This is a genomic window from Aureimonas jatrophae (assembly GCF_900104035.1).
GTDB classification, from domain to species: Bacteria; Pseudomonadota; Alphaproteobacteria; order Rhizobiales; family Rhizobiaceae; genus Aureimonas; species Aureimonas jatrophae.
The window spans coordinates 1-54776 of the sequence record NZ_FNIT01000005.1; the positions used below are offsets into that span (position 1 = coordinate 1).

The following is a 54776-nucleotide window of genomic DNA, read 5'->3' on the forward strand; positions in this document are numbered from 1 at the left end:
TTCGACTTGCATGTGTTAAGCCTGCCGCCAGCGTTCGTTCTGAGCCAGGATCAAACTCTCAGGTTTGATATAAGAGCTTGCCTGACCGTCACACTGTCTCAAAGCAAAAGACGAAGCTCTGATGAACCCAAAACCCAGACAGGATCTCTCCCAACCAGGTCCAAAGCCATCAGCTTCTTCTCTCACGAAACGTGTCCGATCCGGCTCGTTCCTCGGACGTCCAAGCCAGCAAAGGATAAGCCAGCCCTTCTCGTCCTCAGCGCAACACCGCCGTCCACGTCTCTCTTTCTTCTCACATTATGCAGTTGTCAAAGAACACGCCAGACCCAAAAAGCCCGTCGTCCGGATCACCAGCTTGCGCCAACAACCCTCAAGCATCCCTCAGGAACACTCAGATCTCGTCCGACACCAAACGCAGAAGGCGCAAAACCGAGCCGCCAGACCAACCCCGGAAGAAAACTCCCGAAACCAACCCGCAGCTCAACTTTCCGGCGAACCAAACCAGCACCTCAGTGCCTCGTCCCGTCCGCCCCGGCGCCACCGCCGTCGTCGATGAGCGGTTTATAGGGGGAACCACCCAGACGGGTCAAGCGGGTCGGGGGAAGAAAATGCAAAAAATCGTCGTATGCCTCCGCAAGGGGCTGTTGCGGCTGCATAAACGCCATCTGCTGACGGCATCGAGCAACGGTCTCGCGCGACCGCATGAGTCCTCCGCAACGCGGTTCGCGATGCGTGATACGCGTTCTCTTCCGTTCGTTTGGAGTGGACCGCGATCGCATCCGTCCTCGGATCGACCGGAGCGGGCGTCGACCTCCGGGCGCGTTAAGCATCCGTAACGAGCCGACAGGACCAATAGAGCGCAAGCTCGGCAGCAAAGAGTTCATTGGGTCCTCGAACGCGGGAGCTGACCCCTAACGCAGGTCTCGGGACCGGCATCTGTGGGCGAGCCCGGTGCAAAGGTTGACATATCATGAACCCGTCCGCTCTATCGGCCTCCCCATCTATGCCTGTTGCCCGGTGGTAACAGCCTTTCTAGCTTATGGCCGGTCGAGGCCGTTCGCCGTTCTCCCGCCCCACTCCGGCAGGAAGACGGAGCAAACGGACAGGATGTGAATGAACCACGAGCGGTACGCCAAGCCGGACTTCGGGGATGCCCCGGCCCTGGTCGCCGATCGGCGCCGTCGTCCCGATCGTAGGCAGGTGTCGTTGCGTTGGCTGGCGGGCACGCTCCTGACCGGCATCACGTCGACGACGATGATGGGCATCGCCCTATCGGCCGCCTACGACAGCGACCGTGTCTTTGTTTCCCCGGCGCTTGTGGATCCGGTCGCCGTTGCGTCCGACGATCTGACCGAGAAGGGCGAGCGGGTCTTTGCCACACCGATCCCGATCGACCGCAACCGGTCGACAATCGAGGTCTCGACCATGGTTCGCGAGGGCGGACGCGACGTCATCCGCTCGCTTCCCTTCGCTTATGCGTCGATGCTTCTCGGCGCCCGTCACCCGACGACGCAGAGTTACCCGACCTTCGATGCGATGGACGTCTTCGCGGAAGAAGGCGAGACAGCCGAGCCCGTTCGCGAAACGCCGCAGATCTACGGCGCCAAGGTGGAAGCCGACGTGGACGTTGCGATGGAGCCGTTCGCGTTCGAGGCGGCGAAGCTCGACGACGCCTCGGATATCGACGCGCGCGAGGCGGAGTTGCTCGTCCGAGCCGCCGCGCCGCGCCTCGACACGCGACCGGTCCAGGTCGCGGCAATCGAGCCGGTCGACCCTTCCCGCTTCGGTGGCCAGAGCATGGCCGACTTTCGCGAGTACGTCCCCGGTTCCGCGGTTCGCGTGACGCAGGAGAACGTCTCCCTGTCGCCGGCCGAGGCCGCTGCCGAGCGAACCCCGCGCTACTTCGAGGAGATCGTCCCGTTCCGGGAGACCCGTTCCATCGTGAAGGCGCTCGGCGAGACCGATCACGTCGGCGTGGGACCAGCGTCCGAAAGTTTGGCGAGCGCGCTTGGCCGCGACACGCTGGATGCCGGTGAGGTGCTGCGACTGGGACTGGCGCCCGATGCGGCCGGTTCACGCATCATTCGTTTGTCGGCCTATCGGGGCACCCGCCATCTGGCGACCGTCGCCGTGACCGATACGGATCGCTTCGCGGTCGGCCCCGAGCCCGCTCTCAGCCATTCCGTCGCCGAGGCGTTTGACGAGAACGCGACGGAAGCGCCGCTGCGTCAGAACATGCCGACCGTCTACGACGGCATCTATCAGGCGGCCCTCGCCTACGGTCTCGACGATCGGCTTTGCCAAAAGCTCATCCGGATCCTGGCGCCCGACGTCGATTATCAGGCCCGGCTGGATCCGAGCGATCGTCTGACGCTGCTGTATTCCATGAAGGAAGGCGCCAACGCGCCGAGCGCCGACTCCCAGATCCTGTTCGTCGAAGCGAAGTTCGGGGATACGACCAAGCGCTACTATCGCTTCCATACGCCCGATGACGACCAGGTCGATTACTACGACGAGGACGGTCGGAGCGCGCGGCAGTTTCTGCTGCGCAATCCCGTTCCCAAGGGCCGCTTTTCGTCACCCTTCGGCTCCCGCCGCCATCCCATTCTCGGCTACTCGCGAATGCACTGGGGCGTGGATTGGGCGGCCCCGCGCGGAACGCCGATCCTGGCCTCCGGCGCCGGCGTGGTGGAGCGGGCCGGCTGGTCGACCGGCAACGGCCAGCAAACCGTCATCAAGCACCCGAACGGTTACGAGACGAGCTATTCGCACCAAAGTCAGATCGTGAGGGGCGTGGTTCCAGGCGCCCGCGTTCGCCAAGGTCAGATCATCGGCTATGTCGGGTCCACCGGCCTGTCTACCGGCAACCATCTTCATTACGAGGTGAGCGTCAACGGCACGCGCGTCGATCCGATGCGCATTCGTCTGCCGAACGGTCGCCAGCTCGGCGGCAACGTGCTGGAAGCCTTCAAGACCGAGCGCCAGCGCATCGACAAGTTGCTGCAGGACGGCATCGACGAGATGCGCGTCGCCGGCCGGTGACGCGCATCTCCGTTTCCATGGACGAGCAGACGCGCAGCCTTACGAAGGCTGGATTGCAGACTGCTGGCGCCACAGGTCGATACCGCCTTCGGTGGCGTAACGATCGACCTCCTTCAGTTCGTCGTCGCTGAAGCCAGTGTTGCCGAGAGCATCAAGCGAGCTGTCCAGCTGTTCCACGGTGCGCGCGCCGATCAGGGCGGACGTCACCCGCTCGTTCCGCAGCACCCAGGCAATCGCCATCTGTGCCAGCGACTGGCCGCGACGCTGCGCCATGGCGTTCAGCGCCTGGATGCGCTGGATGTTGTCGGGCGTCACGAGCCGCGAGGAGAAGGATCCGTTGCGGGCCGCGCGGGAGTCGCCCGGCACGCCCTTCAGGTACTTGTCGGAGAGGAGTCCCTGCGCCAGCGGCGAGAAGGCGATGCAGCCGACGCCGAGTTCCGTCAGCGTGTCGAGCAGACCATCCTCGGTCCAGCGATTGAGCATGGAATAGGACGGCTGGTGGATCAGGAGCGGCGTGCCAAGCTCGGTCAGGATGGAGTGGGCGCGCCGCGTGAGCTCCGGCGAGTAGGACGAGACGCCGACATAGAGCGCCTTGCCCGAGCGTACGATGTGATCGAGGGCGCCCATCGTCTCCTCGAGCGGCGTGCGCGGGTCGGGGCGGTGGTGGTAGAAGATGTCGACGTAGTCGAGCCCCATCCGCTTGAGGCTCTGGTCGAGGCTGGCGACGAGGTACTTGCGCGAGCCGAAGTTGCCGTAGGGGCCGGGCCACATGTCGTAGCCGGCCTTCGACGAGATCAGGAGCTCGTCGCGATAGGGCCGGAAGTCGCGGTCCATCCACTGCCCGAAGTTCTCCTCGGCCGAGCCGTAGGGAGGACCGTAGTTGTTGGCGAGGTCGAAATGCGTGACGCCTCGGTCGAAGGCACGGCGCAGGATGGCGCGGCCCGTCTCGAAGACGTCGGTCCCACCGAAGTTCTGCCACAGCCCAAGCGAGATCGGCGGCAGGTCGATGCCCGATCGCCCGCAGCGGCGGTAGGCGATGTCGGCGTAGCGTTGGTCGGCGGCGGTATAGGGCAAGCGATCTCTCCCGGGGCATGAGCGCGGCACGGGCCGCACGGCTCCTATAGGAGGATCGCCTCGCTGACGAAAGCGACGCGACCGGTCGCGACCACGGTCAGCGGCAGTAGGTCGCCTCGTTGGTACGTGCCGCGATGTCGAGGTGGAGATGCGTGCCGTGATCGCTGTCGGTGCCGGGACCAAGAACGGTGCGAAACGGTCCGCAGGCCGCGCGGCGGATGTCGGCCAGGAAGCGGTCCTCCGCGCTTCCGGGCGCCTGCGCCTCGACGCGGATCACATGGTCGTCCGACAGTGTGATGGCCCCGATGTCGATCGCGCTGCCGCGCGAATGCTCGGAGATGCGCGACTCGCTCGCTCGCGCACGGCATTGATAGGTCGAGATATCGGCGAGGCTGGCGACCGTCCGTCCGCCCAACTCCTTGGCAGCCGCAGGCGCCACGCCGTCCGCGACCCAGATGTCGAGCGCGAGCGCCGTCCGGCACAGGAACTGCGTCTTTCCCGAAATCGTCACGCCGTTGCTGAGCTTGGTCAATTCGACCGGCTGGAGGACGCCGCAGTCGCCGTCCGAGATCGTCGGGCGAACCTCGAAGCGGGCACCGCGTGCGCGCAGTTCGTCTTCGCAGGCCTTGGCATCTTCGACAGCGGCGGCCGCCTCCACGCTTTCGCTCGGTGTCACCTCGATCGGCGGTGTCTCGGGTGCTCCGGGCTCGGGGGTCGTTCGCGCCTTCTCGGGCGAAACATAGGCCGGCGCCGGGGCCGCAGCGGGGGCCGCATCGACGTCAGGAGCCGACGGCGAAGGGCCAGGCACGGCGGCCGGGGCCGGCGCCTCGCCGGTTGCGTCACCGGGAACCGGCTCCGGCCGAGCTTCCGGGACGGGTCCGGCTTCGGGAAGCCCTGGCGTGACGCCCGCGTCGCCCTGTCCGCCCCCCTCCCCCGCCGTGACGGAAGCGTCGGCGGGCGGAGCGCTCGGAACGGGAACGTCCTGCGCGAAGGCGCTCAGGCTCGCGCAGCACAGAAGAGCGGCAACCGTCGCGCACAGCCCCCGCATCGCGGCTACTCCACGAACTCGACGGTTACGCCCGGCGTCACCAGCTTAGCGAGCTCGGTGGCGTCCCAGTTCGTCAAGCGCACGCAGCCGTGGCTGTTGGTCTTGCCGATCTTGGAGGGCTCGGGCGTGCCGTGGATACCGTAGGTCGGCTTCGACAAGGCGATCCAGATCGTGCCGACCGGTCCGTTGGGTCCGGGCGGGATGGTCAGGACCTTGTCGTTCTCACCCTGCTTGAAGTTGAGCTTCGGGTTGTAGGTGTAGTTCGGGTCGAAGGCGATGCGGGCGACCTCCACGGTGCCCGACGGCGAGGGCGTCGAGGTCGACCCGATCGAGGAGGGATACGCCACCACGAGATGGCCGGTCGCGTCGTAGGCGCGGACCTGCTCGCGACCCTTGTCGGCAACGATGCGGGTGATCTGCGCGCCGGTCACGTTGGTGCCGGTGTTCATGACCTTGAGGATCGTACCGGGTCGGTCGAAGTCGGCGCCCGGATTGATCTCCTTCAGGTATTCCTCGTCCATGTGGAACCGCTCGGCCAGCATCTCGGTCACACGCGTGTAGCTCATGGCCGGCAGCAAGGCCTTGTGCCCGTAGTCGTCGGGGATCGAGGCGACGTAGGGACCGTTCAGGTCCTCGTTGGTGATCTCGTAGCTCGTGACCGCCGGCCCACCGGTGATGTCGAGTTCCTCGAGAAGAGCCTGCGGATTGGTGGTGTCGATCGTGCGGCCGGTCATCTCCGTATAAGCGGCGACGGCCTTGTCGACATTGGTACCAAGGCGGCCGTCGATCACGCCCGGCGAGACGCCGGAGCGATCGAGAATGACCTGAAGGGCGGCGATCTCGGCCTTCGCGTTCTTGCCGCGCGGGCCCGCGATCTTCGGGGCCGGGTTGTTCTCGGGGATCGTGGTTCCCTCGCGCGTGGCGGGAACCGATGGCTGGTAGCTGCCATCGCCGCTGGGGAACGGTTCGGTCTCGATCGATCCCGTGGTGGTTCCATCCGGGAAGCCGCCAGGTGCGGGGAGGCTCTGGCGTGCGATCGGCTGATCGAACGGATCGGTGCCAAACTGATAGTCGTCGCCCGGGAGACCGTATTCGCCCCCTGGTGGGGTGTCGGCGCGCCGTCCTTCCAGAACGAGCGGATCGCCGTCGTTGCGCGCCGCACCGCGTCGCTCGCGAGGACGCTCCACCGCGATCACGCGGCCGTAAACATCGACCGTGACGATGTTGCCGTTGTCGTCGACGAAGCTTTCGGTTCCGGGCCCGTAATCCTGGTAGTACGGATCGTAGCCCTGTGCGCCGGCGGATGCGACGGGCGCGACCGCGAGGGGCAGCGCGAGGATCAGGCGCTTCCACATCGTTCCATCAGCCATCGTCCCGCCCCTCCGGTTTCGCGCGTGCCCCGTCAACGCCGAAGGGTGCGACAGGGTCACGATTCTGCGTTCCATATGGTTACGCCTTGGTGAATGAACCGGGCATGAAGATGTCCGCAGACTCTCTCTCGGACACCCGCGAGCTCAAATCATCTCCAGCGGCTGCTTGCGCGTCGGAGCTGGAAAGGCGCGGTCCAGAACCGCCCGGTCTTCGGAACCCAATACCAAACCCTGGGCCGCCGCGTTCTCGTCGACATGCCGGCGCGTCGAGGCCTTGGGTATCGACAAGACGTTCGGTCGGACGAGCGTGAAGGCGAGCGCGACCTGAGCCGGCGTGACGCCCCTGCGCGCAGCGACCTCGCCGAGTGCCGCGTGGGACAGAAGATCGCCACCCTGTCCCAGCGGCGAATAGGCCATAGGAACGACGCCATGCTGGTCGAGCCACGGCAGCAAATCGAATTCGGGCCCTCGGCTCTCGAGATTGTAGAGGATCTGGTTGGCCGCGCAGGCGTCCCCGCCCGGCACGCGCCAGAGTTCCTCCATGTCGGCGACATCGAAGTTCGACACGCCCCAGCGTCGGATACGGCCGGCTTCCACGAGATCGGTCAGGCCCGCCACGGTCTCCGCCAATGGATGGCGACCGCGCCAATGAAGCAGGTAGAGGTCGAGATGATCTGTCGCGAGACGGCGCAGACTCGCTTCGCAGGCCTCCCGCGTACCCGTCCGGGAGGCATGGGACGGGGCGACCTTCGAAACCAGAAAGACCTCGTCGCGTCGCCCGCTGATCGCACGCCCCACGACCTCCTCGGATCCGCCATCGCCGTAGATCTCGGCCGTGTCGATGACGCGCAGCCCGTGATCCAAGCCGGCGCGCAGCGCTTCGACCTCTTTGTCCCGTTCCGAGGACCGCTCGCCCATCATCCAGGTGCCCTGGCCCAGGCTCGGCACCTGCGTCCCGTCCCCAAAGCGCACCGTTCCACGATCGGTCATGACGTTTCCGCGCCCCAGTCGTTGTTCGTATCGCCGATAGCTAAGTGACCGTGCCCGGTGAGAAAGGGGAACGGCTCGCGGGCCGCGTCGTTTTGCTCGGGAACCCGAAGCAGAACAGGAGTGGATCCTCATGTCTTCCACCATGGGAACCGGACCGGTCGGAGAGGTCGAAGTCGGCGCCGACGCGATCGAGGCAAGCCGGGTCAACGGCACGGCTGTCTACAACACCGAGGGCGATCATCTCGGCCACATCTACGATGTCGTGATCGGCAAGCGCGACGGACGCGTGAAGTACGCCATCATGAGCTTCGGCGGCTTCCTCGGCATCGGCGAGGAATACCACCCCCTTCCCTGGGAGGTGCTGAAGTACGACGAGCGGCAGGGCGGCTACGTCGTCGGCATCACGATAGACCAGCTGCAAAGCGCCCCGCGCTACGGAGCCGATGCGCGGCCCGACTGGGCGACTAGCGACTACGGCCGGCGCGTCAACGACTACTACGGCGTGGCCTACTGACCACGCTGCCGGAGAGGAAGAAGGGGCGGCACCTGAGGTGCCGCCCCTTCGCGTTTGTGGAACGGTGATCCGCGAGGGTCAGGCGGCGACCCGGTCGCCCTCCGCACCGCTCTTCGAGCCGACCACAAAGAAGCGCAAATGGTCGGTTCCGCCCGACACCTTCACGTGGCTCTCGTCCCGCACGTCGCCGAGCAGGATCTTCTCGGCGAGCGGGTCCTGCACCTCGCGCTGGATGACGCGCTTGAGCGGACGGGCCCCGTAGGCCGGGTCGTAACCCTTGTCGGCCAGCCACTCGCGCGCCGAGGGCTCGAGCTCCACCGTGATCTTGCGATCCGTCAGGAGCTTTTCGAGACGCTCCATCTGGATATCGACGATCGCGCCCATCTCCGAGCGGTGCAGCCGCTGGAAGAGGATGATCTCGTCCACCCGGTTCAGGAACTCCGGCCGGAAGGCCGAGCGCACGACGTCCATGACGTTGCCGCGCACGGTCTCGACGTCGGCCCCGTCGGGAAGCGCCGTCAGGTACTCGGCGCCGAGGTTCGAGGTCATCACGATCAACGTGTTGCGGAAGTCGACCGTGCGCCCCTGCCCGTCCGTCAGCCGCCCGTCGTCGAGCACCTGCAGGAGGACGTTGAAGACGTCCGGGTGCGCCTTTTCGATCTCGTCGAACAGGATCACCTGGTAGGGCCGGCGCCGCACCGCTTCCGTCAACGCGCCGCCCTCCTCGTAGCCGACATAGCCGGGAGGTGCGCCGATCAGCCGGGCGACGGAGTGCTTCTCCATGTATTCCGACATGTCGATGCGCACCATCGCCGTCTCCTCGTCGAAGAGGAAGGTCGCCAGCGCCTTGGTCAGCTCCGTCTTGCCGACGCCCGTCGGGCCGAGGAAGATGAAGGAGCCGATCGGACGGTTGGGGTCCTGCAGCCCGGCGCGCGCGCGGCGCACCGCACGGCTCACGGCCTGAACCGCCTCGCCCTGCCCGACGACCCGCGCCCCGATCACGTCCTCCATGCGCAGGAGCTTTTCGCGCTCGCCCTGCATCATCCGATCCACCGGGATGCCCGTCCAGCGCGAGACGACCTGCGCCACATGGTCGGCCGTCACGGTCTCCTCGACCATCGAGCCGCGGTTCTCCGTGCTCTCGGCCTCGGCCAGCTCACGCTCCAGACGCGGGATCTCGCCATAGGCGAGTTCGCCGGCCCGCTGGAACTCGCCTTTGCGCTGGGCGATGGCGAGCTCGTTGCGCGCCTCGTCGAGGCTCTTCTTGAGATCGGCTGCCTGCCCGAGCTTGCGCTTCTCGGCCTGCCAGGAGGTGGTGAGGCGATCGCTCTCCTCCTCGAGGTTGGCAAGCTCCGCCTCCAGGCGCTCGAGACGCGAGCGCGCGCCGTCGTCGTGCTCCTTCTTCAGAGCCTCGCGCTCGATCTTGAGCTGCACGACGCGCCGGTCGATCTCGTCCAGCGCCTCCGGCTTGGAGTCGACGGCCATGCGAAGGCGCGCAGCGCCCTCGTCCACGAGGTCGATCGCCTTGTCGGGCAGGAAGCGGTCGGTGATGTAGCGGTTCGACAGCTGCGCGGCGGCCACGAGGGCGGAGTCGGAGATGCGCACCTTGTGGTGCTGCTCGTACTTCTCCTTCAGCCCGCGCAGGATCGAGATCGTGTCCTCGACGGTGGGCTCCGACACGAAGACCGGCTGGAAGCGCCGAGCCAGCGCGGGGTCCTTCTCGACATGCTTGCGGTACTCGTCGAGCGTGGTCGCGCCGACGCAGTGCAGCTCACCGCGCGCGAGCGCCGGCTTCAGGAGGTTGGAGGCATCCATCGCCCCGTCCGCCTTGCCCGCGCCCACCAGCGTGTGCATCTCGTCGATGAAGAGGATGATGCCACCCTCGGCCGCCGTCACCTCAGCCAGAACCGCCTTGAGGCGCTCCTCGAACTCGCCACGGTACTTCGCACCCGCGATGAGGGCGCCCATGTCGAGCGCCATCAGCTGCTTGTCCTTCAGGGACTCGGGAACGTCGCCGTTGACGAGACGCAAGCTCAGACCTTCCGCGATCGCGGTCTTGCCGACGCCGGGCTCACCGATCAGCACGGGGTTGTTCTTGGTGCGCCGCGACAGGACCTGGATCGTGCGGCGGATCTCGTCGTCGCGCCCGATCACCGGGTCGAGACGACCCTCGCGCGCGTCCTTGGTGAGGTCGCGGGCATACTTCTTCAGCGCGTCGTAACCCTGCTCCGCCGAGGCCGAGTCGGCCGTGCGGCCCTTGCGCAGGGACTCGATCGCCGTGTTCAGCGACTGGGGCGTCACGCCGGCCCGCGCCAGGATGTCGGCGGTCTTGGCGCTCTTCTCCAGCGCCAGCGCCAGCAGCATGCGCTCCACCGTGACGAAGCTGTCGCCGGCCTTCTTGGCGATGTCCTCGGCGGTCGCGAAGACCTTGGCGGTCGGGGCCGCCAGGTAGATCTGCCCGTTGCCGCCCGAGACGCGCGGCAGCGCATCGAGCGCCGCCTCGACGCCGAGGCGCACGTCCGCCGAGCGGCCACCCGCGCGGTCGATCAGGCCCGAAGCCAGACCCTCGTTGTCGTCGACGAGGACCTTCAAAAGGTGTTCGGGCAAAAACTGCTGGTGGTCGCGCGAGAGCGCGAGCGTCTGCGCCGCCTGGATGAAGCCGCGAACCCGCTCCGTATAGCGTTCCATATCCATGTATTCGGTCTCCTTTCGGCACCCCACCCGCATCGGCGGCATAGGATCCAAAGATTGGGAGTCGGCTGCCGGTCGGCCAGCCGCTGCGTTCCATATGGGAAGCGCTTTGAGGGTGTTGAAGAGGTCGCGCCCGCCATCGTCGCGTCGACGCGTCGCCCGTTTGAGAAGCGTCAACCATGGGATCCGAAAGGCGCTGGAGACGCCTCAAGGCGCATGTCCGCGCGCCATCCCCTGCCCGGAATATTAAGGCAGACAGGGCTTTGTGGGGTCCCGGGCGCTCGAAGCGCCAGACCATCCGAATGCGGGATCTTCCACATGCGTCTGACCATCGGCCGTAAGCTGACGCTTCTTACGACCTTCGCCCTTCTGGTTCTGGCCGGCGTCGCAATCTTCGGGTTGACGACGATCAGCAGCCAGATGTGGCGGGACCGCCAAGCCCTCGTGCAATCTCAGGTCGACAGCTCGGTTGCGATCGCCAAGGCCTTGCAAGCCCGCGTCGAAGCCGGCGCGCTCTCCGCCGAGGACGCAAAGGCGCAGGCTCGCGAGGCCATCCGAGCCATGCGCTACAACGGGTCGGATTACGTGTTCGTCTATAACTCCGCCGGCGTTCGCCAAGTCTACTACAAGGCGGCGGAGGAAGGTCAGAACGTCTGGGAGAAGACCGATCCCAACGGCGTGAAACTGACGCAGGAGATGATCACACGCGCCAAGGACGGTGGCGGTTTCACGCAGTATGCGACCACCCGCATCGGCGAGGACGCGCTCGTGTCGAAGCTGTCCTACTCGACCTATCTGCCCGAGTGGGACTGGATCGTCGCGAGCGGCGTCTACACCGACGACATCGTGGCGGAGGTGCGGGAACAGGTGATCGCCATGCTCGCGTTTGTCGCGACGGCGGCGCTTCTCGTGACGCTGGGCGCCTGGTGGACCACGCGCGGCATCGTCCGTCCGCTGCGCGAGGTCGTCACGACGGCGAAGGCGGTGGGCACGGGCGACCTGACCGCGGTTGCTTCGGTTTCCAAGCGCGGTGACGAGATCGGCGAGCTGCAGGCCGCCATGTCCGAGATGGCGCAGAACCTGCGCCACGTCGTGTCCGAAGTGCGCGCCTCGTCGCGTCTCGTCACCTCCGGCGCACTGGAGTCGTCGAGCGCCGCGGTTCAGCTCTCGTCCGGCTCGACCGAACAGGCCGCGGCTTCGGAAGAAGCTTCCGCCGCCGTCGAGCAGATGACCGCCAACGTGCGCCAGAACGCCGACAATGCCTCGCAGACGGAACGCGTGGCCGCCAAGGCATCCGAAGCCGCCACCCTGTCCGCGGAGGCCGTCGCCGGGTCGGTGCGGGCGATGAACCAGATCGCCGAGCGCATCAACGTCGTGCAGGAGATCGCCCGCCAGACCGATCTTCTCGCGCTGAACGCCGCGATCGAGGCGGCCCGCGCCGGATCGCACGGCAAGGGATTTGCCGTGGTCGCCTCCGAGGTGCGCAAGCTTGCCGAGCGCTCCGCACAGGCGGCGCAGGAGATCGGCGACCTGTCCGGCGAGACGCTCAAGATCTCCGCAGACGCCGGTCGCTTGTTCGAGACCCTTCTGCCCGACATCCGCCGTACGGCCGAACTCGTGTCGGAGATCTCGGCGGCTTGCCGCGAGCAGGCGGTGGGAATCGAGCAGATCAACCAGGCCATCGTCCAGCTCGATCAGGTCACGCAAACCAACGCGGGCGCCGCCAACGCCATGTCCGCAACGGCCGAAAACCTGTCCGGCGAAGCGGAGCGTCTGGAGGCCCAGGCCGGCTTCTTCCGCTTGTCGGAACTCGGCACGACGGGCGAGACGGATGTGGAAAGCGATGCACCGGCGGCGCGACCGCTCGAACGGCCCGCAGCGGCCGGGACGCTCAAGCCGACGCTGCGACGCGCCGCCTGATCCGACGCCGGTCAATCGCCCTTGCAAGCCCCGGTGGATGCTATCGATCGGGGCTTTCGCTTGTTCGCCGGACGCGGAACCACCGGATTTGCGACAGGCCAGAAGGTTCGGACGTTGGGTTCCGATCCGATCGTCTCTCAGATCACGCCTTTCCAGGACAACGTGACGGCACGTAGCTCGCACCATGGGTTGGTGGGGGGCGAGCCAGTCTTCAAATGGCGACGTCACGTGTCACGCCGTCGACTCGGACCCGTGAGTTCACGACGGGGCGCGTTCGGTCTGCCGTCCGCAACCACCGACCGGGGTATCAACGATAAAGGCCCGGCGGGGTGTCCGCCGGGCCTTCGCCTATCGAAACGTCAGATGGGATGTCGCTCGGCTAGCCGTTCGAGGCCAGGAGGAAGGCCGGAAGGTGCCCGTCCCCTTCGCCTTCGCCCTCGCCGCCTTCGGTCTCGCCCTTCTTCTTGCGAGGGCGACCGGGACGACGCTTCGCCGGAGCCGCTTCAGCCTCAGGCGCTGCAGGTGCGTTGTCCGCGGGAGCGCTGTCGGCAGCCGCCGCGGGCGCTTCGGAGCCGACGTCGCCAGGTGCGGGCGCGGCGGCCCGCTCGCGGCGCGGGCGGGCGCGGCGACGCGGCTCGGCGCTTTCCGTCGTCTCCGCGGTATCCGTCGTCGACTCGACGGGCGTAGCGGTCCCGACAGATTCGGTCGAAGCCACGGGAGCAGACGGCGCCTCCGCTACGGTCGGCTCGGGAGCGGCGGAAGGAGGTGCTTCGCTGTCGGACTGAGCGGCGGACGCTTCCTCGCGCTGACCCTCGGCGGGACCGCGCCCGAAGCGCTCCTCGAAGCGGCGCTCGCCGCTGCGGTCCTGGAAACGCTGCCGGTCGCGGCGGTGCTCGCGACGCTGCTCGAAGCGGTTCGCCTCGCCGCCTTCCGCCACCTCGGGCTGCGGTCCGGTGCCGGCCGCCTGGACGCGCTCGCCGCGCTCCTCGCCCCGGTTCGGCTCGCCACCCTGAGGCCGGTCCGCATAGGCCGGACGCTCGCCGCCGTTCTGCCGATCGCCGTAGGGTTGGCGATCGTTGCGATCGTTGCGGTCGCGGAAGGGGCGATCGTTGCGATCGCGCCGATCGTTCCGGTCGCCTCGATCGTTGCGATCGAAACGGTTCTGGTCGCGGTTCTGGCCGTCGCGCTGGCCCTGTCCGTCGCGGTTGTAGTCGCGCGGACCGTTCTCGCGATGCTGGCCGTGCTCGCGGTTCTGACCGCCGTCGCGCCCGTTGTTGTCGCGATAGGGCTGCCGCTCCTGGTAGTTCGGACGCTCGTTGTAGGGCTGGCGATCGTTCTGAGCGGGCGGGGCGAACTCGCCGGCCGTCTCCTCGCCGTCCATCTCGTCTTCGTCGCCGAAGTCGCGTTCGACCTGGGGCGGCAGGTATTGGCCCTGCGCGGCGGCGACGATGCGGCCGTAGTGCTCGGCATGCTGGAGATAGTTCTCCGCCATGATCCGGTCGCCCGAAGCGGCAGCATCGCGCGCCAGCGTCGTGTACTTGTCGGCGATGTGCTGGGCCGTGCCGCGAATCTTGACGTCCGGACCGTTCGACTCAAACGAGCGCGAAAGCGGGTTGGGACCCTTGCGTCCGCCGCGGCCGCGCATGCGCTTGTTCTGCTGCTGTCCTGGCCTCATGCTCTTCCTGTCTTCTGGATCATCCGGCCTTTCGCCGGTTGGGGCCTTCATGGCGGCAGCGGTCAGGCTGCGCTTCGTTACTCCGCCGCGAGCTTGGCCGGAGGGATCCGTTCGATCCGGCGTCCGAACTCGTCGTAGAAGGTGGTGGTCCGTCGTGGCGTTTCCGGTCGCCGTCGCATCGGAGAAGGCGGAAGGTTCGGCTGCCTCGTCTCGCGTGTCCGGCTAGACCATCGGCAGACTTCGGGCTCGGGAGTCCGCTCCCTCGACTTTCCGCCCGATGGCAGTGGTGTAGTGAGTTCGCCGCCCCACCACAAGGGGCAGTCGCCTCAACCGATGGTTTGCGTGCGGTTTTCCCCGTGTTTGTGGCTTTCATGTGCCGTTCTGGAGAGGCGCAGCGCGCGGACGATGCCGCCAAGGTCGGCCTCGGCCGCAACCAGACCGAAGCCATGGGACTGGCCGATCGCCGCCACGTCCTCCGCCTGTCCTATGCCGATCTCGACCAGTATGTCTCCCGACGGCGTCAGGACACGCGCCGCTTCGCCGATGATCGCGCGATAGGCGGCGAGACCGTCCAGACCACCGTCGAGCGCCAGAAGTGGATCGTGTTCGCGGACCTCACGCGAGAGCGACGGCAGGTCGCCGGTCGGAATGTACGGTGGATTCGACACGACGAAGTCGAGGCTCATCGGGGCAAAGCAGGTCAGAAAGTCGGCGCGCAGCGCCAGGAAGCGATCGGCGACACGGGCCGCACGCGCGTTATGCCGGGCGGTCGCGAGCGCGCCTTCCGACAGATCCGTGGCCACGCAGAAAGCACCCGGATGAAGGGCCAGCAGCGATACCGCAAGAACCCCCGTGCCGGTACCGACATCGGCGAACCGGGGCGCGACCGGTCTCTCGGACAGCGCACGAGACGCCAGATGCACGAGCGTCTCGGTATCGGGTCTGGGTTCCAGCGTCTCCCGCGAGAGCTCGAACTCATGATCGAAGAAGGCACGGCGGCCGATGATGCGATGGGCGGGCTCGCCCGCCGCGCGCCGCGCCAACGCAGCCTCCAAGCGCGCGGCGGCGGCTGGCTCGATCACGTCGCGCTCGCGCAGGAAGAGACCGGTCGCGTCGAGCTCGCACGCCCAGCCGAGCAGAAGGCGCGCATCGAGATCGGCTTCCGGCAGGCCCGCTTCGCGTAGGCGGGCGCGCGCGCCGCGCAACGCCTCTGCGAGCGTCACCGCCACGCCGATCAGGCGGCCGCTCCCATCGAAGCGAGGCGCGTCGCCTGATCGTCGGCGACCAGCGCCTCGACGAGCTCGTCCATGTCGCCCTCGATCACGCGGTCGAGCTTGTAGAGCGTCAGATTGATGCGGTGGTCGGTGACGCGCCCCTGCGGGAAGTTGTAGGTGCGGATGCGCTCGGACCGATCGCCCGAGCCGATCTGCGCGCGTCGGTCGGCGGAACGCTCGGCGTCGGCCTGGGCGCGCTCCATGTCGAACAAGCGGGCGCGCAGCACCTGCATGGCGCGAGCCCGATTCTGGTGCTGCGACTTTTCGGAGGACGTCACCACGATGCCGGTGGGCAGGTGCGTGATGCGCACGGCGGAATCGGTCGTGTTGACGTGCTGGCCGCCGGCGCCCGACGAGCGCATCGTGTCGATGCGGATGTCCTCGGGGCGGATGGCGATGTCGATCTCCTCGGCCTCGGGCAGCACCGCGACGGTGGCGGCCGAGGTATGGATGCGCCCCTGCGCCTCGGTGGCGGGCACGCGCTGGACGCGGTGGACGCCCGACTCGAACTTCAGGCGCGAGAAGACACCGGCTCCCTTCACCGACGCCACGACCTCGCGATAGCCGCCGACCTCTCCTTCCGACGCCTCCAGCACCTCGACGCGCCAGCCCCGCCCCTCGGCGTAGCGTTGGTACATGCGGAACAGGTCGCCCGCGAACAGGCCAGCCTCCGAACCGCCGGTTCCCGCGCGGATCTCGAGAATCGCGCCCTTGGCGTCGGCGGCATCCTTGGGCAGAAGCAGGACGAGAACCTCGCGCGACAGCGCCTCGTGACGCGCCTCGAGCTCGGACAGCTCGCTCGCCGCCATGTCCCGCATCTCGCGGTCGCTCGAGGGATCGGCCAGGATCTCGCGCAGACCCGCGATCTCGGCTTCGGCCGCATGATAGCGCCGGATCGCGCCCGCGACGTCCTCCAAGGACGCGTACTCGGCTGCGAGCCTCGCATAGGTTTCGTGATCGGGGCCGGACGCCATCTCCGCATGGATCTGGTCGGTGCGCCGGAGGATCTCGTTCATCGTTTCGGCGGGAAGGATGGCCATGCGAGGCGAAGCTTTCTCGGGAATGCGCAGCGGTCTGGACGGCAAGCCGCTAGAGCGTGATCGCGTGACGCTCGGCGAACTCCTCCAGAACCTGCCGGAAGGTCTGTCGCGGATGGCGATCGGCGAGATGCGCCATCACGGTGCGATGAAGCTCGCCGGCATCGAGATCCAGAAGCATCGCCTTCACGGGCCCGATCGCCGACGAGGTCATGGATATGGACCGGAAGCCGAGCCCGATCAACGCCATGGCGGAGATCGGTCGCCCCGCCATCTCGCCGCAGAGCGTGACGGACACCGAGTTGCGCGCCCCCGCGTCGAGAATGTCCTTGAGCGCGCGCATGAACGGGGTCGAGAGATCGTCGAAGCGACCCGAAATCTGCGCGTTGCCCCGATCGACGGCTGAAAAGAACTGGAACAGATCGTTGGAGCCGACCGACACGAAGTCGACCAGCTGCATCAGCTCGTCGAGCTGGAAGAGCAGCGAGGGCACCTCGATCATCGCACCGAGCTTCAGTCGGCGCGGCATGACGTGCGCGAAGCGCGTCAGGTGCTTGAACTCGCGACTGATGAGGTCGCGCGCCTTGCGCAGCTCGTCGAGGTCGGTGACCATCGGGAACATGACGCGCAACTCGCGGCCGGCCGCCGCCTTCAGGAGCGCGCGAAGCTGCGTTCGCATGAGGCCCGGCCGGTCGAGCGCCAGACGCAGCGCGCGGTAGCCGAGCGCCGGGTTCTCTTCCGGGCTCTGGTGGAGGTAGGGCAGCACCTTGTCGCCGCCGATGTCGAGGGTTCGGAACGTCACCGGACGCCCGTCCGCCGCGTCGAGCACGGCGGCGTAGAGCCTCTCCTGCTCGCTGGTCTTCGGCATCGTCGAGGCGATCATGAACTGCAGCTCGGTGCGGAACAGGCCGATGCCGGCGGCCCCCGCCTCGCCGAGCTGCGGCAGATCCACGAGAAGGCCCGCGTTCATCAGGAGGTCGACGTCCTGCCCGTCGCGCGTGCGGGCGGGAACGTCGCGCAGCGCGCGATAGCGCTCCTGACGCCGGGCGCGGAACTGGACGCGCTCGGCGAAGACGCGCTCGACGTCGGATGGCGGTCGCAGGTGAACGCTGCCCTCCTCGCCGTCGACAATGATGGCGTCGCCCTTCTCCGCCATGGACACGGCGCCCTTGGCCTGACCGACCACGGGAATGCCGAGCGCCCGCGCGACGATCACGACGTGGCTCGTCTGCGCGCCCTCCTCCAGAACGAGACCGCGGATCTGGTCGCGCCGGTAGTCGAGCAAATCCGCGGCGCCCATGGAACGCGCCACGATGATGGCGTCGCCGGCACTGTCGGCGCCGATCGGGTCGCCGCCGCGCCCCATCAGCTCCCGCAAAAGACGGTTGGCGAGATCGTCGAAATCGTGCAGCCGCTCGCGCAGAAACGGGTCGGTCATGTGCATCATGCGCGCGCGCATGTCGTTCTGCACCTTCTCGACCGCAGCCTCCGCAGTCAGACCGTTCTGGACGGCTTCCTCGAGCCGGCGCACCCAGCCACGGTCGTAGGCGAACATGCGATAGGCTTCGAGCACGGCGCGGTGTTCGCCCTCGGCCGCGATGTCGCGCCGCTGCAGCATGTCCTCGATCGAGATCCGCAGGCTCGACACCGCCTTTTCGAGCCGGGCGGTCTCGGCCTCGGCGTCCTCGTTGAAGAGGTTGGTGACGACGACGCGCGGCTCGTGCAGCACGACATAGCCGAGCCCGATGCCGTCCGCGAGCGCCAGCCCGTCGAAATGGACGGGACGGGACAGGTCGAGAACGACGCCGGGCCGCGAGAGACCGGCCAGGCTTCCGGCGGCGATCATCTCGGCCACGACCATGGCGACCGTTTCCAGCGCCTCGATCTCCTCGTCGCGGTAGACGCGCCGCTCCTTGTTCTGGACGACGAGCACGCCGAGCGTGCGGCCGGCCCGTAGGATCGGCACGCCGAGGAAGCTCTGGAAGATCTCCTCGCCCGTTTCCGGCAGGTAGGTGAAGGCGGGATGCTTCTGCGCGTCCTGAAGGTTCAGCGCGCGGGCGGTCGCCGCGATCGTGCCGACGAGACCCTCGCCGAGACGCAACTGGGCGAGGTGAACCGAGCCGGGGTTCAAGCCCTGCGTCGCGTAGAGTTCCAAGACGCCGTCGGCCCGCAGCACGTAGAGCGAGCAGACCTCGGCGATCATGTTGGCGGCGATCTGGCGAACGATCTCGTCGAGCCGGGCCTGGGGCTCCAGCGGCTCGGCCATCAGCTCCCTGATCCGGCGCATGAGAATGCGCGGTCCCGATGAGTCGCTTCGCATCAGAGACGTCCCGCCGCGAAAAGAAGCGCCCCGAAAGAACGTCGGGGCGGGCATGGAAGCGGCCGGCGCCCCCGCGCCCGCCCTTCCATCCTCAAGCTTTGTCGAGACCGTAGACGGAATGCAAGCTCCGCACGGCGAGTTCGGTGTACTCGGCATCGATCAGGATCGAGATCTTGATCTCCGACGTGGTGATGGCCCGGATGTTGATGCCGCGCGCGGCGAGCGCCTTGAAGGCGGTGGCCGCCACGCCCGTGTGCGAGCGCATGCCGACGCCGATCACCGAGACCTTGGCGAGCCCCTGCTCGGCCTGCACCACGTCGAAGCCCATCTCGTCCTTGGCGGCCTCGAGCACGCCCGTCGCCTTGCGCAGGTCGCCGACGGGCACCGTGAAGGTCATGTCGGTGCGCGTGCCGTCCTCGGAGATGTTCTGGACGATCATGTCGACGTTGACGCCGGCATCCGCCAGCGGTCCGAAGATGGCGCCCGCAACGCCCGGGCGATCGGCGACGCGGCGCAGCGAGATCTGCGCCTCGTCCTTGGCATAGGCGATGCCGGTGACGACCTGCTGTTCCACGATTTCATCCTCGTCGCAAATGAGTGTGCCCGGCGGGTTCAGGAAGTCGCCCATGCCCGGCGCGTCGGGGTCCTCGAAGGACGAGCGCACGAAGGTGCGCACCTTGTGGACCATGGCGAGCTCGACCGAGCGGACCTGAAGGACCTTGGCGCCGAGCGAGGCCATCTCGAGCATCTCCTCGAAGGCGATGCGGTTCATGCGCCGGGCCTTGGGCTCGATGCGCGGGTCGGTGGTGTAGACGCCGTCGACGTCCGTGTAGATGTCGCAGCGGTCTGCCTTAAGGGCCGCGGCGACCGCGACGGCCGAGGTATCGGAGCCGCCGCGCCCGAGCGTGGCGATCCGGTTGTCGGGCGCGATGCCCTGAAAGCCGGCGATCACGGCCACCTGCCCGTCGCCGAAGCGTCGCACAAGCTCGGAGCCCTCGATCTCCTGGATGCGTGCCGCGCCGTGCTGACCGTCGGTGCGGATCGGGATCTGCCAGCCGGCCCAGGACCGGGCGTTGATGCCCATGCCCTGGAGCACGATCGCCAGGAGCCCGGCCGTGACCTGCTCACCGCTCGCGACCACGGCATCGTACTCGCGCGCGTCGTGCATCGGCGAGGCTTCGGTACACCAGGCGACAAGCTCGTTGGTCTTGCCGCTCATGGCCGACACCACGACGGCGACCTGATGGCCGGCATCGACCTCGCGCTTGACGTGCCGCGCGACGTTCCGGATGCGGTTGATGTCGGCGACGGACGTGCCGCCGAATTTCAGAACGAGACGCGCCATTCGGATCCAGCCTGCCGGGGCCGCGGGAGACGGCCGCCCATGATTCGTCGATGCCGCGCGGCTCCGGTGCGCTCGCGGCAAAGCCTGGAATGATCCGGAGGATGCCCGCAGCGGGCGCGCCGAGTTAACGGAACGGGGCGAACAGCGCAAGGCAAAGGGTCGCGCGGCTTGACTTGGAGGCCTCGGTGCAAACATCCCGCCTTCACCGCCCGAGCCGGGCCCGAGCTTTCAGGGAAGACGACGATGACCCCAGCGGCAGAGCGCACGACGGTGGATGCCGGCGAGGTGGACCGCTTTTCCCGGCTGGCCGCCGAATGGTGGAACCCGACCGGCAAGTTCAAGCCGCTCCACAAGTTCAATCCGGTCCGCCTCGGCTACATCCGCGAGCAGGTGTCGCTGAACTTCGGTTGCGACATGCGCTCGCTCGAACCCTTCAGGGGCCTGCGCATCGTCGACATCGGGTGCGGCGGCGGGTTGATCGCCGAGCCCCTGGCCCGGCTCGGTGCCGATGTGGTGGGCGTCGATGCGGCCACGACCAACATCGAGGTCGCCAAGCTCCATGCCGCGCAGAGCGGCGTCTCGGTCGACTACCGGGCCGAGACCGCCGAGGCGCTGGAGCGCGCCGGCGAGCGCTTCGATGTGGTGCTAGCGCTGGAGGTCGTGGAACACGTCTCCGACGTCGATCTGTTCCTGCGCTCGGCCGCGCGCATGGTGAAGCCCGGCGGCCTGCTTCTCGTCGCCACGATCAATCGCACGCGCAAGGCCCAGCTCTTCGCGATATTCGGTGCCGAGGTGGTGCTGCGCTGGCTGCCGCGCGGAACGCATGAATACGAGAAGCTCGTGCGGCCCGAGGAGATCGCGGGGCCGGTGACCCACGAGGGTCTCGAGGAGCTCGAGCGGCAGGGCGTCGTTTATCATCCGCTGGCCGACGAGTGGCGTTTGTCGCGCGACACGGACATCAACTACATGATGCTGTTCCGCCGCATCGTCTGATCGCATCGCCCCCTTTCGGTGCGCGTCCCTGCCTGATAGGGAATGCTTCAGAACGCAGTCATGTTTTGCTGGCCTGCGCCTCGTGCGCCCGGGGCCGGCAACTTGAGGATCAGGCATGCCGGCATCCCACGCGATTCGTTTCCAGCCCGAGGCCTCGCGGGTCTTGGCGTTCCCGCGGTCCTGCCCGACCGCAGGACGGCTGGCGGCCTCCCAGCAGCTGACCGAGCGCCAGCGCCTCGACCTCGACCGCCTGCGCTGGCTCGCGATGCGTGCGCAACTGCGGCCCAAGCCCGACTTCGAAGCCGCCTGCTACGTCCTCGCCGGCGATCCGGCGGCGTCTCTGGAGCGCACGACCACGGCGTTCTTTCGTGGCTTGTGCGACAACGCCTCGTCGGAGATGACGATCTACCGCCCCGGCGCGCGCACGGCGAGCGACGACGAGTTGTGGCTTCTGCGGCTCGTCGACAGCTGGCGTGCGGGCGAGGACCGTCTGGCGGCCGCCCTCGTATCCTGGCGCGTGCGGCCGCAGGCGCGCCGCTGGATGCGGTTCCTGTCGGCCCGCATTGCGGCGGCGCTGGAGGAAACAGTTTAGAAGCGTTCTAAACTCTTGAACTTCGCCTCGGTCAGAGCTAGTTTGGAATCAATCTAAACGAGGGTGTGCCGTGCGCGTACCCGCCATTCGGAAGGGAAATCCCATGGGACTGGTAGCCGCCAAGATCGAACCGACCGCCAAGGAAGAGATCGTCAACGGTCTGACCCAGGCGCTGGCCGAGACCACGGTCGAGACCATGAAGGCGCAGAACTTCCACTGGAACGTGACCGGCATGAGCTTCGGCTCGCTGCACGAGCTGTTCCAGGAGATCTACGAGGATCACTTCGAGGCTCAGGACTTCCTGGCCGAGCGCATCAAGGCCTTCGACGCCCATGCGGAAGGCCGCTACTCGCTCTTTCTCGAGCGTTCGGCGGTCGAGGAGCATGATGGCCGCACCGACGCCAAGACGATGATCGAGGTCCTGATGAAGGATCAGGAGACCCTGTCGTCGACGCTGTCGTCGCTGGCGCAGGTCGCCGAGCAGCACGGCGACTGGGCGACCAACGATATGGCCACGAACCGCATCGAGAAGCACGACAAGTTCGCCTGGATGCTGCGCGCCCACCTCAAGTCGACCGCCAGCTAAGCGCGACGTCTCGCATGAAACGGCCCGCCGGAGCGATCCGGCGGGCCTTTTTCGTTCAGTCGGCCGATGACACGTCGTCGAGTGGACAGGGCACCCCTTCGCGCTCGCACTTGCGGCGATAGCTGATCGCCCAGAACGCCGGGTTCTTGTGTTCCGAGCGCAGCCGCTCGAACAACGCGTCGAAGAAGCGCCGCTTCGCTTCTCCGCTGCCGGATCGCGGAAACGAGTCCTTCTCGGCTTTCGTCATCATGCAGCCGACGCAGCGCCCCGCCCGCTTGTACTTGCAGACATCGACGCAGGGGCTGGGCGCCTGCGCCCAGATCTCGTCCGAGACGCTCATGCCGCCTCCTTGCGCCCCATTCCGGCATCGATCTTGTCGAGAACGCAGGGACGCTCCTTGCGCTCGCAGCGGCGCCGATACATGCGCGTCCAGTAGTCGAGTCGTCCCCGCTCCTCCAGACGCTCGATCAGGACGAGAAAGAAGGCCCGTTTCTCGGCCTTGCCGTCGAGCCGCTTGAAACGCTTCTTCTCCTCCTTGGTCATCGAGCAGCCGATGCAACGTCCCGCGTCGCGGAACTTGCACACGTCGATGCAGGGGCTGGGAGCCTTGGCCCAGGTCTTCACCATCCTAGCGCCGTCAGTTCGCGTCTTCGGGCAGCGGCGGGAGCGGAAGCGCCGTGATGCCCTCGTCGAGGAGCGAGCGGACCTCGTCGCCCGAGGCCTCGCCGTAGATGCGGCGCTCCTCCGTCTCGCCGTAATGAATCCGGCGCGCTTCCGCCGCAAATCCCCGTCCGACATAGTCGGACTCGGCCCGAACCTTCCGGGCCAGATCCTGCATCTTGCGAACCATCTCGACGAACTCGGGAGGAGCGCCGTTGCCATGAGCGGCGACCGGCGCCACGGGAGCCTCGCGCTCGGCCCGATGCGCGACAGCGGGGCGCATCAGAGCCTTCTCGACCTTGGCCGAGCCGCAGACCGGGCACGACAGGAGGTCGCGCGCCGCCTGCGCGTCGAAGTCCTCGTTGGAGCGGAACCAGCCTTCGAACGCGTGTCCCGCCTCGTTGCAGCGAAGCGCAAAACGGATCACGTCGCCGTCTCCACGCGGGGCTCGGCGAACGGACGCCGGTTCCGCAGGTTCGGGATCTTGGAGCGCACGCTCGCCACCTGCGCCGTATCGATGTCGGCCACGGCGATCCCGGGCTCATCGCCCTTCACCTCGGCGAGGATCCGGCCCCATGGGTCGATCACGATGGAATGGCCGAAGGTCTCGCGTCCATCCTCGTGCCGTCCTCCTTGGGCTGCCGCAACCACGAAGCCGTTGTTCTCGATGGCGCGCGCCCGAAGAAGGACATGCCAGTGCGCCTCGCCGGTCTGGCGGGTAAACGCAGCCGGCGCCGTCAGGATGTCGGCTCCGGCCAAGGCCTGGGCGCGGAAGAGTTCGGGGAACCGCATGTCGTAGCAGACCGCAAGGCCCAGCCGGACGGTATCGGAGCCGATCGGCATGTCGACGAGCCCGGCGCGCTCGCCCGGCACGTAGGTCGCCGACTCACGCCAGCTCTCGCCGTTGTCGAGATCGACATCGAACATATGGATCTTGTCGTAGGTGGCGAGCTGCCGTCCGTCGGGGCCAAACACAAAGGACCGGTTGGCCGCCATGCCGCCCGGCGCCCGGATCGCGGTCGAACCGAGATGCAGAACGATGGCGTGCCGCTTTGCCAGATCGCGGGCGGCGGCCACGACGGGATCGTTCGCTTCGTCCTGCAACAACGCCCGGAAATGGGCGCGGTCCCGCGACAGGATGCCGGTCATCTCCGGTGTCTGGACGTAGGTCGCACCCCGTTCCGCGGCCTCGCTCACGAGCCGCTCCATGTCTTGCGCGTTGCGGACGGGATCGGGGGTCGAGCGCATCTGCACGACGGCGACCTTGAAGGCGACCATGGCGCTCGGTCCTCAGGCAGCCAAGAGAGGATCGAGGCCGCCGGAGCGGTCGAGCGCGACGAGGTCGTCACAACCGCCGACATGCCGCTCGCCGATGAAGATCTGCGGAAACGTCGTCCGGCCGTTGGCGCGCGCCAGCATCTCGCCTCGGAAGCTGGGGTCGACGCCGGCATCCTTTTCCTCGAACTCGACGCCCTTGGAGCGAAGAAGCGCCTTGGCATGGCTGCAGTAGCCGCAGGCAGGACGCGTATAGATCACGACGGGAGGCATGGCGGTCTCGTGGCGGAGAAACGATCGCACACGATATGCGGTCAGGACCCGCCCGCCGCAACCCTTGCGAACACCAGAACGTCGACCGCGGCGGCTCCTCCCCGGAGAAGCGTGCGCGCAGCAGCCGAAACCGTCGCGCCCGTGGTGAAGACGTCGTCCACCAGAAGCACGCGTCGACCCTTCAGATCCGCCACGCGATGCGGGTCGAGCACGAAGGCACCCCGCAGGTTGCGCTCGCGCTCGGAAGCCGAAAGGCCCACCTGCGACCGCGTGGCTCTCACCCGGCGCAGCATCATCGGCTCGAAGCGGCGCCCGTGTGTGCGTGCGAGGTGCCGCCCCAGTTCGGCCGACTGGTTGAACCGGCGGCGCAGCAGCCGCCGCGCGTGAAGCGGAACCGGCATCACGAGATCGGCCTCGGCCAGAAGTTCGGCGCCGGCCCGCCCCATCCAGCCAGCCATGAGGGGCACGAGGTCGGTGCGGTCGCCATATTTCAGCGAGGCGACGAGACGCGAGCCGAGTCCCTGGTAGAGAACGGTCCCGCGCAGCCGCGCGAAGGGGGGCGGGTTCGCGATCGCCTCCGGCGAGACCAGACCCGCCCCCGGATCGACCGCGAACGGAAGCCCCAGCACCTCACAGAACGGCCGCTCCAGAAAGCGCAGGTCGCGCCAGCACGCGGCGCAGACGGCGGGCGACCGCGAGACCGCGCTTGTGCATCCGGCACAGACCGGGGGATACACGAGCGACAGCAACGCATCGCCGAACCGGCGAAGCTGCCGAACCGCTCCTCTCTCTTGCCTCGTCGTCATGAACGCTCCCGTCGTCTTGACGATATCGCCTCGCATCGCAGCTACAAGGGGCCGACCGCGGTCGTCCCCAGCAGACCCTCGCAGGATCCCATGGCTGAACAGGCTCCCTTTGATCGGACGCTTCTCGTGTCGCGCCGTCGCCGCGCGGCGCGGCGCCGCGTGTCGGGCGCGGATTTCCTCGCGGGCAGCGTCGCAGCGGAACTCGCGGAGCGTCTGTCGCTGGTCCAGCGTCGCTTCGATACGGGCGCGGACCTTGGCGGATCGGGTGGCGAGTTGTTCGCGCGCCTCGTCGCGGGCGGTCAGGTCGGCCACCTCGTGCGTCTCGAGAGTGACCCCGCGCTTCTGTCCGGTGCCACCGGCGTCGTCGCCGACGAGGAGGCCCTCCCCTTTCGCGACGAGAGCCTCGACCTCGTCGTATCGGCGCTCTCGCTCCATCTGACGAACGACACGCCGGGGGTGTTCGTCCAGATACGCCGGGCGCTTCGGCCGGATGGGCTGTTCCTGGCCGCGCTTCTCGGCGGCGAGACCCTGAACGAACTGCGCGCAACGCTTCTGGCAGCGGAAGCCGAACTCGCGGGCGGTGCGTCGCCTCGCGTCTCGCCCTTCCCGGATCTGCGCGACGTCGGCAGCCTGCTCCAGCGGGCCGGTTTCGCCCTGCCGGTCATCGACCAGGATCGCCTGACGGTTCGCTACGGTTCGATGTTCGAACTCATGGCCGACCTCCAGGCCATGGGCATGACCAGCGTCCTCAATGCGCGCTCCCGGCAGCCGGCTTCGCGGCGGCTGTTTCTGCGGGCGGCTGAGCTCTACGCGGAGCGCTTCGCGGACGCCGACGGCCGGATCCGCGCGACCTTCGACGTCATCTACGTTTCGGGCTGGCGTCCGCACGACAGCCAGCAGAAGCCGCTGCGCCCGGGAAGCGCCAAGGCAAGCCTGGCGGAGGCGTTACGCCCACGAGGCTGAGAGCGAGCGTTCTAATCGCCGCGCGTGAGTGCGTCCGATACCGCCGAGGTCCAGGCCTCCCACTGGTCGCCGACCGAGGTACCGGTCGCGGTCAAGGCACCGATGATCGCGGTGGCGATCAGGGCTGCGATCAAACCGTATTCGATCGCCGTGGCGCCGGATCGGTCACGGCAGAAGGCAGCGAGGCGGATCATCGGCAGGTTCCACGCTGCGAGCCGTCCGGAAAGCGCAGGCAGGGTCCACCATTGGGGCGGCTGATGGGATCGCCGGTCGCGAACGGCACGCTTGGTCGCGTGATGGAACCCGTGGTCGTCGCATCCAGGCCGTTCGCCGCATCAAACGCGGCGGACTGTCCCGTCCGCCCGCCCGGAGCGGAAGCCAGCGCCAGAACCAGCGCGGCGGCGAGCGGACCGACCAGCAACGATGCGCGAACCAGCGCCCGAACGGCTTGTCCGGCGCGGCGCTGGCGATGATGGACCGACCTTTTGCGCAACACGCCCTCCGGCACCCTTGGCGACGGGACGGCGACGGCCGTCCGACCGGTACCCTCGCACGAGAGGCGTGAAGCGGCCCTTAAGAAGCGTCCTTAACGTCGCGGAACCCGTCTGCGTCAGACGAGATCGACCAGGAACGGAATCAGCGGCAGATCAGCGGGCGGCATCGGCAGGTCCCGCAGGTCGCGCGCGAGAACCCAGCGCAGGCGCTGCCCTTCCATCGAACGGGGAATCCCCTCGAAGCGGCGGCAGACGTAGAGCGGCATCAGGAGGTGGAAGTCCTCGTAGGTGTGGCTCGCGAAGGTCAGCGGCGCCAGGCAGTCGGCCTTGGTCTCGATGCCGAGCTCCTCGCGCAGCTCCCGGATCAGCGTTTCCTCGGGCGTCTCGCCCGGCTCGACCTTCCCACCGGGAAACTCCCAAAGCCCAGCCAGCGACTTGCCGGCCGGGCGCTCCGTCACGAGGATACGACGGTCCGCGTCGATCAGCGCGCAGGCCGTCACGAGCAGCATACGGGGTGCGGGCATACGGCGTCCTCAGGCGGTGACGGCGCCAGGCGGCGCGCGGTAGCAGTAGCGATAGGCTTCGTGAAAACCGAGCCGCCGGTAGAGCGCAAGGCCGGCCTCGTTGTCGGCCTCGACCTGGAGCCAACCGGTGCGGGCCCCCTTGTGCTGGGTATGGCGCAGGGCGGTTGCGACCAGATCGATGCCGATGCCCTCGCGCCGTCGGTCGGGCGCGACCGCGACATCGAGGATGCCGGCCAGATCGTTGTCGGTGATGGCCAGCGCCACGCCGATCGGCTCACCCGCCTCGCTTTCGCGCACGAAGAAGGCCGCTGGCGGGCGGATCGAGGACAGGACCTCGTCAAGTCCCGCGCGCATCTCGGCTGGGCGCCTGTGAACGTGGAGCGAGGCGTCGAGATACCGCCGACCGTCGCGGATCGGGATGCGGTCGATCGCGTCGTTGAGGTCGAGGGCCGCCAGGTCGGCGGTGAAGACCACGGCTTCGCCGAAGCGCTGCCAGCCGGACTCGTCGAGATGCCGTACGAGGGCGGGCGGGCAGAGCGGCGACTGACGAAACAGAAGCGTGCGGCCCGCCGCCACGAACCGCTGACGCGCGTCCGTAATGCGCGCTGCGATATCGGCGTCGTCGGCCGGATCGAGCGGGTTCACCGAGTTCAACCGCTTGGCCGGAAAGCTCGGCGTCAACCGGATCGCCCAGGTCCCGTCGTAGAAGGTGCTCGCCGCCGGCCAGGCCCGGAAGCCCGCCGCTTCCAAGCGGCGGACGGTGGTCAGGCGCGGGCCGGCCTCAGCTCCGGTAGTCGCCATTGATCGCGACGTAGTCCTTGGTGAGATCGCAGCTGTAGACGGTCCAGCGTCCCGTGCCGAGGCCGAGGTCGACGCGGATCGCGATGATATCCTGGCGCATGGCGCTGGAGGCCTCCGCCTCGCTGTAGGCGGGATCCCGCTCCCCCTCGTGCGCGACCCGCACGTCGTTGAACCAGATCGCCAGTCGGTCGCGCTCGGCCGGCTCGCCCGCTTTCCCGACCGCCATCACGACACGGCCCCAGTTGGCGTCCTCGCCGGCGACCGCCGTCTTCACCAGCGGCGAGTTGGCGATCGAGAGCGCGATGCGCTTGGCGGAACGCGGGTCGCTCGCGCCCTCCACCGTCACCTGGATCTCCTTGCGGGCGCCCTCGCCGTCGCGGGCGACCTGCCGGGCCAGATCGAGCAGGAGCGCGTCGAGCGCGCCCGCAAACTCCGCGAGCGCCGGATCGTCGGCACCTGCCGGCTCGGCGTTGCCGGCCGCGCCGGTCGCGAAGACGAGCAGCGTGTCGGACGTCGAGGTGTCGGAATCGACGGTCACGGAATTGAAGCTGGGAGCGACCGCCCGCGCGAGAAGCGCCTGCAGCACCTCCGGCCGGATACGCGCATCGGTCGCCACGAAGCTGAGCATGGTCGCCATGTCGGGCGCGATCATGCCGGCGCCCTTGGCGATGCCGTTGATGCGGACGTCGACATCACCGATCCGCACGCTCGCGGTCGCGACCTTGGCGTAGGTGTCGGTGGTCATGATGGCGCGAGCGGCCTCGAGCCAGCCGTCGGGCGCCGCCTGCTCGGCGAGCGCGGCCAGGTGCGACACGATCTTGGCCGGATCCAGCGGCTCGCCGATCACGCCGGTCGAGGCCAGGAACACCTCGTCCGGGGAACAACCCGCGAGCTCCGCGGCCGCTTCCGCGGTCGCGTTCGTGGTGGCGACGCCGCGTCGCCCCGTGAAGGCGTTCGCGTTGCCCGAGTTGACGACCAGAACGCGCGCCCGCCCGCCGACCAGCGCCTGCCGGCAGTGGTCGACCGGCGCCGAAGGGCAGCGCGTGGTGGTCAGCACGCCGGCGACCGCGGTGCCCTCGTCGAAGCTCATCAGAAGGACGTCGGTTCGGTCGCGATACTTAATGCCGGCCGCTCCGGTCGCGATGCGAATGCCTCGGATCGGCGGAAGATCGGGAACGGAGCGGGGGGCGAGCGGGGAAACGGCGGTGCTCATGGCTCTCCTGTCGCGATCACGCGGGATACGCGCCGGGGTTTGCCTGATGCCCCCCTCGCCCGCAAGTCCGGATCGCGAACCCGTCGGACGCGCGAAGGGCCGGCATGCCCTGCGACATGCCGGCCCTTCATCCTGCCATGCCTCAGTTGGCGAGCGCGGGCGCTGTTTCCGTGCCGGGCGGCACGGTCTCGGCATCCGAGGCCGCCTCGTCGGCCGCCGCTTCCGGATCCGCGGACGGGCCGGACGCCATCATGCTTTCCATCGCCTCGACCTGCGTCTTCAGCGCGGGATCGAGATATTCGACGCCCTCGGACTCGCGCGCCTTCTGGACCATGGCGACGTACTTCTCGCGCATGACGATCTGGCGCACCTGGTCCTTCACCTGCTCGAAGGCCGGCGGCTGCTGCTTGCGCTTCTCCAGGACCTTGATGACGTGGAAGCCGAACTGCGACTGCACGGGCTCCTTGGTGTAGGTGCCAGGCTCCAGCGCGAAGGCGGCCGCCTCGAAGGGCGGCACCATCTGGCCGGGGCCGAAGAAGCCCAGATCGCCGCCGTTGGCGCCCGACGAATCCTTGGAGCGCTCGGCGGCGACCGCCGCGAAGTCCTTGCCGCCGTCGAGCTCCTTGATGACCGCCTCGGCCTCTTCCTTGGTCGGGACGAGGATGTGCTGGGCGTGAACCTCGTCCACCGGCTTCATCGCGGCGACTTCGGCGTCGTAGCGGCTCTTGAGTTCCGCGTCGGTGATCGCCGACAGGCCGTTCTTCTCGAAATAGGCGTTGTGTAGGGCGCGCTCGCGCAGGAACGCGAGCTGGCGGGCGACCGCCGGATCGTCGCCGAGCTTGGCGGCGTTCGCCTCTTCCGCCAGCGCCTTGATATCGATCAGGGCCGACAGGACCGCCACGCGCTGCTGATCGGGCGGAAGCTGTCCGAACTGGGTGGCCAGGTCCTGCGTCGCCGTTTCGAGATCGGCCTGCGTGATGGTCTGGTCACCGACCTTGGCAAGCGGGGTCTCCGGTGCCGGCGGCGCGACCGGCGCGGGCGCCGGCGCGGTTGTGCTGGCAGCGGGCGCGGCAGGCGTGGCGGCGTCCTGGGCCAGGGCCGATCCGCAGCTCAGCGCGGCCAGCGCCGCAGCCGACGCGGCAAGCCGCAGGGAAAGCTTCAGGTTCATGCCAAACGCCTCTCGATACAGGGAAAGATGGGAAAGGGCCGACAACGGCCTCGGACAGGTTTCGCACACCGGAAAGACCCGGCTTTGCGGTGTTTTGAGGGCCGCACCCCACGGGCGCGGCACGTTGACATCCCTCGGGGGGGCTCTTATCTCTCACGCGTTCTGGAAGTCCAGTCGCACATCCCCTGGGTGACGCCGTTTCGGCGCGGACGACGGACTGCGGCGCCTCCCGCGCGCCTGACGCGAACTTTCCTGGGAAGGACATTCGGCATGGTGAGTTTCGGCGGCCTTGCCCGCAAGCTGCTCGGTTCGAGCAACACGCGCCGCGTTCGCAAGTACGATGCCACCGTTCGAGCCGTGGCCGCCTTGGAGCCGGAGCTGGCCGCCTTGAGCGATGACGCTCTGCGCGACCGCACGCGGCAGTTCCGCGAACAGTTGGCGGCCGGGACGCCGATCGACGATCTTCTGATCCCCGCCTTCGCCACCGTTCGCGAAGCCGCCAAGCGCACGCTCGGCCTGCGCCACTTCGACGTGCAGATGATCGGCGGCATGGTCCTGTCGGGCGGCGCCATCGCCGAAATGCGCACCGGCGAGGGCAAAACGCTGGTCGGCACGCTGCCCGTCTACCTCTCGGCACTGGAGGGCAAGGGCGTCCACGTCGTCACCGTCAACGACTACCTCGCCACGCGCGACTCGGCGCAGATGGGCCGCGTCTACAACTTCCTCGGTCTGACGGTCGGCGTCATCACGCATGGCCTGACCGACGACCAGCGTCGCGCCGCCTACGCCTGCGACATCACCTACGCGACCAACAACGAACTCGGCTTCGACTACCTGCGCGACAACATGAAGTACGAGCGCGAGCAGATGGTCCAGCGCGGCCACCACTTCGCGCTGGTCGACGAGGTCGACTCGATCCTGATCGACGAGGCGCGCACGCCGCTCATCATCTCCGGTCCGCTCGAGGACCGCTCGGATCTCTACCGCACGATCGACAGCTTCATCCCGCAGCTGGCGCCCGAGGACTACGAGGTCGACGAGAAGCAGCGCCAGGTCTCCTTCACCGAGGACGGCACGGAGAAGCTGGAGCGCATGCTGGAGGCGGCCGGCCACCTGCACGGCCCCTCGCTCTACGACATCGAGAACGTCACGATCGTTCACCACGTCAACAACGCGCTGAAGGCCCACAAGCTCTTCCAGCGCGACAAGGACTACATCGTCCGCGGCGACGAGATCGTCATCATCGACGAGTTCACCGGCCGCATGATGCCGGGCCGCCGCTTCTCGGAAGGCCTGCACCAGGCCCTCGAGGCCAAGGAAGGCGTCACGGTCCAGCCCGAGAACCAGACGCTCGCCTCGATCACCTTCCAGAACTACTTCCGCATGTACGGCAAGCTCGCCGGCATGACCGGCACGGCCAACACGGAAGCGGCGGAGTTCGGCGACATCTACAAGCTCGACGTCGTCGAGATCCCGACCAACCTGCCGATCATGCGCAAGGACGAGGACGACGAGGTCTACCGGACGGCCGAGGAGAAGTACCGCGCCATCGCCAAGGAGATCACGGCGGCCGCCGAGCGCCGCCAGCCGATCCTGGTGGGCACGACCTCGATCGAGAAGAGCGAGATGCTGGCGGAGCGCCTGCGCAAGGGCGGCCTCAAGAACTTCCAGGTCCTGAACGCGCGCTATCACGAGCAGGAAGCCTACATCGTCGCGCAGGCCGGCGTGCCGGGGTCGGTGACGATCGCCACCAACATGGCCGGCCGCGGCACCGACATTCAGCTCGGCGGCAACCTGGATATGCGCGTCGAGCAGGAGCTCGCCGAGGTGCCGGAAGGTCCCGAGCGCGAGGCCGCGATCCAGGCCATCCGCGCCGACATCCAGCGGCTCAAGGAGGAGGCGCTGGCCGCCGGCGGCCTCTACGTGCTGGCGACCGAGCGTCACGAGTCGCGCCGCATCGACAACCAGCTGCGCGGCCGCTCGGGCCGTCAGGGCGATCCTGGCCTGTCGAAGTTCTACCTGTCGCTCCAAGACGACCTGATGCGCATCTTCGGGTCGGACCGCATGGACGCGATGCTGACGCGTCTCGGCCTGAAGGAGGATGAGGCGATCATCCACCCCTGGATCAACAAGGCGCTGGAGAAGGCTCAGAAGAAGGTCGAAGCGCGCAACTTCGACATCCGCAAGAACCTTCTCAAGTATGACGACGTCATGAACGACCAGCGCAAGGTCATCTTCGAGCAGCGGCTCGAACTGATGGACGCCGAGTCGCTCGACGAGACCGTCACCGACATGCGCCACGAGCTGATCGAGACGCTGGTCGCACGGCGCATGCCCGAGCGCGCCTACCCCGAACAGTGGGAGACGGCCGAGCTCACCGAGGAGATTCGCGAGCACCTCAACCTCGACCTGCCGATCGCCGAATGGGCAGCCGAGGAAGGCATCGACGACGCCGATATCCGCAAGCGTATCCTGGACGCCTCCGACAAGGCGGCCGCCGACAAGGAGGAGCGCTTCGGCAAGGACGTCATGCGCTATATCGAGCGCTCGGTCGTCCTGCAGACGATCGACGCCTTATGGCGCGAGCATCTGGTCAACCTCGACCACCTGCGCTCGGCCGTCGGCTTCCGCGGCTATGCGCAGCGCGACCCGCTGAACGAATACAAGTCGGAGGCCTTCGAGCTCTTCCAGACCATGCTCGAGCACCTGCGCGAGCGCACGACGCAGCAGCTGACGCGCGTGGAGCTGGTGCGGCCCGAGCCGGTCGCCGAGCCCCCCCTGCCCTTCATGCAGGCGCACCACCTCGACGCCACGACGGGCGAGGACGAGTTCGGCCATGGCGGCGAGCGGCTGACGGCCGACTTCAACCCGGCCGGCACGGATCGTCTCCAGCGCGATCCCGAGCATCCGGAGACCTGGGGCGAGGTGGGCCGCAATGAGCCCTGCCCGTGCGGGTCGGGCAAGAAGTTCAAGCACTGCCACGGGGCCTACGCCCAGATCGCCTGATCCGGTCGGGGCATCAGGCTCCGAAAAACGAAGAGGCCCGGTCGCGCGAGCGCCCGGGCCTTTTTCGTGAAGCGGCCTTGCCTGCGCTGAGGCGGGATCAGTCCCGCTCGCGCTCCGCGGCGTCGCGCTTCTGCAGGAGGTTCTTGAACATCGAGGTCCGCGCGTTGTTGAGCGGCTTGCCGTCGCGGTCGAACCCGGCCCGGCGATGCTGCTCGGCCGCGTAGGCCTCCGCCGAGATCGGCTGTCCGGTCTTGTAGATGAGGCTCGGGACCACCGCGAACTGCTCGGGCGTCATGGTGGCGGCGATCTGCTTCTCCAGCGCCTCGTCGGCCTGCCGCTTGGCGATCAGCTCGGCGGGCTCGGCGACCGCGGGGCATTCGCCGGTCGGCGTCAGCGTGCGGCCGTCGGAGAGCTGCGCGTCGAACACGTAGCGCTTCTCGCACACGCCGACCTCGACCGGCTTGTGCGTCAGGTCGAAGCGGTCGGAGCCTTCCTTCAGCATCTTCCAGAAGGCGTAGTGCTCGGAGTTCGAATGACGAGCCATGTTCTGCGGCGTCATGCGGAAGGGCATCGCCTGGAACTGGAACGCGCGCTGCCCGCCCTGGAAGGCATGGCGCGCCAGCGCATAGAGCTCCTCGACCTGCTTGTCGTCCATGGCGTAGCAGCCCGACGAGTTGCACGAGCCGTGCACCATGAGGTGCTGGCCCGTGAAGCCGTTCGCCTTGTCGTAGGCGTTGGGGTATCCGATGTCGAAGGCGAGGTGGTAGCTCGACTCCGGGTTCAGCGAGCCCGGGCCGATGTTGTAGAAGCCCTCCGGCGCCTGCCGGTCGCCCTCGGCCTTCTTAGGCCCGAGCTTTCCGGACCAGGCGCAGATCGGGTAGGTCTTCAGGAGGGCGAAGGTGCCGTCGGTCTTCTGCTTCCAGACCTCGAGCTCCGACTCCTCCTTGTAGAGTCGCAGGAGGATCGGCGAGTTCTCGCCCATCTCGCCGGCCTTGATCATCTTCACGAGGCTGGGCGGCAACGGGGCGTTGGGGCCAAGCAGGTCTTCGAAACCGGCCCCCTTCTGGCAGGCGGACAGGGCGAGGAGCCCACTGGTCAGAACAGCCATCGCAACGGCGCGGCGTATGGTCATTCCCCTCGAAGCCCCCATGCGGACGAGACCCTCAGCGCGAGGCCCACTTCCGGAATCGACCGATGCAGCGGACCACCAGACCCCGTTCTGGCGCCCATACGGTTATCAACCCGTAAACGAAACGGACCAATTTTTCAATTCACAGGCGTTCGCGAGGCTGGAGGACCGGCTGGGCCAGTCGTCAGACCTTCAGATCGCGGCCGATGGCCAGGAACTTCTCGCGCCGCTCCTGACGCAACGCATCGCCCGACATCGGGGTCAACGCGGCGAGCGCGGCGGCGATTCGATCACCCGCACGGTCGATCGCGACGGTCGGATCGCGGTGAGCACCGCCCACCGGCTCCTCGATGATCTCGTCGATCACGCCGAAGCCCTTGAGGTCCTGGGCCGTGATCTTCATCGCCTGCGCGACGTCCTTGGCACGCGCCGAGTCGTGCCAGAGAATCGAGGCGCCGGCCTCCGGCGAGATCACGGAGTAGATCGCGTGCTCCAGCATTAGGACCCGGTTGGCGGCGGCGATCGCGATCGCCCCGCCCGAGCCGCCCTCGCCAATCACCAGCGCCACCAGCGGCACGCGGAGCGCGAGGCACTTCTGGGTGGACCGGGCGATGGCCTCGGCCTGGCCACGCTCCTCGGCGCCCAGTCCCGGGTACGCGCCGGCGGTGTCGACCAGCGTCACGACCGGAATCGCGAAGCGCTCCGCCATGTCCATGACGCGTACGGCCTTGCGGTAGCCCTCGGGCCGCGCCATGCCGAAGTTGTGCTTGAGGCGGGTCTGGGTATCGTCGCCCTTCTCCTGCCCGATCACGGCGACCGACTGGCCGCGAAAGCGACCGAAGCCCGCGATGATCGCGTGGTCCTCGGCGAAGTAGCGATCGCCGGCGAGCGGCGTGAAGTCGGTGACGAGGCGCGCGAGGTAGTCGACGCAGTGCGGCCGGTCGGCATGACGGGCGACCTGCGTCTTCTGCCAGGGGCTGAGCTTGCGGTAGAGCTCGGCCAGCGCGTCGCGCGAGCGCGTCTCCAGCCGCTGGATGTCCTCCGAAACGTCGAGACTGTTCTCGTCGCCACCGATGCGCTTCAGCTCGATGATCTGGCTGTCGAGATCGGCGACGGGTTTTTCGAAGTCGAGATAGTTGTGCATCCAGCCGCGGCGCCCGAGGGCCCGTCCTTGCAGTGCCGGCGCCGCGATCGCCGCCGGCTTCCGCTGGTGAAGCGCGGCGGTCGGCCGGAAGGCGCCGCCGGTTCCGTTGAGGTCTTCGTTCGGAGCGGCAAACTGGCGATCCGCCGACCCCTTGTCAAGAAAGCGTCACTCCTCCGCCAGGGCCGAAAGCGGATGGTGATCGGTGACGAGGCGCATGAGCCGCTCCTCGAGGACGTGGGTGTAAATCTGCGTCGTGCCGATGTCGGCATGGCCGAGCAGTTCCTGGACGCTGCGCAGGTCCGCTCCGTTCTGAAGAAGATGGCTCGCGAAGGCATGACGCAGGACGTGGGGCGAGACGCGCGCGGGCGAGAGACCCGCCCGGCTCGCCAGCACCTTCAGGTCGCGCGCGAAGCTCTGCCGGGTCATGTGGCCGCTTTCGGAAAGCGCGGGAAAGAGCCAGGGACTGGTGGCCGCATCCGCGCGGCCTGCCATCGCCTCGCCGAAGGCGGCGAGCGCGTCTCGCGCGCGCTCGCCGATCGGCACCATGCGCTCCTTGTCGCCCTTGCCGCGCACGACGATCACGCGACCGCGCGAGCGCAGCACCGAGCGCGGCAGCGAGACGAGTTCGGACACGCGCAGGCCCGTCGCATACAGGATCTCGACCAAGGCAAGCATGCGCCGGGCGCGCAGCCGCGCTCCGCCCTCGAGCCCGGCGTCTCCGGCCGCTGCGGCGGCGGTCTCCATGAGGCGATCGACCTCCGCCTCCGACAGGATCTTCGGCAACGGCCGCGCGCGCTTGGCGCCTTCGATCGGGCCGCTCGGGTCGTCGCCGCGCTGGCCCTCCGCATAAAGGAACTTGAAGAACTGGCGCAGCGCCGACAGGCGCCGCTGCCGACTGGCGGGCGCAAGGCCCGTCGCCTCCAGATGCGTCATGTAGCGACGCAGAGCGTCTGTGTCGGCCGCACCGAGCCCGCCCGTGCCGCCCAGAAAGGCGCGGGCGTCGTCGAGATCGCGCCGGTAGGCCGCCAGCGTGTTGTCGCTCGCGCCGCGCTCCACGGCCATCATCTCCAGGAAGCTCTCGATTCGCGCGAAGTCGGGAACGCTCATGGCGAGGGGGGAGCTTGCGCCGCGGGCGCCGCGTCACGGTCCGGAGTGGACGGGGGAGCCACGGGCGGCGGTGTCTGGAGGCCCGGCACCGGAACCTCGATCGAGACGGGCACGCGCACGGGTTCCACGAACGTCACGAGCGCGGCCATCACGGCGAAGACGGTTCCGGCGATCAGTGCGAGCGCCGTGACGAGACGAACCAGGGTGGGCATGGATGCGTAAGACTCGTTCCCTGTGGTGACCCGGTTGAGGCGAGCCGACATGCGTCCCGGCGCAAATTGTAGGGATGCCGTCGCGCCCCGCCAAGGCACATTGCGCAACGCGGCGTTGAGGTCTCTCGCTTGACCGACCCGGCGAGTTGCGCGACAGAACCCGGCCCCTGTGTCCCCCGCGAGACCATGACCGACACCGACGCGCCCGCCCATTCCCTTGCCCAAGCTCTCGAGCGGCTCGGAAGCCGTCCGGTGGTGCTGGTCGGGTTGATGGGAGCCGGCAAGACGACGGTGGGCCGGCGTCTGGCGCAGGCCCTGAACCTTCCCTTCGTGGATACGGATGGCGAGATCGAGGCGGCATCGCGCATGAGCGTCTCCGAGCTGTTCGCGGCCTATGGCGAGCCGGAATTTCGGGCGCTCGAGGCGCGGGTCGTCGCGCGGCTCGTCGAAGCCGGCTCGCAGGTCATCGCCACGGGCGGCGGCGCCTTCATGAGCGAAGCGACGCGGCGCCTCCTGCGTGAGCGGGCGACGACGGTCTGGCTTCGGGCCGAGATCGACGTCCTGATGGAGCGGGTCCTGAAACGCCCGACCCGCCCGCTCCTTCAGACCACGGATCCTCGCCAGACCATGCTCCAGCTGATGGAACGGCGCTATCCGATCTATGCGGAAGCGGATATCCACGTCGAATCGCGCAACGTCCGCCGCGAGCAGATCGTCCGCGAGATCGTGGATGCGCTCGCCGTGCCGCATAACCGTCGCGCCGAGGTCATCGCTTCATGAGCCTGTCGTCCCATCCGCCCGAAGCCGGCGGGCGCCGCAGCGTGCGCGTCGAGCTCGGCGAGCGATCCTACGAGATTCTGATCGGCGCGGGCCTTCTGCAGGGAACCGGCGCGGAGATGGCACGCCGCCTGCCCTGCGCGCGCGCGCTGGTCGTCGCAGACGAGACGGTGGCCCCGCTGCACGCCCCCGCCCTTCTGGCGTCGCTGGAGCGCGCCGGCATCTCGGCCGCGCTTCACCAGGTCCCGGCCGGGGAGACCACCAAGCGCTTCTCGGAGCTGGAGCGCCTCGTGGATCGCACAATCGCCGAGCGGCTGGAGCGCGGCGACGCGCTGGTGGCGCTGGGTGGCGGCGTCGTCGGCGACCTCACGGGCTTTGCGGCCGGCGTCGTTCGTCGAGGCATGCACCTCGTTCAGGTGCCGACGTCGCTTCTGGCCCAGGTCGATTCCTCGGTCGGCGGCAAGACCGGCATCAACTCGCCGCGCGGCAAGAACCTGATCGGCGTCTTTCATCAGCCGTCGCTGGTGGTCGCCGATACCGCCGTGCTCGAAACCCTGAGCGAACGCGAGTTCCGCGCGGGCTACGCCGAGGTCGCCAAATACGGGTTGATCGATCGTCCCGACTTCTTCGGCTGGCTGGAGGCGAACTGGCGCGCGGTGTTTGCCGGACCCGGCCGGGCCGAGGCGGTCGCCGTCAGCTGCCAGGCCAAGGCGGACGTCGTGGCGGGCGACGAGCGCGAGACCGGCGCACGGGCGCTTCTGAACCTCGGACACACCTTCGGCCATGCGCTGGAGTCGGCCGCCGCCTACGATCCTGCACGTCTCGTCCATGGCGAGGCGGTGTCGATCGGCATGGCGCTCGCGCATCGGTTTTCGACGCGCCTCGGACTGTGCCCGGCCAGCGAAACCGAGCGAGCCGTGCGGCATCTGCAGGCCGTGGGACTGCCGACCGCGATTCGCGAGATCCCGGGGCCGGCCTTCCTGGCGGACGAGTTGATGAACAAGATCGCGCAGGACAAGAAGGTGCAGCGCGGCAGCCTGACCTTCATCCTGACGCGCGGCATCGGACAGGCCTTCGTCGCGCGCGACGTCGAGCCGGCTGCGGTGGCGGGTTTCCTCGCCGAGGAGATCACCGCCGGTCCGGCCTGACCGGCTGGGCGAGATAGCGCCGTCGCCAGCTGGCGGGGATCGCGTCGGCGGCGATCGCCAGAAGGGCTGCGATCACGGCAGGCAGGAGAATGGCCCCGGGAAGTGAGTGGCTGAGGGCCAGCGCACCGCCGAGCCCGCCGGTCAGAACACCGATCCAGGGCCAGATCTGGAGATGCCAGCCTTGCGAGCGGTCGCCCAGCAGCCGCCGACCGAGGCCGCGCCCGATCCGCGTCAACGCGCCGGTCACGTAGGTGAGACCGACGCCTCGGCCGTCGACCTGATCCATCGCGCCGTTCAGCAATCCCATGGCGAACACGAGCGCCGGAATGCCGCGGACCGGTTCCGCAAAGAACGCAGGCACCGACGCGAAGCCCGCCACCAGAAGCAGCAGGATCGCCTGACGACCGTCCACCAGCGCCATCACCAGGGCGCTCAATGCGTTGCCGGCTACAAAGAGCGCGACCACCAACGCGCCGCGGACCAGCGCGTCGGGTTGTCCCTGGCCGACGGCGATCGCGAGGTTGGTCGTATTGCCGCTCATGAACGAGACGTACTCGCCCGCCAGTAGGAAGCCGATCGCGTCGGTGACCCCGGCCAGGAACGAGAGCGCGGTGAGGAAGGCTTGGCTGAGCCGGCGCCGCGCTTCGGCCTCGACGCGTCGTCGCTCGCTCGGCGTCATCGCCTGCGGGTCGGCTCGCCCGGTGCGCTCGCCTCGATCGCGAGGGCGTGGACGCCGCTCGCGAGTTCACGGGCGAGAAGCGCGTTCACCCTCCGGTGGCGCGCCAGCCGGCTCTCGCCCGCAAAGGCCGCCGAGACGATGCGCACCCGGAAATGCGTCTCGCCCGAGCCATCGAAGCCGGCGTGATGGTCGCTGCCGCCGTGATGGTGGCCCGCGTGAAGGTGGCTCTCGTCGATCACCTCCAGCGCCGCGGGGTCCAAGGCGCCGCGCAACGCCTCCTCGATCCGGCTCTTGGTCGACATGGTCGGTTCCTCGCATCTCGTGGCACCGCGACGGGTCGACGCGGGCAGCCTGGAGCGAGGGTGTTGTGGCCGCGTTTTCGGTTCTGTCAATTCTTGTTCGGGGTCTGTGTGGGCCCCATAATCGAGGCGTGATGAAGCTCGACAGCAAATATTTCGACAAGATCCGCGTGCGCCCCGATCGGCAGGCCGCGGAGAAGGTGCGCGCGCCCGTCTGCTGCTGGGAAGGCTGCGACGAGCCGGGCGTCCATAAGGCGCCACGCGGCCGCGACCACGAGGGCCAGTACCTCCACTTCTGCGTCGACCACGTGCGGCTCTACAACAAGAGCTACAACTACTTTTCGGGTCTCGGCGACGACGACATCCAGAAGTATCTCAAGGACTCCCTGACCGGCCACCGCCCGACCTGGACCATGGGATCCAACTCGTCGGGCGCGATGCCCTCCACCAAGCCGAGCGGGCGTCCGCGCCGCTGGAACGGACGGGCACGAGACAGCTTCGGTCTGTTCGGCGAGGGCGAGGCCGCGCCGCCCGCGGCGCCGCGCAAGCCGCGCACGCTGGAGGCCAAGGCCATGGAAACGCTGGGCGTGCCGGTGAACGCGGGTGGCGAAACCATTCGCCTGCGCTACAAGGCACTGGTGAAGCAGTATCATCCCGACGCGAACGGCGGCGACCGGGGGTCCGAGGACCGCCTGCGCGAGGTCATCCAGGCCTACAAGCTTTTGAAGCAGTCGGGCTTCTGCTAATCCCGCCGAGGCCCGGCCCGACATGGGCGGGACCGGCGACACGAGTTCATGGCGCGCGGGCTACGTCTCCCCTTGCGCCCCAGGAGGTATGATGAGCGCAGCGGAAGTGGAAGTGGCAGGGCTTCCCGATGCCATGGTGTCCGTCCGCGAGACCTTCGGGTTCGACAGCACGCTGAAGGTCCCGGCCTTCTCCCGTCCCGACCCGCACGTTCCCGAGATCGATCCCGACTATCTCTTCGACAAGCAGACGACGCTCGCGATCCTCGCGGGTTTCGCGCGCAACCGACGCGTCATGGTGTCGGGCTACCACGGCACCGGCAAGTCGACCCATATCGAGCAGGTCGCCGCCCGCCTCAACTGGCCCTGCGTGCGCGTCAACCTCGACAGCCATGTCAGCCGCATCGACCTCGTCGGCAAGGACGCGATCACCGTGCGCGACGGGCTGCAGGTGACCGAGTTCCGCGACGGCATCCTGCCTTGGGCCTATCAGAACAACGTGGCGCTGGTCTTCGACGAATACGACGCGGGCCGTCCGGACGTCATGTTCGTGATCCAGCGCGTCCTGGAATCCTCGGGCCGCCTGACGCTGCTCGACCAGAGCCGCGTGGTGCGCCCGCATCCTGCCTTCCGCATGTTCGCCACCGCCAACACGGTGGGCCTCGGCGATACGACGGGCCTCTACCACGGCACGCAGCAGATCAACCAGGCGCAGATGGACCGCTGGTCCATCGTCACGACCCTGAACTACCTGCCGCACGACAACGAGGTCGGCATCGTCATCGCCAAGGTGCGGCACTTCGATACGAAGGAAGGACGCGCCCAGGTTTCCAAGATGGTGCGCGTCGCCGATCTCACGCGCTCGGCCTTCGTGAACGGCGACCTGTCGACCGTGATGAGCCCGCGTACCGTGATCACTTGGGCCGAGAACGCCGAGATCTTCGGCGACATCGGATTCGCGTTCCGCCTCACCTTCCTGAACAAGTGCGACGAGCTCGAACGCCCGCTGGTGGCCGAGTTCTACCAGCGCGCCTTCGGCGAGGAACTGCCCGAGTCGGCGGCCAACATCGTTCTCGACTGACCGCGATGGCACGCGTCGGCGATAACTCGGCCAAGTCCTCCAAGCCGAAGACGCAGGACCGCGAGCCCTTCCGGCGCGCGGTGGCGGGCTGCATGCGCGCGATCGCCGGCGAGTCCGAGCTCGAGATCGCCTACGGCAACGAGCGGCCCGGCATCACCGGCACGCGCGCCCGCCTGCCGGAACTCCCCAAGCGAGCCAGCGGTCAGGACGTCGCCGTCGTGCGTGGCCTGTCGGACGCGATGGCGCTGCGCCGCGCTCGCCACGACGCGCGCATCCATGCGACCCTGTCGCCCGACGGGCGCGGTGCACGTGCCGTGTTCGACGCGGTGGAGCAGGCGCGATGCGAGGCGATCGGCGCCAATGCGATGGTCGGCGTCGCGGACAACCTCGCGGTGATGCTGGAGGACAAGTACTTCCGCTCCAACCTCTCCGAGGTGACCGACCGCGCCGAGGCGCCGCTGGAGGACGCGGTCGCACTCCTGGTGCGCGAGCGTCTGACGGGCCGTCCCGTCCCCAAGAGCGCCGAGGCGCTGGTCGACGTCTGGCGCGACTGGATCGAGACCAAGGCCGGCGACAAGCTCGACGCCCTGAACGCGTCCGTCGAGGACCAGCGCCTGTTCGCTCGCGCGCTGCGCGACATGCTCGTATCCATGGAGATGGCGGAAGAGCTTTCCGACGAGGCGTCCGACGAGGAGGACGACCAGTCCGAGGAAGCCGGAGACAACCAGACACGCGACAACGAGGAGGACGGTTCCGAGAAGGATGCCGGCGCCGACGAGGCGCAGGCCGAGGAGTCCGAGACGCAGTCCGAGTCCGAGGAGACCGCCGAGGCCGAGACCTCGGAGGTCACGGCGGACGATCCCGTCGACGACGACGATCCCGATTCGGAGACGCCGGGCGAGTCGCGTCGGCCCAATCAGGCGCTGCCCAAGGAGATCGGCGATACCGACTACCGCGTCTTCACGGAAGGCTTCGACGAGATCGTAGGCGCCGAGGAACTGTGCGAGGAAGCCGAGCTCGATCGCCTGCGGGCGTTTCTCGACAAGCAGCTCTCGACGCTCCAGGGCGCGGTGGGACGCCTCGCCAACCGGTTGCAGCGTCGCCTCATGGCGCAGCAGAACCGTGCCTGGGACTTCGATCTGGAAGAGGGTTACCTCGACACGGCGCGCTTGACGCGCCTCGTCACCGACCCGCTCCAGCCGCTCTCCTTCAAGATGGAGCGCGACACCGACTTCCGCGACACGATCGTCACGCTTCTGATCGACAATTCCGGCTCGATGCGCGGGCGCCCGATCACGGTCGCGGCGACCTGTGCCGACATCCTGGCGCGCACGTTGGAGCGCTGCGGCGTCAAGGTCGAGGTGCTGGGCTTCACGACGCGCGCCTGGAAGGGTGGCCAGTCGCGCGAAAGCTGGCTGAAGGCCGGCAAGCCGCAGCGCCCCGGCCGCCTCAACGACATCCGTCACATCATCTACAAGTCGGCCGATGCACCCTGGCGCCGCGCGCGGCGCAATCTCGGGCTGATGATGCGCGAGGGGCTGCTGAAGGAGAACATCGACGGCGAGGCGCTGATCTGGGCGCACAACCGCCTGCTCGGCCGCCCGGAGCAACGGCGCATCCTGATGATGATCTCGGACGGTGCCCCGGTGGACGACTCGACGCTGTCGGTGAATCCGGGCAACTACCTCGAGCGCCACCTGCGCGCGGTGATCGACGAGATCGAGAACCGCTCGCCGATCGAGCTGCTGGCCATCGGCATCGGCCACGACGTGACGCGCTATTATCGCCGTGCCGTCACGCTGTCGGATGCCGAGGAACTGGCCGGGGCCATGACCGAGCAGCTTGCGGCGCTCTTCGAGGACGAGAGCGGTCAGGCCCGCGGCGGTGCCCGTCGGCGGATGGCCGGCCGCCGGTGAAACGGACGTGGCTGGGCGCGGTGTTCGCCGCGCTTCTTGTTCTGCCTCCCGCTTATGCCGAGGACGTGTCGATCACCGCACGATCGATCGAGCGGTTCCGGATCGGCTCGGCCGAGACGCATTTCGGCGCCCTCACCTTCCGCGGCGGCTTCAGCTACCGCTCGCCCAGCAGCCGCACCCTCTCCAGCGTCTCCTCGATCCGTATCCGAGACGCGGGACGGCGCTTCCTGGCGGTCACGGACACGGGCTCCTGGTTCGCCGGACGCATCCGACGCGACGATGATGGGCGTCCGACAGGCGTCGAGAACGCCGAGGTCTGGCCGATCCTGTCACGGGCCGGCCGACCGCAGCCCCGCAAGGGAATGGCCGACGCGGAAGCGCTGGCGATCGCGGGCGACACGGTGCTCGTCGCCTTCGAGGGCAACGACCGCATCGAGCGCTTCCGCCCCGCCGATGCGCCATTCGAAGCGCGAGCCGAACCCGTGGCCCTGCCGATCCCGCCCCGCGAGCTGCGCGGCAACGGCGGTATCGAAACCATTGCGGTCGCCCCTCGCGGGTCATCGCTCGCAGGCGAGATCGTGATCGTGTCGGAGCGTTCGGTCGATGCGGCCGGGAACCTCCTAGCGGCCTTTCTGGGTCGCGGCGCGAAGGGTCTGTTCACCGTGCGGCGCGAGGCGCCCTGGTCGGCGACCGACGGTGCCTTCCTGCCCGATGGCGACCTCCTGCTTCTGGAGCGGCGCTACGAGGGCTTTACCCGCATCGGCATGCGCATCCGCCGCCTGCCCGCAGCCGCGCTCAAGCCCGGCGCGGTGGCGGACGGGCCTGTGATCATGGAAGCCGACCTCGGCAACGAGATCGACAACATGGAGGGGATCGACGTCTGGCAGGATGCCGAGGGCCGCACCGTCGTCAGCCTCGTGTCGGACGACAACGGCTCGTTCCTGCAGCGAAACCTTTACCTGGAATTCCTGCTGGAAGCGGACGCTCAGGCGGCGGCCACCGGCGCGTCTCGATAGGGAAGGATCGCATTGATCGCGATCCGGTAGGGCACGAGGCCGAACACCGCGATCAGGAGCTTCACGCCGAAGTCGCCCATTGCCCAGGAGATCCAGCGCGGCGCCTCGGCCGAGAAGAGGCCCAGAAGCGGCGCGCTCTCGGCAGCGAACTCGTCGCCAGGCCCCAGAAACAGAAACAGCGACGCGAAGGCGACCGAGAAGAAGATCGCCGTGTCAAGGATCGTGCCTGCAATGCCGCTCGCCAGCGGCGCCTTCCACCACGAGCCACGGCGCAGACGGTTGAAGACGAGGATATCCAGAAGCTGGGCGGCGAGAAACGCCGAGCCGCTGGCCAGGGCGATGCGGAGCAGACGTCCGGGCTCGGTCTCGAAGGGCACGAGACCGAACCGGTAGAGGATCGGCGGCAGAACGATCGACGAGATGATCGCGGCCGCAAAGCCGGCATACACGACGCGGCGCGCCAGGACGGGACCGAAGACCCGGTTGTTCACGTCCGTCACGATGAAGGCGAAGGGGTAGACGAAGGCGCCCCAGGTCAGAAGATTCGCCAGCTCCAGCGATCCAACGGTCGCATGGACCGGGAACTGCACGGCGATGTTCGACAGAAGCACGATGATCGTCATGGCGATCACCGGCGCGACGAGGCGGCGGGACGAGGTCATGTCTTCGGATCCATTTTTTTCAGCTGGGAGATGGCACCAGCGGGGAAGCCCCAACGAACAACGCCGCCCGAACGGGGCGGCGCTGCCTATGCGATCAGTCGGACGCCCGGATCAGGCGGCGACGGTCTCGACCTGCTCGACCGACTTCTTGGCGATCTGGCGCTTCAGGAGACGAGCGCGCTGCGACAGCTCCTGCTCGTTCGCCTTGGCCAGGAAGGCGTCGAGGCCGCCACGGTGCTCCACCGAGCGCAGCGCATGGGCGCTGACGCGAAGACGGAAGCGCTGGCCGAGCGCGTCGGAGATCAGCGTCACGCTGCACAGGTTCGGCAGGAAACGGCGACGCGTCTTGTTGTTCGCGTGGCTGACGTTGTTGCCGGACATGACGGCCTTGCCGGTGAGTTCACAAACGCGGGCCATGAGAGGGTCCTTTCAAGATCGATACGGCCGTTCGGGGCGCGCCGCCGAAAGGATCCGGCACGATCATCCACCCCATGGCATACGGGAAAATCGAGCCCGGCTATAGTCGCCGCCTTGCGCGTCGTCAAGACGCGGGGGCCGCTCGACCCTTCGGCCCTTATCCTCTTCGCGGTTTTTGGGCATGGTGTGGTTCATCTCCGCCGTCGCCAATCGGAGTGCCGGGACCACCCATGCGTCTTTTGCTCGTCCTTCTTGCCGTTCTCGCCGCCGCGCCGGCGCAGGCCGCGTCCGAAACCCTGACCACCATCTACCGCATCTCGCTTCTGGGACTGCCGGTCGGGCGCGCGGAGTTCAAGACGCGGATCGACGGGCAAAGCTACGAGGTGTCGGGAACACTGTCCTCGGCGGGTCTGGCCGAACTCGTCTCCTCGACGCGCGGAACCAGCTCGGTGCGCGGGACGATCCGGCCCGACCGCCTCCAGGCCGAGCGCTACCGGCTCGACTACACGAGCGACGGCAAGGCCTGGAAGTCCGATGTGCGATACGGGCGCGGCCGCGCGCTCAGCGCGACGGTCGCCCCGCCGATCCGCCAGCCGCCCCCGGCCGACTTCGTTCCCGTCATGCCCGCTCAGTTGCGCCGCGTCGTCGACCCCTTGAGCGGCCTGATGCTGAGGCCGCGCGACCCGGACCAGCTGTGCGCGGGCGCCCTTCCCTTCTACGACGGCTGGTCGCGCCTCGACCTCGCGCTCTCGCCGAACGGGCGGGACGACTTCCAGGCGGACGGGTTCGACGGCGAGGCCGTGGTCTGCAACGTTCGGGTGCGGCCCGTGTCGGGCTACCGCACCTCGTCCAAGGGCCTGAAGTACCTCGCCGACAAGGTGCTCCAGATCTGGTTCGCGCCGTCGGGGCGAAGCGGCATCTACGCACCCGTCTATGTGCGCATTCCGACCGAGGTCGGCCCGCTGACGCTGACGGCCACGACCTTCGCCAAACCTTGAGTAGCAGTGCGGACCCAGGACTAGGTTGTACCGCCCGCTGCGATGAGGCGGGTGAGCCAACGGCATCCGCCGTATCGGTCCGTCACACTCTCTAGAGGTCCAGCATCCCCTCGATCAGGATGCTGACGGCCCCGCCGATCATCACCGCGTCACCGTCCGGCCGCACATGGACGCGGCCGATGCGGCCGATGCGCGTGCCCTGCGCGACGACATAGGGTCCGTCGAGCCGCCCCTCCGCCTGCCGCCAGCAGGCCAGCGCCGCGTTGAGCGAGCCGGTGATCGGGTCTTCCTTGATGCCGTGCCAGATGTCGATCATCCGCACCTCGACGTCGGCTTCGCCGCCCGGAGCGTGCGGGCCGATCAGGCCGATGGCGCGCTCTTCGGGGAAGCTGGCGCCCGTCGGATCGGCCGCAAGCACGGCCTCGGCGCTGCGCAGCTCGATCGCCTCCCAGGCCGGGCCATTGACGAGGCGCGCCGAGCGCACGACCTCACGCGGGTCGATGCGCAGCGCCGCCAGCGCCTCTGCCAAGCGCTCGGGCTCCAGCGCCTCGATGCGCGTCGGCGGCGCGACGAAGGCGGGAACCGCTCCCGACACGTCGATCCGCACGATGCCGACGCCGCATTCCTGCCGCACGATTCCGCCCTGCGCTGCGCGGCCGCCCGCGTGGAGCCACGCCGCGCAGGAGCCGAGCGTCGGGTGGCCGGCAAACGGAAGCTCACGCGTCGTGGTGAAGATGCGCAAGGCATAGTCGGCCGCGGCCGGATCGCTCGGCGGAAGGAGGAAGGTCGTCTCGGCGAGGTTGGTCCAGACGGCGAAGCGCTGCATCTCTTCCGTGGACAGGCCCTCGCCGTCCAGCACGACCGCCAGCCCGTTGCCGCGCGTCGGCACGTCGGAAAACACGTCGCATTGAATGAACCGCCGTCGCATCGCCTGCACTCCCGAACCGAAGATCGATCCCTCCTATCAGACCCGTGCCGCTGCGTCGGCCCGCCGCGCGCATCCAATTCGCGCGGCCGTCGTTTTGCCGACCAAAGACCCAATCGGAGCGATACGCATGTCCACTACCGCAGAGCATACCGACCCGAAACTTTGGGAGAAGGTGAAGGAGAAGGTCACCGCCGGCACCAAGGGCGGCAAGGCCGGCCAGTGGTCGGCGCGCAAGGCGCAGATGGCGACCGCCGAGTACAAGAAGGAAGGCGGCGGCTTCAAGGGTGAGAAGCGCGAGGACAACAGCCTCCACCAGTGGACCGAAGAGGAGTGGGGCACCAAGTCCGGCAAGAAGAGCGGCGAGACCGGCGAGCGCTACCTGCCCAAGAAGGCGCGCGAGCATCTCTCCGATGCCGAGTACAAGCGCACCACCGAGAAGAAGCGCCGCGATACGAAGAAGGGCGAGCAGTTCTCGGCGCAGCCGGACGACGTCGCCAAGAAGACCGCCCGGGATCGCCACGACGGCGGACACGGCCAGACGCGCGCCGCTCTCTACGCCGAGGCGAAGAAGCGCGACATCCCGAACCGCTCGAAGATGACCAAGGAGCAGCTCGAAAAGGCGCTCGCGCACTAAGCCATCGCCCCGCGGTTTGACCCTCGCGCCCCCGTCCGCTACCGGCTGGATCCGGCACGGACGGAAGCGATCGGCATGGCGACGGCACTGGGTTTTTCGGCGATCCTGATGTGGGCGCTTCTGGCGCTCCTGACGGCGCGCTCGGGGACCGTGCCGCCGTTTCAGCTCGCCGCGATGACCTTCGCGCTCGGCACCCTTGTCGGCATCGCCTCGCTGGCAGCGCGCGGCGTCTCGTGGCGCGTCCTGCGGCAACCGGCGTCCGTCTGGCTGCTCGGCGTCGGCGGCCTCTTCGGCTACCATGCGGTCTACTTCGCGGCGCTGCGCAACGCGCCCGCCGCGCAGGCCAGCCTCATCGCCTATCTCTGGCCGCTTCTGATCGTCTTCGGCTCCGCGCTCCTGCCCGGCGAGCGCCTGCGCTGGTACCACGTCGCGGGTGCCGTTCTCGGTCTCGGCGGCGCCGCGCTCATCATCACCGGCGGCGGCACGACAGGCTTCAGCGGCTCCTACGCCTTCGGCTACATGCTGGCGGGCGCCTGCGCCATGATCTGGACGGCCTACTCGCTCCTCTCGCGCCGCTTCGCCGACGTGCCGAGCGATGTCGTGACGGGGTTCTGCGCAGCGACCGCGCTGCTGTCGCTCGTCTGCCACCTCTTGTTCGAGACGACCGTCTGGCCGGCCACCGGCGGCCAGTGGCTGGCGGTTCTCGCGCTCGGCCTCCTGCCGGTGGGCGCGGCCTTCTACGTCTGGGACATCGGGGTAAAGCGCGGCGACATCCAGCTCCTGGGCGCGGCGAGCTACGCGGCGCCGCTTCTCTCGACGCTCGTGCTCGTGCTCGCCGGCGAGGCGGTTCTGACCGCTCGCGTCGCCGGCGCGGCGGTTCTGATCACGGGCGGCGCGGTGCTGGCCGCGCTGCCGCTGTTCCGGCGCCTTGCCTCGAAGGCGGCGCCCAGCGCCGTCTGATCAGCGCCCCGGCGCGCGTGGCACGGGGCGCCAGCCGGGCGGCGCCATCTCGAAGCTCTCGAAGCGGAAGCCCGGCGCGACGGTGCAGCCGACCAGCGTCCACTCGCCGAGGCTGGTGGCGGTCTGCCACCAGTTGGCGGGCACCGTGAACTGCGGCGTCTCGCCGAGGTCGAGCGCTGACCCGAGCCGGTGGGCCGAGGCGTCGTGCCCGTTCGGCGAGACGGTGAGAACCAGCGGCGCGCCGGCGTACCAGTGCCAGGTCTCCGCGGCATCCGTCACGCGATGCCATTCCGAGGTCTCGCCCGTGTCGAGGAGATAGTAGATCGCCGTCGACCGCGCGCGGCCCGTTTCGTCCAGCGCCTCGTCGCAGAAGGTCTGCCGATACCAGCCGCCTTCGGGATGCGGCTCCAGCTTGAGCCGGGCGATGATGTCGCGCGCCCTCAATAGCCGTTCCTCCGCTCGCGCAGCGCTGCGAACACCGCCACCGGATCGGCGCCCGCCATGCCGATCGCCTCGGCAAGGCCCGGATCGTCGGCGCGCAGGAACGGATTGGTGCGCTTCTCGTCGCCGAGCCTGACCGGCACGGTCGCTTGGCCCGCGACGCGCTGCGCCTCGACCTCCTTCACCCGCTCCTGCAGGAGGAGGTTGCCGGGATCGACGTCGAGCGCGAAGCGCGCGTTGGTCGCCGTGTACTCGTGGCCGCAATAGACCGTGGTGTCGTCGGGAAGCGCCCTGAGGCGCTGGAGGCTCGCCCACATGGTGGCCGCGTCCCCTTCGAACAGCCGGCCGCAGCCGAGCGAGAACAAAGCATCGTTGCTGAACAGGAGCCGCTCGTCCGGCATATGGTAGCTGATGCCACCCGCCGTATGGCCGGGTGTGTCGATCACCTCGACGACGAGGCCCGCGAGATCGAACCGCTCGCCGCCCGAGACCGCGCGGTCAAGGCCGGGAATGCGGTCGCGCTCGCCGCGCGGCCCGATGATCTCCAGGCCGAAGCGCGCCTTCAGCGCCGCGTTGGCGCTGGTGTGATCGTTGTGGTGGTGCGTCGTCAGGATATGCGTGAGGCGCCAGCCTTCACGCTGCAACGTGGCGAGGATCGGCCCCTCCTCCGGCGCGTCGATCGAGACCGCGACGCCCCGCGCTCCGTCGTGGACGATCACCCCGTAGTTGTCGGTTCGGCAAAGGAACTGGCGGATCTCTATCATCATGCAGCAAAGCTCCCGGGATCAGGCAGGCGAACATAAGACGATCCGTCCTCGCTTCGAGGGAGCGGGGTTCCGGCGCGTCCGGGCAAAGGCTAGTCTGCCAACCGACCTGACCGATCCGGCGACTTTACGCGTGAACACCGACATCCTCGACCTTCGCGACTTCTACGCCTCGCGTCTCGGCGAGATCGCCGTGCGCTCGCTGGCCTACTCGCTCGCACCGGTCTGGAAGCCGATCCACGACGAGCGCCTCGTGGGCCTTGGCTACGCCGTCCCCTACCTCGAGCGTTTGACGGGCGACGCCGACCGCACGCTCTGCTTCATGCCGGCCGCGCAGGGAGCCGTGAACTGGCCCTTCGGGCGCCCTTCCCTGGTCGCGCTCGTTCATCCGCCCGAACTGCCGCTCGGCGACGCATCCGTCGATCGCATCCTGATGGTCCATGCGCTGGAGTTCGCCGAGAACCCCGGCGAGATGCTGAGCGAGGCGTGGCGCGTGCTCGCCCCCGGGGGCCGGATCGTGCTCGTCCTGCCCAACCGCCGCGGCGTCTGGGCGCGCTTCGAGCACACGCCCTTCGGATCGGGCCGCCCCTGGTCGCGGGGGCAGGCGACGAGCCTCCTGCGCGAGACGATGTTCACGCCGTCGGGCTTCTCGGACGCCCTGCACTTTCCACCCTTCCGGCGCGCCGCGGGCCTCAGGGTCGCGGGCGGCTTCGAGCGGGTCGGCCGGCGCTTCTGGCCGCTCTTCTGCGGCGCCATCATCATCGAGGCGACGAAGCTGGTCTATCGCGGCATTCCGGTCACGACGCGCGAGCGCCAGCGCCTGCGCGCCATCCGTCCCGTGCTCGTGCCCCAGGGCGCACCAGCCCCCGCACTCAACCGCGAGCCGCTCGACGCGGGCCCCGGCGATCCTATGTCGTGAGACCGTCAGGCCGGCGAAGCATTCCAAGCCGCCGGCAACGGAGAATCGATCATGGAACAGCGGCAACTCGGGCAGGGACTCACCGTCTCGGCGGTCGGCCTCGGCTGCATGGGCATGTCGGAATTCTACGGCGCGGGCGACGACGCCGAGTCGATGAACGTCATCCACCGCGCGCTCGATCTCGGCGTGACCTTCCTCGACACGGCCGACATGTACGGTGTCGGGCGCAACGAGGAGCTGGTCGGCCGGGCGATCAGGAACCGCCGCGACAGCGTGGTGCTGGCCACCAAGTTCGGCAACGTGCGCGGGCCGAACGGCGAACGCCTCGGCATCAACGGCCGCCCGGACTACGTGCGAAAGGCCTGCGACGACAGCCTCCGGCGGCTCGGCGTCGAGATCATCGACCTCTACTACCAGCATCGCGTCGACCCCAACGTGCCGATCGAGGACACGGTGGGCGAGATGAGCCGTTTGATCGAGCGCGGCAAGGTGCGCTTCCTCGGCCTGTCCGAGGCGGGGCCGGCGACGATCCAGCGCGCGCACGCGACCCATCCCATCGCCGCGCTTCAGACGGAATACTCGCTCTGGAGCCGCGAGCCGGAGGACGAAATCCTGCCGCTCCTGCGCGAACTCGGCATCGGCTTCGTGCCCTACTCACCGCTCGGCCGCGGCTTCCTGACGGGTCGCTTCAGCAAGCCGGACGATCTCGGCGACGACGACTTCCGCAAGAGCAACCCGCGCTTCTCGCCCGAAAACTTCGACGCGAATCGAAAGCTCGTCGCGGTGGTGGAGTCGGTTGCCGCGCGCCGCTCGGCCAAGGCGGGTCAGGTGGCGCTCGCCTGGGTGCTGGCGCAGGGCACCGACATCGCGCCCATCCCCGGCACGAAGCGCGTTCGCTATCTCGAGGAGAACGCGGACGCCGCGAACCTCGAGCTGACGCGGGACGATCTGGAGGAGCTCGATCAGGCCTTCCGGCCCGGCGCGGTCAAGGGCACGCGCTACCCGGAAGCCGGCATGAAGGCGGTCAACCTCTGATCGCGTCCCGCGCGCTCAGGCGTGCGGGATGCCCTTGCTCCCCTTGTCCGCCTGATACGTGGCGGACAGGTCGGCGTAGGTCTCGCGAATGCGCTCGACGCGCGCCATCAGCTGCGCGCGCGACACCTCGTCCTCCTTCGCGATCGCGTCGAGCAATGCGTGGCTCGTCCAGTACTTGTTGACGCGATTGTAGAGCGGACGGTCCGTCGGCACGGCCTCGCGGTCCGGGTCTGGCACCGCGTAGACCGCGCGCAGGATCTCGATGTCGTAGGGGATCGCGAACGCGTCGCGGCTGTCCTCGTAGCGAAACAGATAATGGAAGTTCCGGAAGCCCGACCACGTGATGCCCGAGAGGCAGAGCGAGCAGGGCTCGTGGGTGGCGAGGAACAGGCAATCGGCGGGCGCGGGGCGCTCGGTCGCATCGATCTGGAAGAAGCGGCGGATCGCATGCATCTCGCCGTGCCAGAGCGGGTTCTCGGTCTCGTTGTTGGTCTCAGCGACGACCAGCCCCCCGTCCGGCCCGAGGATCGCCGCGCCGAAGAGCTTGTTGCCCCCGGCAACGCCCCGCCGCGTCAGCGGCACGATGTCCTGCTCGATCACGTCGAGCATCCGCTCGATCATCGTCGCGTCCATGTCCGCCCCTTGTTTGTTAGCGCTTCAGAACGAACACCGCCTGCGCGCCGAAGAGGTTCCAGAACCACCAGGGCAGACGCATGCCGACCCGTTGACCGGAGGCATCCAGCGCGATCGCGGTCTCGACCGTCGCGCCGACCTCGCGCGCGAGTTCCACGAAGTCGCGGATCGTGCAGAAGTGGATGTTGGGCGTGTCGTACCAGGCGTAGGCGAGGTTGCGCGTCACCGGCATGCGCCCCGTGAGAAGAAGGCTGAGCCGCACCGTCCAGTGACCGAAGTTCGGGAACGAAACGACCGCCCGGCGCCCGATGCGCAGCAGTTCCTCCAGGACGAGCTTCGGATTCTCGGTGGCCTGGATGGTCTGCGACAGGACGGCGTAGTCGAAGGCGCCGTCGGGATAGTGCTGAAGGTCGCGGTCCGCATCCCCCTGCACCACCGAGAGCCCGCGCCGCACGCACTCGTTGACGCCCGGTTGGCTGAGTTCGATGCCGCGCGCGTCCACGCCGCGCCGCGCCTCCAGCAGCACCATCAGCGAGCCGTCGCCGCAGCCGACATCGAGAACCCGGCTGCCGCGCTCCACGAGGTCGGCGATCAGCTTGAGGTCGACACGCCCTTCCTCCGCCACCGTGCGGGTCGTGGGAACGGGCGCCTCGTGTTCGAGCGCGGTCATGGGTTCAGCCCTCTGGCGCGGGCGGCCGACGACACGAAGCCGCGCACCGCGCCCGAGAACTCCGGCTCGTCGAGCAGGAAGGCGTCGTGCCCCTTGTCGGTCTCGATCTCGACGAAGGAGACCGACGCCGCGTTGGCGTTCAGCGCGTGGACGATGGCGCGGCTCTCCTCGGTCGGGAACAGCCAGTCCGACGAGAAGCTCACGAGGCAGAAGCGGGTCTGGACGCCCCGGAAGGCGTCGGCCAGGCGCCCGCCGTGCTCGGCCGCGATGTCGAAATAGTCCATGGCGCGCGTCAGGTAGAGATAGGCGTTGGCATCGAAGCGGTCGACAAAGGTCATGCCCTGGTGGCGCAGGTAGCTCTCGATCTGAAAGTCGGCGTCGAAGCCGAAGCCGACCTGTTCGCGGTCCTGCAGGTTTCGCCCGAACTTGCGCTGGAGGGCGGCCTCCGAAAGGTAGGTGACGTGCGCCGCCATGCGCGCCACCGCCAAGCCCTTGTGGGGTCGGGTGCCGGCCTGGATGTAGCGCCCGCCGTGCCATTCGGGATCGGCCATCACGGCCTGCCGACCGACCTCGTGGAAGGCGATGTTCTGCGACGAGTGGCGCGCGCCAGTCGCGATCGGCAGGGCGCAGAAGACGCGTTCGGGATAGGCCACCGTCCACTGCAGGCACTGCATGCCGCCCATGGAGCCGCCGATCACCGCGAAGAGCTGATCGATCCCGAGCCGGTCGATCAGCATGGCCTGCGCCCGCACCATGTCGGGAATGGTGAGGACCGGAAGGTCGAGCGCGTAGGGCGTGCCCGTCGAGAGG

Annotated in this window: 54 protein-coding genes and 1 rRNA gene (1 of these 55 running past the window's edge); 19 read left to right on the plus strand and 36 right to left on the minus strand. The window is 68.2% G+C overall.

Going from position 1 to position 54776, the window contains the following annotated elements; translation table 11 throughout:
• Window positions 1–66 (minus strand): 16S ribosomal RNA (locus BLQ76_RS11775); the annotation flags it as partial.
• A gap of 1047 nt (window positions 67–1113) precedes the next feature.
• On the opposite strand from BLQ76_RS11775, the gene BLQ76_RS11780 reads away from it, so the two are divergent.
• Complete coding sequence (locus BLQ76_RS11780) at window positions 1114–3042, plus strand: M23 family metallopeptidase (RefSeq protein ID WP_090673376.1); 1929 nt, start codon at window positions 1114–1116, stop codon at window positions 3040–3042.
• Window positions 3043–3081: 39 nt separating this feature from the next.
• Here BLQ76_RS11780 and mgrA read toward each other — a convergent pair whose 3' ends face one another.
• The 4 genes from mgrA to BLQ76_RS11800 all read right to left on the minus strand — a co-directional run bounded on the left by mgrA (window position 3082) and on the right by BLQ76_RS11800 (window position 7524).
• The gene (gene mgrA / locus BLQ76_RS11785; protein ID WP_090673378.1) at window positions 3082–4116 is read right to left on the minus strand and encodes an L-glyceraldehyde 3-phosphate reductase; all 1035 of its coding nucleotides are present in this window, start codon (window positions 4114–4116) and stop codon (window positions 3082–3084) included.
• Between the two features lie 97 nt (window positions 4117–4213).
• Window positions 4214–5164: an extensin-like domain-containing protein gene (locus BLQ76_RS11790; RefSeq protein ID WP_090673380.1), complete on the minus strand. Its 951-nt coding sequence runs from the start codon at window positions 5162–5164 to the stop codon at window positions 4214–4216.
• A 5-nt stretch (window positions 5165–5169) separates the two neighbouring features.
• Window positions 5170–6534, minus strand: coding sequence for a L,D-transpeptidase (locus BLQ76_RS11795; RefSeq protein ID WP_090673382.1), 1365 nt, complete (start codon window positions 6532–6534; stop codon window positions 5170–5172).
• A 144-nt stretch (window positions 6535–6678) separates the two neighbouring features.
• Window positions 6679–7524, minus strand: a complete 846-nt coding sequence (locus BLQ76_RS11800; protein WP_090673384.1) for an aldo/keto reductase — start codon at window positions 7522–7524, stop codon at window positions 6679–6681.
• Window positions 7525–7654: 130 nt separating this feature from the next.
• Here BLQ76_RS11800 and BLQ76_RS11805 point away from each other — a divergent pair, with 130 nt between their 5' ends.
• Window positions 7655–8038 (plus strand): PRC-barrel domain-containing protein, encoded by a 384-nt coding sequence (locus tag BLQ76_RS11805; protein WP_244493801.1) that lies wholly within the window; start codon window positions 7655–7657, stop codon window positions 8036–8038.
• A gap of 78 nt (window positions 8039–8116) precedes the next feature.
• Here BLQ76_RS11805 and clpB read toward each other — a convergent pair whose 3' ends face one another.
• A complete protein-coding gene (clpB, locus tag BLQ76_RS11810) occupies window positions 8117–10732 on the minus strand; it encodes an ATP-dependent chaperone ClpB (RefSeq protein WP_090673386.1) in 2616 nt (871 codons plus the stop codon).
• Between the two features lie 315 nt (window positions 10733–11047).
• Between clpB and BLQ76_RS11815 the strand changes: the two genes are divergently transcribed.
• The gene (locus BLQ76_RS11815) at window positions 11048–12649 is read left to right on the plus strand and encodes a methyl-accepting chemotaxis protein (protein WP_170842573.1); all 1602 of its coding nucleotides are present in this window, start codon (window positions 11048–11050) and stop codon (window positions 12647–12649) included.
• A gap of 379 nt (window positions 12650–13028) precedes the next feature.
• On the opposite strand, the gene BLQ76_RS22365 is transcribed toward BLQ76_RS11815, so the two are convergent.
• The 5 genes from BLQ76_RS22365 to BLQ76_RS11840 all read right to left on the minus strand — a co-directional run bounded on the left by BLQ76_RS22365 (window position 13029) and on the right by BLQ76_RS11840 (window position 20300).
• The gene (locus BLQ76_RS22365) at window positions 13029–14324 is read right to left on the minus strand and encodes a DUF4167 domain-containing protein (RefSeq protein WP_183193201.1); all 1296 of its coding nucleotides are present in this window, start codon (window positions 14322–14324) and stop codon (window positions 13029–13031) included.
• A gap of 326 nt (window positions 14325–14650) precedes the next feature.
• Window positions 14651–15553, minus strand: a complete 903-nt coding sequence (gene prmC, locus BLQ76_RS11825; protein WP_342028256.1) for a peptide chain release factor N(5)-glutamine methyltransferase — start codon at window positions 15551–15553, stop codon at window positions 14651–14653.
• A 5-nt stretch (window positions 15554–15558) separates the two neighbouring features.
• Window positions 15559–16638: a peptide chain release factor 1 gene (gene prfA, locus BLQ76_RS11830; RefSeq protein WP_090673392.1), complete on the minus strand. Its 1080-nt coding sequence runs from the start codon at window positions 16636–16638 to the stop codon at window positions 15559–15561.
• A 49-nt stretch (window positions 16639–16687) separates the two neighbouring features.
• Window positions 16688–18955, minus strand: coding sequence for a phosphoenolpyruvate--protein phosphotransferase (ptsP, locus tag BLQ76_RS11835; protein WP_090673394.1), 2268 nt, complete (start codon window positions 18953–18955; stop codon window positions 16688–16690).
• A gap of 91 nt (window positions 18956–19046) precedes the next feature.
• On the minus strand, window positions 19047–20300 hold the full coding sequence (locus BLQ76_RS11840) for an aspartate kinase (protein ID WP_090673396.1): 1254 nt from the start codon (window positions 20298–20300) through the stop codon (window positions 19047–19049).
• Window positions 20301–20543: 243 nt separating this feature from the next.
• On the opposite strand from BLQ76_RS11840, the gene ubiG reads away from it, so the two are divergent.
• The 3 genes from ubiG (at window position 20544) to BLQ76_RS11855 (ending at window position 22471) form a co-directional block, all read left to right on the plus strand.
• On the plus strand, window positions 20544–21293 hold the full coding sequence (gene ubiG, locus BLQ76_RS11845) for a bifunctional 2-polyprenyl-6-hydroxyphenol methylase/3-demethylubiquinol 3-O-methyltransferase UbiG (protein WP_090673398.1): 750 nt from the start codon (window positions 20544–20546) through the stop codon (window positions 21291–21293).
• Between the two features lie 115 nt (window positions 21294–21408).
• Complete coding sequence (locus tag BLQ76_RS11850) at window positions 21409–21885, plus strand: hypothetical protein (RefSeq protein ID WP_090673399.1); 477 nt, start codon at window positions 21409–21411, stop codon at window positions 21883–21885.
• Window positions 21886–21988: 103 nt separating this feature from the next.
• Window positions 21989–22471, plus strand: a complete 483-nt coding sequence (locus BLQ76_RS11855; RefSeq protein ID WP_090673401.1) for a Dps family protein — start codon at window positions 21989–21991, stop codon at window positions 22469–22471.
• Window positions 22472–22526: 55 nt separating this feature from the next.
• Here BLQ76_RS11855 and BLQ76_RS11860 read toward each other — a convergent pair whose 3' ends face one another.
• Genes BLQ76_RS11860 through BLQ76_RS11885 form a run of 6 tightly spaced genes read right to left on the minus strand, consistent with a single transcriptional unit; the run spans window position 22527 to window position 25485 of the window.
• Entirely contained in the window at window positions 22527–22811 is a 285-nt protein-coding gene (locus BLQ76_RS11860) for a DUF1289 domain-containing protein (protein WP_090673402.1), read from the minus strand.
• Entirely contained in the window at window positions 22808–23098 is a 291-nt protein-coding gene (locus BLQ76_RS11865; RefSeq protein WP_090673404.1) for a DUF1289 domain-containing protein, read from the minus strand. The genes BLQ76_RS11860 and BLQ76_RS11865 overlap by 4 nt, the downstream gene beginning before the upstream one ends.
• Window positions 23099–23108: 10 nt before the next feature.
• A complete protein-coding gene (locus tag BLQ76_RS11870) occupies window positions 23109–23558 on the minus strand; it encodes a DUF1178 family protein (RefSeq protein ID WP_090673406.1) in 450 nt (149 codons plus the stop codon).
• Entirely contained in the window at window positions 23555–24409 is an 855-nt protein-coding gene (locus BLQ76_RS11875; protein WP_090673408.1) for a carbon-nitrogen hydrolase family protein, read from the minus strand. The genes BLQ76_RS11870 and BLQ76_RS11875 overlap by 4 nt, the downstream gene beginning before the upstream one ends.
• 12 nt (window positions 24410–24421) lie before the next feature.
• Window positions 24422–24679, minus strand: a complete 258-nt coding sequence (grxC, locus tag BLQ76_RS11880) for a glutaredoxin 3 (RefSeq protein ID WP_090673410.1) — start codon at window positions 24677–24679, stop codon at window positions 24422–24424.
• Between the two features lie 41 nt (window positions 24680–24720).
• A complete protein-coding gene (locus tag BLQ76_RS11885) occupies window positions 24721–25485 on the minus strand; it encodes a ComF family protein (RefSeq protein ID WP_090674086.1) in 765 nt (254 codons plus the stop codon).
• Window positions 25486–25575: 90 nt separating this feature from the next.
• Here BLQ76_RS11885 and BLQ76_RS11890 point away from each other — a divergent pair, with 90 nt between their 5' ends.
• Window positions 25576–26448 carry a class I SAM-dependent methyltransferase gene (locus BLQ76_RS11890; RefSeq protein WP_090673412.1) on the plus strand — a complete coding sequence of 291 codons (873 nt, stop codon included), beginning with the start codon at window positions 25576–25578 and terminating at the stop codon, window positions 26446–26448.
• Window positions 26449–26459: 11 nt separating this feature from the next.
• Here BLQ76_RS11890 and BLQ76_RS11895 read toward each other — a convergent pair whose 3' ends face one another.
• The 5 genes from BLQ76_RS11895 to BLQ76_RS11920 all read right to left on the minus strand — a co-directional run bounded on the left by BLQ76_RS11895 (window position 26460) and on the right by BLQ76_RS11920 (window position 30648).
• On the minus strand, window positions 26460–26642 hold the full coding sequence (locus BLQ76_RS11895) for a Flp family type IVb pilin (RefSeq protein WP_090673416.1): 183 nt from the start codon (window positions 26640–26642) through the stop codon (window positions 26460–26462).
• A gap of 416 nt (window positions 26643–27058) precedes the next feature.
• Entirely contained in the window at window positions 27059–27466 is a 408-nt protein-coding gene (locus tag BLQ76_RS11905) for a (deoxy)nucleoside triphosphate pyrophosphohydrolase (protein ID WP_090673422.1), read from the minus strand.
• Between the two features lie 9 nt (window positions 27467–27475).
• Window positions 27476–28267 (minus strand): GNAT family N-acetyltransferase, encoded by a 792-nt coding sequence (locus BLQ76_RS11910; RefSeq protein ID WP_090673425.1) that lies wholly within the window; start codon window positions 28265–28267, stop codon window positions 27476–27478.
• Window positions 28248–29480: a bifunctional glutamate N-acetyltransferase/amino-acid acetyltransferase ArgJ gene (argJ, locus tag BLQ76_RS11915; RefSeq protein ID WP_090673428.1), complete on the minus strand. Its 1233-nt coding sequence runs from the start codon at window positions 29478–29480 to the stop codon at window positions 28248–28250. The genes BLQ76_RS11910 and argJ overlap by 20 nt, the downstream gene beginning before the upstream one ends.
• A 142-nt stretch (window positions 29481–29622) precedes the next feature.
• Window positions 29623–30648 (minus strand): peptidylprolyl isomerase, encoded by a 1026-nt coding sequence (locus BLQ76_RS11920; protein WP_090673431.1) that lies wholly within the window; start codon window positions 30646–30648, stop codon window positions 29623–29625.
• Window positions 30649–30918: 270 nt separating this feature from the next.
• Between BLQ76_RS11920 and secA the strand changes: the two genes are divergently transcribed.
• Window positions 30919–33654, plus strand: a complete 2736-nt coding sequence (gene secA / locus BLQ76_RS11925) for a preprotein translocase subunit SecA (protein WP_090673433.1) — start codon at window positions 30919–30921, stop codon at window positions 33652–33654.
• Window positions 33655–33751: 97 nt separating this feature from the next.
• On the opposite strand, the gene BLQ76_RS11930 is transcribed toward secA, so the two are convergent.
• The 4 genes from BLQ76_RS11930 to BLQ76_RS11945 all read right to left on the minus strand — a co-directional run bounded on the left by BLQ76_RS11930 (window position 33752) and on the right by BLQ76_RS11945 (window position 37246).
• Complete coding sequence (locus BLQ76_RS11930; protein ID WP_139184001.1) at window positions 33752–34786, minus strand: L,D-transpeptidase family protein; 1035 nt, start codon at window positions 34784–34786, stop codon at window positions 33752–33754.
• 181 nt (window positions 34787–34967) lie between these two features.
• On the minus strand, window positions 34968–35927 hold the full coding sequence (locus BLQ76_RS11935) for an acetyl-CoA carboxylase carboxyltransferase subunit alpha (RefSeq protein ID WP_090673436.1): 960 nt from the start codon (window positions 35925–35927) through the stop codon (window positions 34968–34970).
• 165 nt (window positions 35928–36092) lie between these two features.
• On the minus strand, window positions 36093–37034 hold the full coding sequence (locus BLQ76_RS11940; protein WP_090673439.1) for a site-specific tyrosine recombinase XerD: 942 nt from the start codon (window positions 37032–37034) through the stop codon (window positions 36093–36095).
• Window positions 37031–37246 (minus strand): hypothetical protein, encoded by a 216-nt coding sequence (locus tag BLQ76_RS11945; RefSeq protein WP_090673441.1) that lies wholly within the window; start codon window positions 37244–37246, stop codon window positions 37031–37033. Before BLQ76_RS11945 ends, BLQ76_RS11940 begins: the two co-directional genes overlap by 4 nt.
• Before the next feature lie 186 nt (window positions 37247–37432).
• Here BLQ76_RS11945 and BLQ76_RS11950 point away from each other — a divergent pair, with 186 nt between their 5' ends.
• Both BLQ76_RS11950 and aroB read left to right on the plus strand, forming a co-directional pair.
• The gene (locus BLQ76_RS11950) at window positions 37433–38026 is read left to right on the plus strand and encodes a shikimate kinase (protein ID WP_090673444.1); all 594 of its coding nucleotides are present in this window, start codon (window positions 37433–37435) and stop codon (window positions 38024–38026) included.
• Entirely contained in the window at window positions 38023–39171 is a 1149-nt protein-coding gene (gene aroB / locus BLQ76_RS11955; protein WP_090673447.1) for a 3-dehydroquinate synthase, read from the plus strand. The genes BLQ76_RS11950 and aroB overlap by 4 nt, the downstream gene beginning before the upstream one ends.
• Here aroB and BLQ76_RS11960 read toward each other — a convergent pair.
• Together BLQ76_RS11960 and BLQ76_RS11965 are read right to left on the minus strand one after the other, a co-directional pair.
• Window positions 39152–39850, minus strand: coding sequence for a YoaK family protein (locus BLQ76_RS11960; protein WP_090673449.1), 699 nt, complete (start codon window positions 39848–39850; stop codon window positions 39152–39154). The two genes, aroB and BLQ76_RS11960, sit on opposite strands and share 20 nt — an antisense overlap.
• The gene (locus BLQ76_RS11965; RefSeq protein ID WP_090673452.1) at window positions 39847–40152 is read right to left on the minus strand and encodes a BolA family protein; all 306 of its coding nucleotides are present in this window, start codon (window positions 40150–40152) and stop codon (window positions 39847–39849) included. Before BLQ76_RS11965 ends, BLQ76_RS11960 begins: the two co-directional genes overlap by 4 nt.
• 131 nt (window positions 40153–40283) lie before the next feature.
• Between BLQ76_RS11965 and BLQ76_RS11970 the strand changes: the two genes are divergently transcribed.
• The 4 genes from BLQ76_RS11970 to BLQ76_RS11985 all read left to right on the plus strand — a co-directional run bounded on the left by BLQ76_RS11970 (window position 40284) and on the right by BLQ76_RS11985 (window position 44905).
• Window positions 40284–40895 (plus strand): J domain-containing protein, encoded by a 612-nt coding sequence (locus BLQ76_RS11970; protein ID WP_090673453.1) that lies wholly within the window; start codon window positions 40284–40286, stop codon window positions 40893–40895.
• Between the two features lie 91 nt (window positions 40896–40986).
• Window positions 40987–41973, plus strand: a complete 987-nt coding sequence (gene cobS / locus BLQ76_RS11975) for a cobaltochelatase subunit CobS (protein WP_090674088.1) — start codon at window positions 40987–40989, stop codon at window positions 41971–41973.
• A gap of 5 nt (window positions 41974–41978) precedes the next feature.
• Window positions 41979–43889: a cobaltochelatase subunit CobT gene (gene cobT, locus BLQ76_RS11980; protein ID WP_090673454.1), complete on the plus strand. Its 1911-nt coding sequence runs from the start codon at window positions 41979–41981 to the stop codon at window positions 43887–43889.
• On the plus strand, window positions 43886–44905 hold the full coding sequence (locus tag BLQ76_RS11985) for an esterase-like activity of phytase family protein (RefSeq protein WP_090673456.1): 1020 nt from the start codon (window positions 43886–43888) through the stop codon (window positions 44903–44905). Before cobT ends, BLQ76_RS11985 begins: the two co-directional genes overlap by 4 nt.
• Here the strand turns inward: BLQ76_RS11985 and BLQ76_RS11990 are convergent.
• The gene (locus tag BLQ76_RS11990; protein ID WP_090673458.1) at window positions 44875–45567 is read right to left on the minus strand and encodes a queuosine precursor transporter; all 693 of its coding nucleotides are present in this window, start codon (window positions 45565–45567) and stop codon (window positions 44875–44877) included. The two genes, BLQ76_RS11985 and BLQ76_RS11990, sit on opposite strands and share 31 nt — an antisense overlap.
• A gap of 111 nt (window positions 45568–45678) precedes the next feature.
• Window positions 45679–45984, minus strand: coding sequence for a 50S ribosomal protein L28 (gene rpmB, locus BLQ76_RS11995; protein WP_062016614.1), 306 nt, complete (start codon window positions 45982–45984; stop codon window positions 45679–45681).
• A 230-nt stretch (window positions 45985–46214) separates the two neighbouring features.
• Between rpmB and BLQ76_RS12000 the strand changes: the two genes are divergently transcribed.
• A complete protein-coding gene (locus BLQ76_RS12000) occupies window positions 46215–46982 on the plus strand; it encodes a DUF3108 domain-containing protein (protein ID WP_090673460.1) in 768 nt (255 codons plus the stop codon).
• A 91-nt stretch (window positions 46983–47073) separates the two neighbouring features.
• Here BLQ76_RS12000 and BLQ76_RS12005 read toward each other — a convergent pair whose 3' ends face one another.
• Window positions 47074–47910, minus strand: coding sequence for a PhzF family phenazine biosynthesis protein (locus tag BLQ76_RS12005; RefSeq protein ID WP_090673462.1), 837 nt, complete (start codon window positions 47908–47910; stop codon window positions 47074–47076).
• Window positions 47911–48037: 127 nt separating this feature from the next.
• Here BLQ76_RS12005 and BLQ76_RS12010 point away from each other — a divergent pair, with 127 nt between their 5' ends.
• Window positions 48038–48544, plus strand: coding sequence for a hypothetical protein (locus BLQ76_RS12010; protein ID WP_090674091.1), 507 nt, complete (start codon window positions 48038–48040; stop codon window positions 48542–48544).
• A 75-nt stretch (window positions 48545–48619) separates the two neighbouring features.
• Complete coding sequence (gene yddG / locus BLQ76_RS12015) at window positions 48620–49504, plus strand: aromatic amino acid exporter YddG (protein ID WP_170842574.1); 885 nt, start codon at window positions 48620–48622, stop codon at window positions 49502–49504.
• Here the strand turns inward: yddG and BLQ76_RS12020 are convergent, their stop codons facing one another.
• The gene (locus BLQ76_RS12020) at window positions 49505–49948 is read right to left on the minus strand and encodes a cupin domain-containing protein (protein WP_090673465.1); all 444 of its coding nucleotides are present in this window, start codon (window positions 49946–49948) and stop codon (window positions 49505–49507) included. It abuts the gene before it with no gap.
• Window positions 49945–50712: a hydroxyacylglutathione hydrolase gene (gene gloB, locus BLQ76_RS12025; RefSeq protein ID WP_090673467.1), complete on the minus strand. Its 768-nt coding sequence runs from the start codon at window positions 50710–50712 to the stop codon at window positions 49945–49947. Before gloB ends, BLQ76_RS12020 begins: the two co-directional genes overlap by 4 nt.
• Before the next feature lie 130 nt (window positions 50713–50842).
• On the opposite strand from gloB, the gene BLQ76_RS12030 reads away from it, so the two are divergent.
• A complete protein-coding gene (locus BLQ76_RS12030; RefSeq protein WP_090673469.1) occupies window positions 50843–51628 on the plus strand; it encodes a class I SAM-dependent methyltransferase in 786 nt (261 codons plus the stop codon).
• Between the two features lie 51 nt (window positions 51629–51679).
• On the plus strand, window positions 51680–52663 hold the full coding sequence (locus BLQ76_RS12035; RefSeq protein WP_090673471.1) for an aldo/keto reductase: 984 nt from the start codon (window positions 51680–51682) through the stop codon (window positions 52661–52663).
• A gap of 15 nt (window positions 52664–52678) precedes the next feature.
• Here BLQ76_RS12035 and BLQ76_RS12040 read toward each other — a convergent pair whose 3' ends face one another.
• The 3 genes in view from BLQ76_RS12040 to metX are tightly spaced (at most 16 nt apart) and all read right to left on the minus strand, a layout consistent with a single transcriptional unit that may run on beyond the window.
• Window positions 52679–53296: a nucleoside deaminase gene (locus BLQ76_RS12040; RefSeq protein ID WP_090673473.1), complete on the minus strand. Its 618-nt coding sequence runs from the start codon at window positions 53294–53296 to the stop codon at window positions 52679–52681.
• A 16-nt stretch (window positions 53297–53312) separates the two neighbouring features.
• Entirely contained in the window at window positions 53313–53966 is a 654-nt protein-coding gene (gene metW / locus BLQ76_RS12045) for a methionine biosynthesis protein MetW (protein ID WP_090673475.1), read from the minus strand.
• A protein-coding gene (metX, locus tag BLQ76_RS12050) for a homoserine O-acetyltransferase MetX (RefSeq protein ID WP_090673478.1) crosses the window boundary here: on the minus strand, window positions 53963–54776 show its 3' portion. 371 nt of this gene lie beyond the right edge of the window; the window shows 814 of its 1185 coding nt (coding positions 372–1185); the start codon falls outside the window, past its right edge; its stop codon occupies window positions 53963–53965. The genes metW and metX overlap by 4 nt, the downstream gene beginning before the upstream one ends.

Bases quoted from the DNA above. Each gene is read 5' to 3' on its own strand.
- BLQ76_RS11780 (WP_090673376.1), top strand. From the start codon at position 1,114: ATGAACCACGAGCGGTACGCCAAGCCGGACTTCGGGGATGCCCCGGCC.
- BLQ76_RS11790 (WP_090673380.1), bottom strand. From the start codon at position 5,164: ATGCGGGGGCTGTGCGCGACGGTTGCCGCTCTTCTGTGCTGCGCGAGC.
- BLQ76_RS11795 (WP_090673382.1), bottom strand. From the start codon at position 6,534: ATGGCTGATGGAACGATGTGGAAGCGCCTGATCCTCGCGCTGCCCCTC.
- BLQ76_RS11800 (WP_090673384.1), bottom strand. From the start codon at position 7,524: ATGACCGATCGTGGAACGGTGCGCTTTGGGGACGGGACGCAGGTGCCG.
- BLQ76_RS11805 (WP_244493801.1), top strand. From the start codon at position 7,655: ATGTCTTCCACCATGGGAACCGGACCGGTCGGAGAGGTCGAAGTCGGC.
- clpB (WP_090673386.1), bottom strand. From the start codon at position 10,732: ATGGATATGGAACGCTATACGGAGCGGGTTCGCGGCTTCATCCAGGCG.
- BLQ76_RS11815 (WP_170842573.1), top strand. From the start codon at position 11,048: ATGCGTCTGACCATCGGCCGTAAGCTGACGCTTCTTACGACCTTCGCC.
- BLQ76_RS22365 (WP_183193201.1), bottom strand. From the start codon at position 14,324: ATGAGGCCAGGACAGCAGCAGAACAAGCGCATGCGCGGCCGCGGCGGA.
- prfA (WP_090673392.1), bottom strand. From the start codon at position 16,638: ATGGCCATCCTTCCCGCCGAAACGATGAACGAGATCCTCCGGCGCACC.
- ptsP (WP_090673394.1), bottom strand. From the start codon at position 18,955: ATGCGAAGCGACTCATCGGGACCGCGCATTCTCATGCGCCGGATCAGG.
- BLQ76_RS11840 (WP_090673396.1), bottom strand. From the start codon at position 20,300: ATGGCGCGTCTCGTTCTGAAATTCGGCGGCACGTCCGTCGCCGACATC.
- ubiG (WP_090673398.1), top strand. From the start codon at position 20,544: ATGACCCCAGCGGCAGAGCGCACGACGGTGGATGCCGGCGAGGTGGAC.
- BLQ76_RS11850 (WP_090673399.1), top strand. From the start codon at position 21,409: ATGCCGGCATCCCACGCGATTCGTTTCCAGCCCGAGGCCTCGCGGGTC.
- BLQ76_RS11855 (WP_090673401.1), top strand. From the start codon at position 21,989: ATGGGACTGGTAGCCGCCAAGATCGAACCGACCGCCAAGGAAGAGATC.
- BLQ76_RS11860 (WP_090673402.1), bottom strand. From the start codon at position 22,811: ATGAGCGTCTCGGACGAGATCTGGGCGCAGGCGCCCAGCCCCTGCGTC.
- BLQ76_RS11865 (WP_090673404.1), bottom strand. From the start codon at position 23,098: ATGGTGAAGACCTGGGCCAAGGCTCCCAGCCCCTGCATCGACGTGTGC.
- BLQ76_RS11875 (WP_090673408.1), bottom strand. From the start codon at position 24,409: ATGGTCGCCTTCAAGGTCGCCGTCGTGCAGATGCGCTCGACCCCCGAT.
- grxC (WP_090673410.1), bottom strand. From the start codon at position 24,679: ATGCCTCCCGTCGTGATCTATACGCGTCCTGCCTGCGGCTACTGCAGC.
- BLQ76_RS11885 (WP_090674086.1), bottom strand. From the start codon at position 25,485: ATGACGACGAGGCAAGAGAGAGGAGCGGTTCGGCAGCTTCGCCGGTTC.
- BLQ76_RS11890 (WP_090673412.1), top strand. From the start codon at position 25,576: ATGGCTGAACAGGCTCCCTTTGATCGGACGCTTCTCGTGTCGCGCCGT.
- BLQ76_RS11895 (WP_090673416.1), bottom strand. From the start codon at position 26,642: ATGATCCGCCTCGCTGCCTTCTGCCGTGACCGATCCGGCGCCACGGCG.
- BLQ76_RS11905 (WP_090673422.1), bottom strand. From the start codon at position 27,466: ATGCCCGCACCCCGTATGCTGCTCGTGACGGCCTGCGCGCTGATCGAC.
- BLQ76_RS11910 (WP_090673425.1), bottom strand. From the start codon at position 28,267: ATGGCGACTACCGGAGCTGAGGCCGGCCCGCGCCTGACCACCGTCCGC.
- argJ (WP_090673428.1), bottom strand. From the start codon at position 29,480: ATGAGCACCGCCGTTTCCCCGCTCGCCCCCCGCTCCGTTCCCGATCTT.
- BLQ76_RS11920 (WP_090673431.1), bottom strand. From the start codon at position 30,648: ATGAACCTGAAGCTTTCCCTGCGGCTTGCCGCGTCGGCTGCGGCGCTG.
- secA (WP_090673433.1), top strand. From the start codon at position 30,919: ATGGTGAGTTTCGGCGGCCTTGCCCGCAAGCTGCTCGGTTCGAGCAAC.
- BLQ76_RS11930 (WP_139184001.1), bottom strand. From the start codon at position 34,786: ATGACCATACGCCGCGCCGTTGCGATGGCTGTTCTGACCAGTGGGCTC.
- BLQ76_RS11935 (WP_090673436.1), bottom strand. From the start codon at position 35,927: ATGCACAACTATCTCGACTTCGAAAAACCCGTCGCCGATCTCGACAGC.
- BLQ76_RS11940 (WP_090673439.1), bottom strand. From the start codon at position 37,034: ATGAGCGTTCCCGACTTCGCGCGAATCGAGAGCTTCCTGGAGATGATG.
- BLQ76_RS11945 (WP_090673441.1), bottom strand. From the start codon at position 37,246: ATGCCCACCCTGGTTCGTCTCGTCACGGCGCTCGCACTGATCGCCGGA.
- BLQ76_RS11950 (WP_090673444.1), top strand. From the start codon at position 37,433: ATGACCGACACCGACGCGCCCGCCCATTCCCTTGCCCAAGCTCTCGAG.
- aroB (WP_090673447.1), top strand. From the start codon at position 38,023: ATGAGCCTGTCGTCCCATCCGCCCGAAGCCGGCGGGCGCCGCAGCGTG.
- BLQ76_RS11960 (WP_090673449.1), bottom strand. From the start codon at position 39,850: ATGACGCCGAGCGAGCGACGACGCGTCGAGGCCGAAGCGCGGCGCCGG.
- BLQ76_RS11965 (WP_090673452.1), bottom strand. From the start codon at position 40,152: ATGTCGACCAAGAGCCGGATCGAGGAGGCGTTGCGCGGCGCCTTGGAC.
- BLQ76_RS11970 (WP_090673453.1), top strand. From the start codon at position 40,284: ATGAAGCTCGACAGCAAATATTTCGACAAGATCCGCGTGCGCCCCGAT.
- cobS (WP_090674088.1), top strand. From the start codon at position 40,987: ATGAGCGCAGCGGAAGTGGAAGTGGCAGGGCTTCCCGATGCCATGGTG.
- cobT (WP_090673454.1), top strand. From the start codon at position 41,979: ATGGCACGCGTCGGCGATAACTCGGCCAAGTCCTCCAAGCCGAAGACG.
- BLQ76_RS11990 (WP_090673458.1), bottom strand. From the start codon at position 45,567: ATGACCTCGTCCCGCCGCCTCGTCGCGCCGGTGATCGCCATGACGATC.
- rpmB (WP_062016614.1), bottom strand. From the start codon at position 45,984: ATGGCCCGCGTTTGTGAACTCACCGGCAAGGCCGTCATGTCCGGCAAC.
- BLQ76_RS12000 (WP_090673460.1), top strand. From the start codon at position 46,215: ATGCGTCTTTTGCTCGTCCTTCTTGCCGTTCTCGCCGCCGCGCCGGCG.
- BLQ76_RS12005 (WP_090673462.1), bottom strand. From the start codon at position 47,910: ATGCGACGGCGGTTCATTCAATGCGACGTGTTTTCCGACGTGCCGACG.
- BLQ76_RS12010 (WP_090674091.1), top strand. From the start codon at position 48,038: ATGTCCACTACCGCAGAGCATACCGACCCGAAACTTTGGGAGAAGGTG.
- yddG (WP_170842574.1), top strand. From the start codon at position 48,620: ATGGCGACGGCACTGGGTTTTTCGGCGATCCTGATGTGGGCGCTTCTG.
- gloB (WP_090673467.1), bottom strand. From the start codon at position 50,712: ATGATGATAGAGATCCGCCAGTTCCTTTGCCGAACCGACAACTACGGG.
- BLQ76_RS12035 (WP_090673471.1), top strand. From the start codon at position 51,680: ATGGAACAGCGGCAACTCGGGCAGGGACTCACCGTCTCGGCGGTCGGC.
- BLQ76_RS12040 (WP_090673473.1), bottom strand. From the start codon at position 53,296: ATGGACGCGACGATGATCGAGCGGATGCTCGACGTGATCGAGCAGGAC.
- metW (WP_090673475.1), bottom strand. From the start codon at position 53,966: ATGACCGCGCTCGAACACGAGGCGCCCGTTCCCACGACCCGCACGGTG.